50 protein-coding genes, 1 tRNA gene and 1 pseudogene (2 of these 52 only partly in view) are annotated in these 57,437 nt (G+C 63.3%); 29 read left to right on the forward strand and 23 right to left on the reverse strand.

The window, feature by feature from the left end:
- The 10 genes from lon to Q7J58_RS11600 all read right to left on the reverse strand — a co-directional run.
- Positions 1-2,242, reverse strand: partial view of an endopeptidase La gene (gene lon / locus Q7J58_RS11555; RefSeq protein ID WP_304827840.1) — the 5' portion only. 191 nt of this gene lie to the left of the window's left edge; the window shows 2,242 of its 2,433 coding nt (coding positions 1-2,242); it begins with the start codon at positions 2,240-2,242; its stop codon lies off the left edge, out of view.
- A 107-nt stretch (positions 2,243-2,349) separates the two neighbouring features.
- Positions 2,350-3,615, reverse strand: coding sequence for an ATP-dependent Clp protease ATP-binding subunit ClpX (gene clpX / locus Q7J58_RS11560; RefSeq protein WP_304827842.1), 1,266 nt, complete (start codon positions 3,613-3,615; stop codon positions 2,350-2,352).
- Between the two features lie 147 nt (positions 3,616-3,762).
- Positions 3,763-4,380 carry an ATP-dependent Clp endopeptidase proteolytic subunit ClpP gene (gene clpP, locus Q7J58_RS11565; protein ID WP_304827845.1) on the reverse strand — a complete coding sequence of 206 codons (618 nt, stop codon included), beginning with the start codon at positions 4,378-4,380 and terminating at the stop codon, positions 3,763-3,765.
- A gap of 225 nt (positions 4,381-4,605) precedes the next feature.
- Entirely contained in the window at positions 4,606-5,916 is a 1,311-nt protein-coding gene (tig, locus tag Q7J58_RS11570; protein ID WP_304827848.1) for a trigger factor, read from the reverse strand.
- 70 nt (positions 5,917-5,986) lie between these two features.
- Positions 5,987-6,073, reverse strand: a tRNA-Leu gene (locus tag Q7J58_RS11575).
- Positions 6,074-6,178: 105 nt separating this feature from the next.
- Complete coding sequence (locus Q7J58_RS11580) at positions 6,179-6,823, reverse strand: aspartate/glutamate racemase family protein (RefSeq protein WP_304827851.1); 645 nt, start codon at positions 6,821-6,823, stop codon at positions 6,179-6,181.
- Positions 6,820-9,396 (reverse strand): TRAP transporter permease, encoded by a 2,577-nt coding sequence (locus Q7J58_RS11585; RefSeq protein ID WP_304827852.1) that lies wholly within the window; start codon positions 9,394-9,396, stop codon positions 6,820-6,822. The genes Q7J58_RS11580 and Q7J58_RS11585 overlap by 4 nt, the downstream gene beginning before the upstream one ends.
- A 106-nt stretch (positions 9,397-9,502) precedes the next feature.
- Positions 9,503-10,477: a TAXI family TRAP transporter solute-binding subunit gene (locus Q7J58_RS11590; protein ID WP_304827855.1), complete on the reverse strand. Its 975-nt coding sequence runs from the start codon at positions 10,475-10,477 to the stop codon at positions 9,503-9,505.
- A 151-nt stretch (positions 10,478-10,628) separates the two neighbouring features.
- Positions 10,629-11,285 (reverse strand): DsbA family oxidoreductase, encoded by a 657-nt coding sequence (locus Q7J58_RS11595; protein ID WP_304827858.1) that lies wholly within the window; start codon positions 11,283-11,285, stop codon positions 10,629-10,631.
- A gap of 39 nt (positions 11,286-11,324) precedes the next feature.
- Positions 11,325-14,807 (reverse strand): DEAD/DEAH box helicase, encoded by a 3,483-nt coding sequence (locus tag Q7J58_RS11600; protein WP_304827860.1) that lies wholly within the window; start codon positions 14,805-14,807, stop codon positions 11,325-11,327.
- A 91-nt stretch (positions 14,808-14,898) separates the two neighbouring features.
- On the opposite strand from Q7J58_RS11600, the gene aroE reads away from it, so the two are divergent.
- Both aroE and Q7J58_RS11610 read left to right on the forward strand, forming a co-directional pair.
- A complete protein-coding gene (gene aroE / locus Q7J58_RS11605; RefSeq protein WP_304827862.1) occupies positions 14,899-15,735 on the forward strand; it encodes a shikimate dehydrogenase in 837 nt (278 codons plus the stop codon).
- A gap of 54 nt (positions 15,736-15,789) precedes the next feature.
- Complete coding sequence (locus Q7J58_RS11610) at positions 15,790-16,677, forward strand: DMT family transporter (RefSeq protein ID WP_304827865.1); 888 nt, start codon at positions 15,790-15,792, stop codon at positions 16,675-16,677.
- Positions 16,678-16,688: 11 nt separating this feature from the next.
- Here the strand turns inward: Q7J58_RS11610 and Q7J58_RS11615 are convergent, their stop codons facing one another.
- The 6 genes and pseudogenes from Q7J58_RS11615 to Q7J58_RS11640 all read right to left on the reverse strand — a co-directional run bounded on the left by Q7J58_RS11615 (position 16,689) and on the right by Q7J58_RS11640 (position 22,644).
- Positions 16,689-17,276 (reverse strand): RES family NAD+ phosphorylase, encoded by a 588-nt coding sequence (locus Q7J58_RS11615; protein ID WP_304827868.1) that lies wholly within the window; start codon positions 17,274-17,276, stop codon positions 16,689-16,691.
- 12 nt (positions 17,277-17,288) lie between these two features.
- The gene (locus Q7J58_RS11620) at positions 17,289-17,756 is read right to left on the reverse strand and encodes a hypothetical protein (protein WP_304827871.1); all 468 of its coding nucleotides are present in this window, start codon (positions 17,754-17,756) and stop codon (positions 17,289-17,291) included.
- Between the two features lie 277 nt (positions 17,757-18,033).
- Positions 18,034-18,117: pseudogene (locus Q7J58_RS11625) on the reverse strand (single-stranded DNA-binding protein); the annotation flags it as partial.
- 114 nt (positions 18,118-18,231) lie between these two features.
- The gene (locus Q7J58_RS11630; RefSeq protein ID WP_304827874.1) at positions 18,232-19,455 is read right to left on the reverse strand and encodes an HlyD family efflux transporter periplasmic adaptor subunit; all 1,224 of its coding nucleotides are present in this window, start codon (positions 19,453-19,455) and stop codon (positions 18,232-18,234) included.
- Positions 19,452-21,821, reverse strand: a complete 2,370-nt coding sequence (locus Q7J58_RS11635) for an FtsX-like permease family protein (protein ID WP_304827876.1) — start codon at positions 21,819-21,821, stop codon at positions 19,452-19,454. The genes Q7J58_RS11630 and Q7J58_RS11635 overlap by 4 nt, the downstream gene beginning before the upstream one ends.
- Positions 21,822-21,906: 85 nt before the next feature.
- A complete protein-coding gene (locus tag Q7J58_RS11640) occupies positions 21,907-22,644 on the reverse strand; it encodes an ABC transporter ATP-binding protein (protein WP_304827879.1) in 738 nt (245 codons plus the stop codon).
- A gap of 244 nt (positions 22,645-22,888) precedes the next feature.
- Here Q7J58_RS11640 and Q7J58_RS11645 point away from each other — a divergent pair, with 244 nt between their 5' ends.
- The 3 genes from Q7J58_RS11645 (at position 22,889) to Q7J58_RS11655 (ending at position 25,245) form a co-directional block, all read left to right on the forward strand.
- On the forward strand, positions 22,889-23,539 hold the full coding sequence (locus Q7J58_RS11645) for a LysE/ArgO family amino acid transporter (RefSeq protein ID WP_304827882.1): 651 nt from the start codon (positions 22,889-22,891) through the stop codon (positions 23,537-23,539).
- 119 nt (positions 23,540-23,658) lie between these two features.
- Positions 23,659-24,291 (forward strand): FMN-binding negative transcriptional regulator, encoded by a 633-nt coding sequence (locus tag Q7J58_RS11650; protein WP_304827884.1) that lies wholly within the window; start codon positions 23,659-23,661, stop codon positions 24,289-24,291.
- A gap of 63 nt (positions 24,292-24,354) precedes the next feature.
- Positions 24,355-25,245, forward strand: coding sequence for an EamA family transporter (locus Q7J58_RS11655; RefSeq protein ID WP_304827887.1), 891 nt, complete (start codon positions 24,355-24,357; stop codon positions 25,243-25,245).
- A 42-nt stretch (positions 25,246-25,287) separates the two neighbouring features.
- On the opposite strand, the gene Q7J58_RS11660 is transcribed toward Q7J58_RS11655, so the two are convergent.
- The gene (locus Q7J58_RS11660; protein ID WP_304827890.1) at positions 25,288-26,343 is read right to left on the reverse strand and encodes a J domain-containing protein; all 1,056 of its coding nucleotides are present in this window, start codon (positions 26,341-26,343) and stop codon (positions 25,288-25,290) included.
- A gap of 250 nt (positions 26,344-26,593) precedes the next feature.
- Between Q7J58_RS11660 and Q7J58_RS11665 the strand changes: the two genes are divergently transcribed.
- The 8 genes from Q7J58_RS11665 to Q7J58_RS11700 all read left to right on the forward strand — a co-directional run bounded on the left by Q7J58_RS11665 (position 26,594) and on the right by Q7J58_RS11700 (position 33,243).
- The gene (locus tag Q7J58_RS11665; RefSeq protein ID WP_336623492.1) at positions 26,594-27,187 is read left to right on the forward strand and encodes a TetR/AcrR family transcriptional regulator; all 594 of its coding nucleotides are present in this window, start codon (positions 26,594-26,596) and stop codon (positions 27,185-27,187) included.
- Between the two features lie 327 nt (positions 27,188-27,514).
- Entirely contained in the window at positions 27,515-28,507 is a 993-nt protein-coding gene (gene dctP / locus Q7J58_RS11670; protein ID WP_304827896.1) for a TRAP transporter substrate-binding protein DctP, read from the forward strand.
- Positions 28,508-28,530: 23 nt separating this feature from the next.
- A complete protein-coding gene (locus tag Q7J58_RS11675; protein WP_304827899.1) occupies positions 28,531-29,070 on the forward strand; it encodes a TRAP transporter small permease subunit in 540 nt (179 codons plus the stop codon).
- Positions 29,067-30,368: a TRAP transporter large permease gene (locus tag Q7J58_RS11680; RefSeq protein ID WP_304827902.1), complete on the forward strand. Its 1,302-nt coding sequence runs from the start codon at positions 29,067-29,069 to the stop codon at positions 30,366-30,368. Before Q7J58_RS11675 ends, Q7J58_RS11680 begins: the two co-directional genes overlap by 4 nt.
- Positions 30,369-30,390: 22 nt before the next feature.
- Positions 30,391-31,326 (forward strand): alpha/beta hydrolase, encoded by a 936-nt coding sequence (locus Q7J58_RS11685; protein WP_304827905.1) that lies wholly within the window; start codon positions 30,391-30,393, stop codon positions 31,324-31,326.
- Between the two features lie 5 nt (positions 31,327-31,331).
- Positions 31,332-31,799 (forward strand): DUF3237 domain-containing protein, encoded by a 468-nt coding sequence (locus tag Q7J58_RS11690; protein ID WP_304827908.1) that lies wholly within the window; start codon positions 31,332-31,334, stop codon positions 31,797-31,799.
- Positions 31,800-31,833: 34 nt separating this feature from the next.
- The gene (aroQ, locus tag Q7J58_RS11695) at positions 31,834-32,310 is read left to right on the forward strand and encodes a type II 3-dehydroquinate dehydratase (RefSeq protein WP_304827911.1); all 477 of its coding nucleotides are present in this window, start codon (positions 31,834-31,836) and stop codon (positions 32,308-32,310) included.
- Positions 32,311-32,409: 99 nt separating this feature from the next.
- Entirely contained in the window at positions 32,410-33,243 is an 834-nt protein-coding gene (locus Q7J58_RS11700; protein WP_304827914.1) for a ThiF family adenylyltransferase, read from the forward strand.
- 75 nt (positions 33,244-33,318) lie between these two features.
- On the opposite strand, the gene Q7J58_RS11705 is transcribed toward Q7J58_RS11700, so the two are convergent.
- On the reverse strand, positions 33,319-34,275 hold the full coding sequence (locus Q7J58_RS11705) for a LysR family transcriptional regulator (RefSeq protein WP_304827917.1): 957 nt from the start codon (positions 34,273-34,275) through the stop codon (positions 33,319-33,321).
- A gap of 73 nt (positions 34,276-34,348) precedes the next feature.
- Between Q7J58_RS11705 and Q7J58_RS11710 the strand changes: the two genes are divergently transcribed.
- Together Q7J58_RS11710 and Q7J58_RS11715 are read left to right on the forward strand one after the other, a co-directional pair.
- A complete protein-coding gene (locus Q7J58_RS11710; protein ID WP_304827920.1) occupies positions 34,349-34,948 on the forward strand; it encodes an NAD(P)H-dependent oxidoreductase in 600 nt (199 codons plus the stop codon).
- 152 nt (positions 34,949-35,100) lie between these two features.
- Positions 35,101-35,991: a pirin family protein gene (locus Q7J58_RS11715; protein WP_304827923.1), complete on the forward strand. Its 891-nt coding sequence runs from the start codon at positions 35,101-35,103 to the stop codon at positions 35,989-35,991.
- Between the two features lie 108 nt (positions 35,992-36,099).
- On the opposite strand, the gene Q7J58_RS11720 is transcribed toward Q7J58_RS11715, so the two are convergent.
- Positions 36,100-37,014 carry a sugar phosphate isomerase/epimerase family protein gene (locus Q7J58_RS11720; protein ID WP_304827926.1) on the reverse strand — a complete coding sequence of 305 codons (915 nt, stop codon included), beginning with the start codon at positions 37,012-37,014 and terminating at the stop codon, positions 36,100-36,102.
- 4 nt (positions 37,015-37,018) lie between these two features.
- Positions 37,019-37,942: a VOC family protein gene (locus Q7J58_RS11725; protein ID WP_304827929.1), complete on the reverse strand. Its 924-nt coding sequence runs from the start codon at positions 37,940-37,942 to the stop codon at positions 37,019-37,021.
- A 229-nt stretch (positions 37,943-38,171) separates the two neighbouring features.
- On the opposite strand from Q7J58_RS11725, the gene Q7J58_RS11730 reads away from it, so the two are divergent.
- On the forward strand, positions 38,172-38,924 hold the full coding sequence (locus Q7J58_RS11730; RefSeq protein ID WP_304828020.1) for an IclR family transcriptional regulator C-terminal domain-containing protein: 753 nt from the start codon (positions 38,172-38,174) through the stop codon (positions 38,922-38,924).
- Between the two features lie 37 nt (positions 38,925-38,961).
- Here the strand turns inward: Q7J58_RS11730 and Q7J58_RS11735 are convergent, their stop codons facing one another.
- Both Q7J58_RS11735 and Q7J58_RS11740 read right to left on the reverse strand, forming a co-directional pair.
- Positions 38,962-39,210 (reverse strand): DUF3297 family protein, encoded by a 249-nt coding sequence (locus tag Q7J58_RS11735; protein WP_304827931.1) that lies wholly within the window; start codon positions 39,208-39,210, stop codon positions 38,962-38,964.
- 102 nt (positions 39,211-39,312) lie between these two features.
- Positions 39,313-40,026, reverse strand: a complete 714-nt coding sequence (locus Q7J58_RS11740; protein WP_304827934.1) for a YebC/PmpR family DNA-binding transcriptional regulator — start codon at positions 40,024-40,026, stop codon at positions 39,313-39,315.
- A 327-nt stretch (positions 40,027-40,353) separates the two neighbouring features.
- On the opposite strand from Q7J58_RS11740, the gene Q7J58_RS11745 reads away from it, so the two are divergent.
- The 7 genes from Q7J58_RS11745 to Q7J58_RS11775 are packed head-to-tail and all read left to right on the forward strand — an operon-like array spanning position 40,354 to position 49,306.
- The gene (locus Q7J58_RS11745) at positions 40,354-40,764 is read left to right on the forward strand and encodes a type IV pilin protein (RefSeq protein ID WP_304827938.1); all 411 of its coding nucleotides are present in this window, start codon (positions 40,354-40,356) and stop codon (positions 40,762-40,764) included.
- 20 nt (positions 40,765-40,784) lie between these two features.
- Complete coding sequence (locus tag Q7J58_RS11750; RefSeq protein WP_304827940.1) at positions 40,785-41,396, forward strand: GspH/FimT family pseudopilin; 612 nt, start codon at positions 40,785-40,787, stop codon at positions 41,394-41,396.
- Between the two features lie 47 nt (positions 41,397-41,443).
- Complete coding sequence (gene pilV, locus Q7J58_RS11755) at positions 41,444-41,875, forward strand: type IV pilus modification protein PilV (protein ID WP_304828022.1); 432 nt, start codon at positions 41,444-41,446, stop codon at positions 41,873-41,875.
- Positions 41,868-42,995 (forward strand): PilW family protein, encoded by a 1,128-nt coding sequence (locus Q7J58_RS11760; RefSeq protein ID WP_304827943.1) that lies wholly within the window; start codon positions 41,868-41,870, stop codon positions 42,993-42,995. The genes pilV and Q7J58_RS11760 overlap by 8 nt, the downstream gene beginning before the upstream one ends.
- A complete protein-coding gene (locus Q7J58_RS11765) occupies positions 42,992-43,690 on the forward strand; it encodes a hypothetical protein (protein ID WP_304827946.1) in 699 nt (232 codons plus the stop codon). Before Q7J58_RS11760 ends, Q7J58_RS11765 begins: the two co-directional genes overlap by 4 nt.
- Positions 43,691-43,728: 38 nt before the next feature.
- Entirely contained in the window at positions 43,729-48,561 is a 4,833-nt protein-coding gene (locus tag Q7J58_RS11770; RefSeq protein ID WP_304827949.1) for a PilC/PilY family type IV pilus protein, read from the forward strand.
- Complete coding sequence (locus Q7J58_RS11775; protein WP_304827952.1) at positions 48,545-49,306, forward strand: hypothetical protein; 762 nt, start codon at positions 48,545-48,547, stop codon at positions 49,304-49,306. Before Q7J58_RS11770 ends, Q7J58_RS11775 begins: the two co-directional genes overlap by 17 nt.
- Here the strand turns inward: Q7J58_RS11775 and Q7J58_RS11780 are convergent.
- Positions 49,301-49,909 (reverse strand): GspH/FimT family pseudopilin, encoded by a 609-nt coding sequence (locus Q7J58_RS11780; RefSeq protein WP_304827955.1) that lies wholly within the window; start codon positions 49,907-49,909, stop codon positions 49,301-49,303. The genes Q7J58_RS11775 and Q7J58_RS11780 overlap by 6 nt on opposite strands.
- A gap of 305 nt (positions 49,910-50,214) precedes the next feature.
- Here Q7J58_RS11780 and Q7J58_RS11785 point away from each other — a divergent pair, with 305 nt between their 5' ends.
- The 6 genes from Q7J58_RS11785 to ribD form a co-directional block, all read left to right on the forward strand.
- Positions 50,215-50,628 (forward strand): type IV pilin protein, encoded by a 414-nt coding sequence (locus Q7J58_RS11785; RefSeq protein WP_304827957.1) that lies wholly within the window; start codon positions 50,215-50,217, stop codon positions 50,626-50,628.
- A gap of 268 nt (positions 50,629-50,896) precedes the next feature.
- Positions 50,897-51,262: a hypothetical protein gene (locus Q7J58_RS11790; protein ID WP_304827960.1), complete on the forward strand. Its 366-nt coding sequence runs from the start codon at positions 50,897-50,899 to the stop codon at positions 51,260-51,262.
- Between the two features lie 8 nt (positions 51,263-51,270).
- Complete coding sequence (locus tag Q7J58_RS11795) at positions 51,271-52,296, forward strand: PilW family protein (protein ID WP_304827963.1); 1,026 nt, start codon at positions 51,271-51,273, stop codon at positions 52,294-52,296.
- Positions 52,296-52,847, forward strand: a complete 552-nt coding sequence (locus tag Q7J58_RS11800; protein WP_304827966.1) for a hypothetical protein — start codon at positions 52,296-52,298, stop codon at positions 52,845-52,847. Before Q7J58_RS11795 ends, Q7J58_RS11800 begins: the two co-directional genes overlap by 1 nt.
- 226 nt (positions 52,848-53,073) lie before the next feature.
- Complete coding sequence (locus Q7J58_RS11805) at positions 53,074-56,184, forward strand: PilC/PilY family type IV pilus protein (RefSeq protein ID WP_304827969.1); 3,111 nt, start codon at positions 53,074-53,076, stop codon at positions 56,182-56,184.
- A gap of 162 nt (positions 56,185-56,346) precedes the next feature.
- Positions 56,347-57,437 carry the 5' portion of a bifunctional diaminohydroxyphosphoribosylaminopyrimidine deaminase/5-amino-6-(5-phosphoribosylamino)uracil reductase RibD gene (gene ribD, locus Q7J58_RS11810; RefSeq protein WP_304827972.1) on the forward strand. Its footprint extends 31 nt past the window's final position, so only the first 1,091 of its 1,122 coding nucleotides appear in the window; the start codon lies at positions 56,347-56,349; its stop codon lies off the right edge, out of view.

A 57,437-nucleotide genomic window follows, 5' to 3' on the forward strand; every position in this document is an offset into this window, starting at 1 on the left:
TGACGTTGTCTTCCGGGATGATGACGGTCTTGATCCCCCCGCGCAGGGCCGCCAACAGCTTCTCTTTCAAACCACCAATCGCGGTGACTTCACCGCGCAGGGTAATCTCACCTGTCATGGCCACATCCGCACGGACGGGAATGCCAGTAAGCGATGACACCAGTGCCGTGGTCATGGCAGCACCAGCGCTAGGACCGTCCTTGGGTGTAGCACCGTCTGGCACGTGAATGTGGATATCGCGCTTGTCGAACTGCTCATCTTTGATACCCAAAGAGCGGGAACGGCTGCGCACCACGGTACGCGCCGCCTCAACCGACTCTTTCATCACATCGCCCAGGGATCCAGTACGGGTGATGACCCCCTTGCCCGGCATGATCGCCACTTCGATGGTGAGCAGGTCACCACCGACCTCGGTCCATGCCAAGCCAACCACCTGACCCACTTGGTTCTGCGCTTCCGCACGGCCATAGCTGTACTTGCGAACACCCAGAAATTCATTGAGATTTTCCGAACTCACAACCACGGTAGGCATGTATTTCTTCAGCAACAGCCCTTTGACCACCTTGCGGCAGATTTTGCCAAGTTCACGCTCAAGCGAGCGCACACCAGCTTCGCGGGTGTAATAGCGCACGATGTCGCGTACGGCGGCTTCCTGCACATCCATTTCACCGTCTCGGATGCCGTTGTTTTTCAGTTGCTTGGGCAGAAGGTAACGTATGGCAATGTTGGTCTTCTCGTCCTCGGTGTAACCAGACAGGCGGATCACCTCCATACGGTCCAGCAACGCCGGCGGGATATTCATCGAGTTCGACGTCGCCACAAACATCACGTCGGACAGATCGAAATCCACTTCGACATAGTGATCACCAAAAGTGTGGTTTTGCTCGGGATCCAACACCTCCAACAAAGCGCTGGATGGATCGCCACGGAAATCCGTGCCCAGTTTGTCAATTTCATCCAGCAGGAACAGCGGGTTGCGCGTACCCACTTTGCTCAGGCTCTGCAGCACCTTGCCGGGCATCGCACCGATATAGGTACGGCGGTGACCACGGATCTCTGCTTCGTCGCGCATGCCACCCAAGGCCATGCGCACGTACTTGCGGCCTGTTGCCTTGGCCACCGACTGCCCCAAAGAGGTCTTGCCAACACCGGGAGGACCCACCAAGCACAGGATCGGCGCCTTGACCTTGTCGACACGCTGCTGCACAGCAAGGTACTCAAGAATACGGTCTTTGACCTTGTCGAGGCCGTAGTGGTCTTCATTCAGGACCGCTTCGGCGTGCGCCAGGTCGTGCTTGATCTTGGTCTTCTTGCTCCAAGGCAAGGCCACCAGTGCATCAATGTAATTGCGCACCACAGTGGCTTCGGCCGACATAGGCGACATCAACTTGAGCTTTTTGAACTCTGCATCAGCTTTCTTGCGCGCTTCGGCAGGCATTTTGGCCAGTTTGATCTTCTTTTCGATTTCCTCGATGTCAGCGCCTTCTTCACCTTCGCCAAGCTCTTTTTGAATCGCCTTGACCTGCTCATTGAGGTAGAAGTCGCGTTGGTTCTTTTCCATCTGCCGCTTGACACGACCACGGATTTTTTTGTCCACATTCAGGATATCGACTTCGCGTTCAAGCTGCTCAAACAGATTTTCCAGCCGCTTGTTCACCGGGTCCAGATCCAGTACCACCTGCTTGGACTCCAGCTTGAGCGGCAAATGGGCTGCAATGGTGTCGGCCAATCGGCCAGCATCATCGATGCTGGCGATTGAGGTCAGGATTTCAGACGGGATTTTTTTGTTCAGCTTGACGTACTGATCAAACTGCTGCATCACCGCACGACGCAAAGCCTCCAGTTCGGTGGACTGCATGTCAGCACGCTCCAAAGCCGGGTCGACGGGAGCGACATGGGCCACAAAGTGCGTATCACTATCTCGAATGTCGAGCACCTTGGCGCGCTGCAACCCTTCAACCAGCACCTTGACGGTACCGTCGGGCAATTTGAGCATTTGCAATATGGTGGCCACGCAGCCCATCTCGAACATGTCGTCGGTGGACGGTTCGTCTTTCGCTGCGGCTTTTTGTGCCACCAACATGATGCGGCGCTCTGCCTCCATGGCCGCTTCAAGCGCTTTGATACTTTTCGGGCGACCCACGAACAATGGAATCACCATATGAGGGAAGACCACCACATCGCGCAGAGGCAAAAGGGGCAGGTCAACCGGTGAACTGGGCAAAGGGGTATGTCCGGACATTTCAACCTCAACAAAACAATCAGGTGGGGTTCATGCGGGCGATATCAACCAAACGCATCGGTAATTTCAGGCCTCAGGAAGCGTGCATCTTCTACTGGGAATGGCATTCAGGCTTGCTTAGCTGCTTCGCGGTACACCAACAACGGTGGCTTGTTCTCGTCAATGGTGGCCTCATCGACCACCACTTTCTCAACATTGCTCATGCCAGGCAACTCAAACATGGTGTCGATCAACGCACTTTCCAGGATGGAGCGCAACCCCCGAGCGCCCGTCTTGCGGGCCAACGCCTTGCGGGCAATCGCCTTGAGGGCTGCAGGACGCACCTCCAGATCGGCGCCCTCCATGGACAATAAACGGGCAAACTGCTTCACCACAGCATTCTTGGGCTCGGTCAATATTTCGACCAAAGCATCTTCACTGAGTTCTGTGAGTGCGGCAATAACGGGCACGCGGCCAACCAGCTCGGGAATCAGGCCGAACTTGATCAGGTCTTCTGGTTCGATCTCTTTGAAGGATTCGGTCAGGCTGCGCTGCTGCTTGCTCTTGACTAGCGCACCAAAGCCCATGCCCGAAGCTTCGGTTCGGTTTTCAATGATCTTTTCAAGTCCGGCAAATGCACCGCCGCAGATGAACAGGATGTTGGTGGTATCGACCTGCAAGAAGTCCTGGTTGGGATGTTTGCGACCACCTTGCGGAGGCACCGAGGCCATGGTGCCCTCGATGAGCTTTAGCAAAGCCTGCTGAACACCCTCACCTGAGACGTCACGGGTGATGGAAGGATTGTCGGACTTGCGGGTAATTTTGTCGATTTCGTCGATGTAGACAATGCCCTGCTGCGCGCGTTCCACGTCGTAGTTGCAGCTCTGCAAGAGCTTGGCAACAATATTCTCCACATCTTCACCCACATAACCGGCTTCGGTCAGGGTGGTCGCGTCGGCCATGACGAAGGGCACATTGAGCATGCGCGCCATGGTTTGGGCCAGCAGCGTTTTGCCTGAACCTGTTGGACCGATCAACAGAATGTTGCTCTTGGCCAGCTCCACATCGTCCTTGCGAGCCGTGAGCTTGTGGCGAAGGCGCTTGTAATGGTTGTACACCGCAACCGCCAAAGCGCGTTTGGCCGAGTTTTGACCGATCACGTAATTGTCCAAATTGGACTTGAGCTCGGCGGGCGTGGGTACTTCATCTCCTGCAGCCTTTACCGATTCCAGCCCGGGCAACTCGTCACGGATGATGTCGTTGCAAAGATCAATGCACTCATCGCAGATGAAGACCGAAGGGCCAGCGATCAGCTTCTTGACCTCGTGCTGGCTCTTGCCACAAAACGAGCAGTAGAGCGCTTTTTCGCTGGAGGTGGCTTTTTTGTCGGCCATATGTCTTTAAGGTCGTTTGAAACGGTAAGTACAGTCAACAACGATGATAATTCAAGGCTGCCAAGGGGATAAAGAAGGAAGAGTGCTGGATTGAGCACATCCCCTTCCGTGCGGCGCGTGCCAAGTTGGCGACAACGCCAATAAAAATCAGACGGCGCCAGGGCGCTTGTCGATCACCTTGTCGATCAGACCGTATTCAGCAGATTCGGCAGCTGACAGGTAATAGTCGCGCTCGGTGTCTCGCTCAATTTTTTCCAGCGGCTGACCGGTGCGTTCGGCCAGGATTTTGTTCAGCTGGTCGCGCGTCTTTAAAATTTCACGGGCGTGTATCTCGATTTCGGTAGCCTGGCCCTGGGTTCCGCCCAGCGGCTGGTGAATCATGATCTTGGAGTTGGGCAGAGCAAAGCGCTTGCCCTTGGCTCCTGCCGCCAGCAAGAACGCGCCCATGCTCGCAGCCATGCCGATACACAGCGTCGACACATCGGACTTGATGAAATTCATGGTGTCAAAAATCGCCATGCCGGCGCTCACCGAGCCACCGGGTGAGTTGATGTAGAACGAAATATCCTTGTCCGGATTTTCGCTTTCCAAAAACAACAGCTGTGCTACCACCAAATTGGCGGACTGGTCATTCACTGGGCCCACCAGGAAAATCACGCGTTCCTTGAGCAAGCGTGAGTAGATGTCGTAGGCACGCTCACCGCGGCCCGACTGCTCGATCACCATGGGCACCATGCCCAAGCCTTGAATATCCATTGTGCTCATGCGTTTCTCCGTGTATTGATTGGTCGCGATGCCACTACTGTAACCAACCTGCGAAGGTCGTTACCCGGTCACGGTCTTGACCAGACGTTGCATATGGCATGCAGATTGCAAAAGGCAAGCGGGGGTCGAAAAAAAGGGCGGAAAACTCCGCCCTAGGCATTCCCGGCACAGGAACCACATCGCCTTGCTGCGCATCGCTCACGCGCTGGCAGCAAAGCCACCCGATCAGGCCTGGCCCATCAGCTCTTCAAAGCTGACCGACTTGTCGATGACCTTGGCTTGGGACAGAACGAATTCGGTCACATTGTTTTCGATCACGATGGACTCGACCTCGGCCATGCGGCGGTTGTCGCTGGTGTACCAGCGCACGACGTCGGCGGGCTTTTCGTAAGAAGCCGCCAGCTCTTCGATGTGGGCTTTGATCTGCTCGGGCTTGGCATGCAGGCCGTTGGCACGCACTAGTTCGCTCACCACCAGGCCCAGGCGCACACGGCGCTCGGCTTGGGGACGGACCAGGTCATCAGGAATCGGTGCCTTGTCGGCGTCCTTCACACCACGCTGCTTGAGGTCGGCGCGTGCGCCTTCGACCAGACGGTCCAGCTCGGCCTGCACGACGGACTTGGGCAGGTCCAGCTCGGCCTTGGCGGCCAGAGCGTCCATGGCTGCTTGTTTGTTGCGCGCCTGCAGGCGGAACTTCACTTCGCGCTCCAGGTTTTTCTTGATGTCGGCGCGCAGGCCATCCACCGTACCGTCGGCAATACCCAGCGAAGCTGCCAAGGCGTCGTCCACCTCGGGGAGATGAGCGGCCTCAATCGTGTTGACTGTCACCAAGAAATCGGCAGTTTTGCCAGCGACGTCTTTGCCGTGATAGTCCTCGGGAAAAGCCAGGGGGAAGGTTTTGGACTCGCCCGACTTCATGCCGCGCACAGCGTCTTCGAATTCCTTGAGCATCTGACCATCGCCCACGATGAACTGGAATGCTTCGGCCTTGCCGCCTTCAAACGGCTCGCCGTCGATCTTGCCGGCGAAATCGATGGTGACGCGGTCGCCGTCTTGGGCGGCCTGGTCTTGTGCACGCTGGGCAAAGGTGCGGCGCTGCTTGCGCAGGATATCCAGGGTGCGGTCGATGGCTGCGTCGTTGACGTCGGCACTGACTTTTTCCACTTCAGCGGTGCTCAGATCGTCGATTTTGACTTCTGGGTACACCTCGAAAACCGCGTCAAAAGCCAGCTGGCCTTCGGGCGCTTCTTCTTTTTCGGTGATCTTGGGCTGACCAGCCACACGCAACTGGGCTTCGTTGGCCGCGGTGGCGAAGGCTTCCCCCACTTTGTCGTTCATGACTTCGTAGTGCACCGAATAGCCGTAGCGCTGTGCCACGACGTTCATGGGCACTTTGCCGGGACGGAAACCGTCCATCTTGACGTCGCGTGCCAGACGCTTGAGGCGCTTGGCTACTTCGCTCTGGATCACTTCGGCCGGCAGCGTCAGCGTGATCTTGCGCTCGAGCTTCTCAAGGGTTTCAACGTTCACGGTCATGGTTTTCTCCAAAAGGGTGTCGGTCAACCAGCCTGCCTGGCCAACCCGGGATGTCTGTTCGTCTGTGAGGTGGTGCGCGGGGGGGGACTCGAACCCCCACATCCTTGCGGACGTCAGGACCTAAACCTGGTGCGTCTACCAATTTCGCCACCCGCGCGTCCTGTGAGCGGTGTTACTTGCATGGCCCTCATGGCCGCAGTGTGCGAGTTACCCGCTTTACGGTAACCCTAGATTGTAGCCTCTGCAAATGCTCAAACTTGGCTTAGACCAACAGCCGTTGGCGCAGAGCTCGAACAGCACTGCCTGGCGTGGTGAATACCGGCAAACCCACCGCCTGCTGCACGGCCACTTGCGCCCGAGCCATGCTGAACTGGGCCAGTGCGATGACCTGGCAACCCTGGCTGGCGAGCACTTGGGCAACCTGCACCACCAGCGCATCGTGGCGCGCCGTGTTGCCTTCGTTCAGAGCGTGCATGGCGCCTTCGGCCAACGTGGTGCGCAAGTCTGTGCCAGTGGGAAACTCGGATGGCATGGAAGCCAGTGTGGGCGCGAAAGATGCGATCAGACCCACACGAGCGCCCTGCCCCACCACTTCGGCCACCATGGCCTCGTTGGGCTTGAGCACCGGCATGTGGGGCCGGCGCGCGGCCACCGCTTCAATACAAGACCCGAAGGCCGAGCAGGTGAACAGAATGGCCTGTGCGCCCGTGCCCTCGGCGTAGGCTGCCAGCGCTTCGAAGCGCTGGTGCATGGCGGCGTCCAGACCTTGCCCTGAGCGCGCAAGGTCGGCGGACAGGCTGTCGTCCAGCAGATTCATGCGCTGCGCCTGCGGCCATTCGCGCTCCAGTTCGTCGTTGATGGGCGCCACCGAATGCGCCAAGGCATGAATGAGCGCGATGCGTGTCATACCGTGACGCCTTCACGGGTTCGGCGGGCGCGCTGCAGTCCGATCACCAGCAGCAGCAAGGCCAACGCCGGGATAAACAGCCACTCTTTGGCCGGTCGGTCTGAAGGCACTTCGGCCGACACAATGCGGTAGCCCTGCTCGATACCCAGCTTGGCTGCGGGGCTACCGAACTTCACCGCCGCAATCAGCAGGTCGTCGCCCTGGGCCATCACGGTCAGACCCGAACTGGCCAGGCGCTCGCGGGCGGTACCCGGCTCGCCCAAGGGCAGCAGCACCCCCTTGCGGATGTCTTTGCCGTCCATGTTCATGCCTTCGATCCAGATGCGCTTGCCGGAGCGGGCGGGGGCCTGCTCGATGAGCGCGGTCATCTGGGCGGCTGGCACTTCGTCAAATGGCGGGTAAAGCATGTCCCACCAGAAACCGGGGCGAAACAAGGTGAAGGTGATGAGCAACAAGGCCAGGGTTTCGTACCAACGAGACTTCACCAGAAAGAAACCTTGTGTGGCGGCAGCAAACACCAGCATGGCCACGGTGGCACTGACCACGGTGAGCACGAGATGCAGCGGACCGGTCAACCCCATCAACAACAACTGGGTGTTGAAGATGAAGAGAAACGGCAGGATGGCCGTGCGCATGCTGTAGTAGAAGGCGGTGATGCCGGTCTTGATGGGGTCGGCACGCGCAATGGCGGCTGCGGCAAACGAGGCCAGGCCCACCGGTGGTGTCACGTCGGCCATGAGACCAAAATAGAACACGAACAGGTGTACCGCAATCAGGGGCACGATGAGGCCGCTTTGCGCCCCCAGCTCCACCACCACCGGCGCCATCAGGGTGGAGACCACGATGTAGTTAGCCGTGGTGGGCAGGCCCATGCCCAGAATCAGGCTGATGAGGGCCACGAGCACCAGCATGAGCATGAGGTTACCGCCCGAAAGCAACTCCACCAGCTCGGTCATGACCAAACCCACGCCGGTGAGCGACACCGTGCCCACGATGATGCCGGCCGCCGCCGTGGCCACACCAATGCCGATCATGTTGCGCGCACCGGTGGCCAGGCCATCAATCAGATCGACAAAACCTTGGCGGGTGGCGACACCCAGACCGCCCTGCCCGCGAAAGGCCGCAATGATGGGCTTTTGCGTGACCATGACGAAAATCATGAACAGCGTGGCCCAAAAAGCCGACAGGCCGGGCGACATCTGTTCGACCATCAGGCACCAGATGAGCACCACCACGGCCAGCAGGTAATGCAAGCCCGACTTCACGGTGGGCCCGGTTTCGGGCAGTTCAAACACCGGTGCATTCGGATCGTCCAGCTCCAGCGCAGGCTGACGGGCACCGAACCACAACAGACCCACATACGCGGCCAGCAAGCCGGCACCGACCACCCAGACGGCGGCGTCGCCCATGACAGTCTTGATCCAGCCAATACCCCAGTACACCGCGCCCGACAGCACAATGAAACCGGCCACCGTCATGGCAAACGACATCAGGCGTGAGCCCGCCGTGGCGTTGCCTCGGCGCGGCAGGCCGACCATGTTGGCCTTGAGCGCCTCCAGGTGCACGATGTAGAGCAGCGCAATGTAGGAAATGATGGCTGGCAAAAAGGCGTGCTTCATCACCTCAATGTAGGGAATGCCCACGTATTCCACCATCAGGAAAGCGGCAGCGCCCATCACGGGCGGCATGATCTGGCCATTCACCGAACTCGACACCTCCACCGCACCGGCCTGGTCGGGCCGGTAGCCCACGCGCTTCATGAGGGGAATGGTGAAGGTACCGGTGGTCACCACGTTGGCGATGGACGAACCGGAAATGATGCCGGTGGCCGCCGACGACAGCACCGCCGCCTTGGCCGGGCCGCCGCGCATGTGGCCCAGCAAGGCAAAGGCCGACTTGATGAAGTAGTTGCCGGCGCCGGCTTTGTCCAGCAGCGAGCCAAACAGCACAAACAGAAAGATGAAGCCGCTGGACACGCCCAGCGCCACGCCGAACACGCCTTCGGTGGTCAGCCACTGGTGGCTCATGGCGCGGTTGAGCGAGAAACCGCGGTGGGCGATCATGTCGGGCATGTAGGCGCCGCCAAAGGTGTACCCCAGAAACACCAGCGCCACGATCACCATCGGCAGACCCAACACGCGCCGGGTGGCTTCCAGCAACAGAACGATACCCACCGCACCGGTGTACACGTCCATGGGCGTGGGCTGGCCCGGGCGGGTGGCCAACTCGCTGTAGAAAAAGAAAAGGTAGGTGGCGCAGAAGGTGCCCACCAGCGCAAAGATCCAGTCGGTGATGGGCACATAGGCGCGCGGCGAGCGCCTGAACGCCGGGTATGCCATATAGGACAAAAATACCGCAAAGCCCAGGTGGATGGCGCGGGTTTCGGTGTCGTTGAACACCAGAATGCCGAGGCTGAACGGCAGCGGTGAAGCGATCCAGAGCTGGAACACGGACCATGCCAGGGCCACGGCGAGCAGCATGCGGCTCATCCAGGGGCCGGGTGCGCGGCCACCGGTGTCGTTGTCGGCAACCAGTTGGTTGACGTCAACCTCGGGTGCGGTATGGGTTTTCATGCAGACCTGTGCGTTGTGTTTTTGTGAGGTGCCAACAAAAAAGCCCTGACGGGTCAGAGCTTTTTTGCGGCATCAGCCCGTTGGGACCTGGGCGGTCAGCGGGACCTTACATCCAGCCTTTTTCCTTGTAATACTTCACGGCACCAGGGTGCAGCGGAGCCGACAGACCGTCCTTGATCATGTTCTTGGGATCGAGGCCGACAAACGCAGGGTGCAGCTTCTTGAACTCGTCGAAGTTCTCAAAGACGGCCTTGACCAGCTCGTACACCGCCGCATCAGACACCTTGGCCGACGTCACAAACGAAGCCAGTACGCCGTAGGTGGGGGTGGGGTTGGGGTGGCCGGCGTAGAGGCCGCCGGGAATGTTGACCTTGGCGTAGTAGCTGTTGGCCGCCACCAGTTTGTCCACGGCAGGGCCGGTCAGCGGTACCAGTTTGGCACCGCAGGTGGTGATCGGATCCTGGATGTTGGCGCTGGGGTGACCCACACCGTAGAAGAAGCCGTCGATCTTGTTGTCGCACAGGGCGGCACCGTGTTCGTCGGCCTTGAGCTCGGCGGCCAAGCCAAAGTCGCTGAGTTTGCCACCGCTGCTGGCCAGGTACTCGTCCATGGCAGCGCGCGTGCCCGAGCCCGGATTGCCAACGTTGAAACGCTTGCCCTTCAGGTCGTCAAACTTGGTGATGTTGGCCTCTTTGCGGGACAACACGGTGAAGGGCTCGGGGTGGATGGAGAACACCGCGCGCAGGTCGGTGTGCTTGCCGTCTTTTTCGAACTGTTTGGCGCCGTTGAAGGCGTTGTATTGCACGTCCGACTGGGACACGCCGAAATCCAGCTCGCCGGCCTTGATGGTGTTGATGTTCACCACGGAGCCGCCGGTGGACTCCACAGAGCAGCGGAAACCGTGCTTGGCGCGGTCTTTGTTCACCAGACGGCAAATGGCTCCGCCCGCAGCGTAGTAAACACCGGTCACGCCACCGGTGCCAATCGTCATGAATTTCTGCTGGGCCTGGGCTTGGCCCATGGGTGCCAGCAAAGCGGTTGCTGCGGCAACAGCGCTCAAATAAGCGGTGATTTTCTTCATCTGGAACTACTCCTGCAGCGGACTGCGTGATTGCGAAAAAATGGGCGTCACCCCAAGATTGGCCATGTTATCGCAAGCTCCTCGTCAGTTTCAACAGTAGCCCCATGTGTTTACCCTGAATAGGAGCATCCCAAACCAGGGGGTGCAGCCGTCACACTGAGGTTGCAATTTGCCGCAGCGCCTGCTCAAACACCGCTGCGGGCTGGCCGCCTGAAATGAGGTGGCGGTCGTTGATGATCACCGCGGGTACCGAATGGATGCCATTCGCGGTGTAAAACTGTTCGCGCTCACGCACATCCTGGGCAAAAGCCCCACTGTCCAGCACAGCCTGGGCGCGGTCGCGGTCCAGTCCCGCTTCGACCACACAAGCCAGCAGCACCGCGTGGTGGCCCATGGCTTCAGAGCGGGTGTGGCAGGCGGCCAGCAGGGCTTTTTTCAGCGCGTGTTGCTGGCCTGGCGCGCCATCCAGCGCGGCCCAGTGCAGTAGGCGGTGGGCGTCGAAGGTGTTCCAGATGCGGCCACGGCCCTCGGGGTTGAAGGCAAAACCCACCTCGGCGCCGCGCTGGCAAATGGTGTCCCGAATCTGTACCTGCTGTGCGGCGGTGCTGCCGTACTTTTGCGTCAGGTGCTCGGTGATGTCCTGGCCCTCTGGACCCATCTGCGGGTTCAGTTCGAAGGGCTGGAAATGCAGCTCGGCGCTGATGCTGCCCTGCACGGCGGCAAGGGCTTGCTCCAACGCACCCAGCCCCACGGCACACCAGGGGCAAGAAACGTCGGAAACGAAGTCGATTTTCAGGTAGGTGGTCATGTCGGGTGCTCCTTCAGGGTGGGGCGAAAATTGGTTTTTTCAGTTGGCGCCCAAGGGCTTGAGCAGCTCAGCCAGATCGCTCTCGCCAAACATCGGCTCGCGCCGGGCGGTGGCACCGCTGTACACGTCGTTGGCCAAGGCGGCTTTGCGCTCTTGCAGGGCCAGGATGCGCTCTTCTATGGTGCCCTGCGCCACCAGCTTGATCACCCACACGCTTTGCGTCTGACCAATGCGGTGGGCGCGGTCGGTGGCCTGGTTTTCCACGGCGGGGTTCCACCAGGGGTCGTAGTGGATCACGGTGTCGGCCTGGGGCAGGTTCAGGCCCACGCCGCCGGCCTTGAGGCTGATGAGGAACAGGGGCACCTGGCCACTGGTGAAGCGCTCAATGATTTCGTCGCGTTTCTGGCTTTGGCCGGTGAGCTTGACCCATTTCAGATCGCGCTTTTTCAGCTCGGCTTCAATCAGGGTGAGCATGCTGGTGAACTGCGAGAACAGCAACACGCGCCGCCCCTCCGCCAGCATCTCGGGCAGCACCTCCATGAGGTGTTCGAGCTTGGCGGAGTGCTGGACTTTTTTCGCCGCGTCAAGCTTGAGCAGTTGCGGGTCGCAACACACCTGGCGCAGCTTGAGCAGTGCATCCAGGATGGTGATTTGCGACTTGGCCAGGCCTTTGGTGTCGAGCGCCTCGCGCACGGTTTTCTCCATGCTCAGGCGGATGGTTTCGTACAGGTCGGCCTGTTTTCCGGTCAGTTCCACGCGGGCCACGGTTTCCACCTTGGGCGGCAGTTCGTGGGCCACCAGCGCCTTGGTGCGGCGCAGCATAAAGGGCGTGATGCGGGCGCGCAGCTGCGCCAGACGCTCGGTGTTGCCCTGGCGCTCAATGGGGTTGCGAAACTGCTCTTTGAAGCGCTGCTGAGCGCCCAGAAACCCCGGCATGAGAAAGTGAAACAGGCTCCAGATTTCACCCAGATGGTTTTCCATGGGCGTGCCCGAGAGGCACAGCCGGTGGCGGGTGACGAGCTCGCAGGCCACTTGGGCCGCGTGGGTGCTGGCATTTTTGATGTTCTGCGCTTCGTCCAGCGCCACCAGGTGCCAGGGCGTCTGCAACCACAGTTCGCGGTCACGCTGCAGCAGCGAATACGGCGCGATGACCACGTCAGCGTCTTGCAGATCAGCCACTTTGGCGTGGCGTTCTTGCCCGTGCAGGACGAGGCAGCGCAGGTCGGGGCAAAAGCGTTCGGCTTCGCGCTGCCAGTTGCCCAGCAGGCTGACCGGCGCAATGATGAGCGCGGGCCTGTCCAGCCGGCCGGCGTCTTTTTCGACCTGGATGTGGGCCAGCGTTTGCAGGGTTTTGCCCAGACCCATGTCGTCGGCCAAGATGCCGGCCAGCGCGTTTTCACGCAAAAACTGCAGCCAGTTCAGGCCTTGCTGCTGGTAGGGGCGCAGGCTGGCGCGCACGCTGTCAGGCAGCGGCACCGGTGGCAGGCTTTGCTGACCGCGCATGCGCTGCACCAAACCACGCAAGCTTTGCGCCCCGGCCCAGGCCACGCCTTCACCCAGAGCGGCACCGGCGCGCAGGGCTTCCAGGCGCGAGAGCTGTATTTTTTCAGCCCCAAAGTCCACCGTCCGGTCGCCCACGAGTTCGAACAAGGCGCCGAGCCAGGGGCGCAAGGGTGCGCTGGGCAGGCGCACAAAGCCTTGCTGGTTGGCTGCGCGCACATACAAAAACTCGGGCAGTTCGGGCTGGCCGGTTTCGGCATTCAGCGGCGCACTCGCCACCGCAGCCAGCAGCTCGGGCAACCAGGGCAACACGTTGTGGCGTTCTCCGTTGATTTCGATGCCCAGTGAGAGGTCAAACCACGGCGAAACGCTGTCGTCGTCGGACTCGCCACCCTGCGCGTCGATGCGCACCTGCAGATCATCGGCTCGCAACACCCAGTCGGTTAAGCCCTCATCCAGCACCAGCTCAAAACCGGCATCGCGCAGCTGGGCCCAGCCGCTGTCGGCCCAGCGCAGCCAGATGAGCTGGGAGGCGGTGGGCAACAGGTCCAGCAGCCCGTCGTTGCCCACCTGCAAACCCAGCGCGTGCAAGCGCTCCAGGGCTTGCTGCTCGGTGGCCAGGTCGCGGTGCAGCAGTTGGCGCGGGTCAACCCCAGAGGCTGGCAGCATCACCGTGGCTTGCGGGTGGCGCCAATACCCTTGGCGGCCCGCGTAGTTGAACCGCAACTGGCCACGCACCAGCCCATGGGCTTGCGCGTCTTGGGCGGGCACCGGGCTCAGGTGCAAACACGGCACGGGCACCACGCCCACCAGAGACTCCACATGGGGCACCACCGGTGGCAACGGCACGGCACCCAGTTGCAACACCATTTGTTCGGCGTGCTTTTGCAGGGCTGAAGTGCTCAGCACGGGGGCTTCCAGCAGCGCGGCCAGCCGCTCTGGCGCCACGCCCTCGGCCACCACAGCACCCACCCATCCGCGCTCGGCGTCCAGGTACAACGGCGGTTCGTTGACGCACAGCAGCAAGTCTTCCCGTGCCAACGCGCCTTGCAGGCGCCAGCCCGGCTGCGCTCCGCGCAGGGCCTCCACTTCAACCCAGCGCCATTGCAGGGGCTCAGGCTCACCCCAGCGCAACGCCCGATCGGCCAGGCCGTTGCTGGTTCGGGTGAACAGCCGGCCCGTGCTGGCGGCCTGGCGCAGCAAGATCAACCCGGCCTCGCCCGAAGGCCACACGGTGTCTGCGAAACCGTAGCCATAGGCGTAGCCGCCGCGCACACCCTTGCAGGCGCGCATGAGGTGCAAGATCTGGCGGTCGGTGGCGCTGGCCTGGTCGTACAGGGCGTAGCCCGGGCTGGGTTCGTAGCGCACCACGCTGGGCTTGGACCACCCGCCTTGCACTTTGGTGTAGGCGCTGGTCAGCGTCATCTGCAAACGGGAACCACCCGGTGCGCTCGTGCTGGACACCAGGTAGAGAAACCTGTCAACCCTGGGGTTGCCACTGCGGGCGTCGACCGGCGGGCTGCTGGCGTGCGTCCGGGTGGCGTCCACCTTGTGCAGCCAGCCCAGCAACTGCCGTTCGGCCATGGCCTCGGCGCTGGCCAGGGCCTGTTGCTGCAGGCGTTCTTTGGTGGCCTGCAGCAGGCTGTCGGTGATGGCCCGCAGTTGTGCATCGTCTTCGGCGGCCAAGGTGGCAGGGATCACCTTGTCACCGACCCGCAAGCCGTTGAACCCGGCCTTGATCGTCAAGGCCACAGCGTGTTTGCAGCCTTCGCCCACCGGGCAGCTGCAGGTGCCAAACCAGTCCACCAGGCGGTTCTGCGGGTCGAGCGTGATCTCGGCCTGCACCTCATAGGGATCGACCAGGGTGCCCTGCACCTCACCCGAAATGACCCAGGACACGCCGTCGGGCTGCACGTCAAAGGACAACACCTTGCCATGCAGAAACAAGGACTGGCCCCGCAACCAAGTCTGATAATCCACATGGTCTTGCAAGGCCTTGGCATCGAACCAGGAACTTCGCACTGCGCCGCTGTTTGCCATGACTTCCTACCGTCCAAAATACGTTGAATCTGCCTGAAAAAAACCCGTATCAAACCACACTTGAACCCACCCCATGAGTGAACCCCACGCCCCAGACCGCTATGCGGTGATCGGCCACCCCATTGCACACAGCAAGTCTCCGCTGATTCACGGCCTGTTTGCACAGGCCACCGGCCAGGTCATGGAATACACCGCCATTGAAGCGCCGCTGGACGGTTTTTCTACGGTGGTACAAGCTTTTCGCGCCCAAGGCGGGCGCGGCCTGAATGTGACCTTGCCGTTCAAGCTGCAAGCGTTTGAACTGGCCACCGACCCGCTGGAATCGGCCCGCCTCGCCGGGGCGGTGAACGCGCTCAAGTTCGAGGGCGACCGCATTTACGCCGACAACTTTGACGGCCTGGGCCTGGTCAACGACATCCAGCGCAACCTGGGCGTGTCGCTGGCGGGCAAGCGCGTGCTGCTGTGCGGTGCCGGTGGCGCCACGCGCGGCGCCATTGTGCCCATCGCCCTGCAAAAACCCGCGCTGCTGGCCGTGGCCAACCGCAGCGCCGACAAAGCCCATCAACTCAAACGCGACTTTGCCGCCCACGTGGCCCTGCAAACCGGTGGCTTTGAGGACCTGGCGGGCGAGTCGTTTGACGTGGTGCTCAACGCCACCTCCACCGGCCTCACGCAAGCCGCCTTGCCCCTGCCTGCCGGGGTTTTTGCCACCGGCGCCCTGGCTTATGAACTGGTGTACGGCAAAGGCTTGACACCGTTTTTGAAACAGGCACAGGCCGCTGGCGCCACCCACATCGCCGATGGCGTGGGCATGCTGGTGGAGCAAGCCGCCGAGGCCTTTGCCTGGTGGCGCGGCGTGCGGCCCGACACCCGCCCGGTGATTGACCGCCTGACCGTGCCGCTGGTCTGAACACCTGACACTTTTGCCAGGCACCGCCTGAAAAGGCGCAGCGCCCCGTTGCCCATGACTTCCACACGCTGGGCGCAAGCCCTGCCCTTGCTCGCCGTGCTCGGCTCCGTCACCGCGCTGGGCCTGGGCACGTCGCTGGCCAAGCAGTTGTTCCCCCAGGTGGGTTCGCTGGGCACCACCGCGCTGCGCGTGGGCTTCTCGGCCCTGCTCATGCTGCTCGTCTGGCGGCCCTGGCGCTGGGCGCTCAGCCGGGCCGACGCGCTGAGCCTGCTGCGCTACGGTGTGGCGCTGGGCTTCATGAACCTGCTGTTCTACCAGTCGCTCAAGACCATTCCTTTCGGCGTGGCCGTGGCCATCGAATTCAGCGGGCCGCTGGCCGTGGCCTGCTGGGGCTCGCGCCGCAGAATCGACTTTGCGTGGATCGCCCTGGCCATCGTCGGCCTGGGCCTGCTGCTGCCGCTGGGGCACAGCGTGAGCACGCTCGACCCCCTGGGCGTGGGCTACGCCCTGGCCGCTGCGGTCTGCTGGGCCACCTACATCGTGTTCGGCAAACGCGTGGGCCACCTCCACGCAGGCCATTCGGTGGCCCTGGGCCTGAGCGTGGCCGCCCTCACCGTGGTGCCCTTCGGCGTGGCCCATGCGGGCGCCGACCTGCTGCAGCCCGGCGTGCTGGCGCTGGGCCTGGCGGTCGCCGCCATCTCCAGCGCCCTACCGATTTCGCTGGAAATGGTGGCCCTGAAACGCCTCACACCCGCCGCCTTCGGCGTGATGATCAGCCTGGAGCCCGCCGTGGCCGCCCTGCTCGGCCTGCTGATCCTGCACGAACAGCTGACCGCGCTGCAGTGGCTGGCCATCGTGCTGGTGATGGGTGCAGCCGTGGGCAGCGCCGCCACCGCCAAGCCCGAAGCGCACCGAGGGGTGGCGGATGAGATCGTGCAGTGAACACTTCGGCGTCACGCACCGTCTTCCATCAACGGCACCCCTGATCGGCGAGCTGCATCCACCACCACATGCAACAACTGTCGCGTGCCCGGCTTGACCAGTGGCCACTGCTGCCGACGCTTCAGGGCCGTGGTGCCACCCGGAAACAGGCAGATGCAAGCGTGCTGCATGTGCTGCGCCGAGGCGTAAATCAGGCCTTGATGTCCAGCATTAAAGCAGTCAAGTGCCAAGGCCTGGGTCTGCTCAATACGCAGACTCAGCAGCAGCGGATAGGGCTCAGCCAGTGGACGCAGATCCACCAGCCGCAAAGGCTGCGTTGTGGTGAGCTGAAGCAAGGCGCGTTTGCGCAGTTCAACAAGGCTTTTGCTCTTGGTGTCGCGACGAAACTGCGCCTCGAACAGCGCGGTGTCTGCACTGTCAGCCAGATAGGCTGTGAGCTGATCGGGCAAGCAGAAACGCCCCGACAACACGCCAGCCGGCGGCAGCAGAAGCCCATTCGTTTTGACCGTACCGGGCCGTGCGCGTAGCAGTTGGACCCGAAAAAACGTCTGCCCGGCGGGCAGTTCAACAATAGGATGATTGAGTTCTTTGAGATTCATGGGCAGGGGGCATCAATGTCCCTCTGCTGTTGCAAGACCCAGCACGCGCTGCGCATCCACACCTTGCTCCAGGGCCACACGGGGCGTCTGGCCGTCCAGCGCAGGGTGTGGGCTTTCCAGGAAGGCCAGCAGTGGCCAGCCATCGGCGGTGCCCAGCGCTTGCGACAGCGGCTGGAGGTGCGGGAATACAAACGGCTCAAACTGCCAGCGTGGCAGCTTGAAGCCCCGCCGCAGATGCGAGACACCAATGCAGCGGCCAGCCTTGATCCAGGCGTTGATGGTCACGCGCGAGGTGCCCGCCAGTTCGGCAGCCTCGTCGGTGGTGATCATGTCGGCCGCCTGCATGCGCTCACGCCGGTAGGCCGCGCCCAAACGCAGCAGCGCGTCGGTCTGCGCTTCGCTGGCGTAGGGGTCGGCTGAAACGGCACGGTGGGTTGGGGTTTCAAGAGCAACAGAGAGGGGAAAAGTCAAAGTGTTCATGTGCGTTCACTGATGCCCACTGTTATGGCGCGTTGCGCTTGTCTGCCTTGCTGCTGCCGAAAAAACTGGATGACCGAACGCGGCCGGAATGGGTGGCTGGAGCTCGTCTTCCCGGCTTGCTTTGACCGCGATCACTTCTGTTCAATGTGATTGGAGTGAACGAGGAAGCCTTCGCGACAAACGCGTGCTCACCGAGCAGGTGACGCGACACGATCGCGTAGCAATGGTCCAAATAGTCCGAGGGTTCTGAAGCGGACATATCTGATGCGTTCTGGCGAATAGAAGCGCCAAAACGCAGGTAGCGGACCCCTGGATCTCGTCCGATGTTTCCAACCAGGATGACTTTGTTGACTGAAGCCAAATCGCACCTCTTTCGGTAACCAGCCCCACGAAACATTCATGGCGTACTGGAGCAAGGTGGTCAGATTTTAGTCAACTTCGAAAATTTGGTCAATTTCGTTAAGTTTGAAAAGTCCTACGACTGACTTTCTCGGGCCTTCACCGCCCGCCCATCCTCCATCCCACTCCCCGGATAAAGAATCACCGTCTCCCCCGCTTTCAGTCCGTCCGTCACCCACGCGCTGTCGGGGTTGCGGTCGCTGAACGTCACCGCCCTGGCGCGTGCCTTGCCCGCTTCCACCACGAACACCTGCCAGCCTTCGCCCTGCCGCACCAGTGCGGCTGAGGGCACGAGCAGGGCGCCGTCTTGGGCCAACACGGTGATGCGCGCGTCGACGCGGAAGCCGTCGCCGAGTTTCTCCAGGGCTTGCGGCGGGGCGTTCAGCGCCACCGTGACGTTGACGCGCTGTTCTTCGATGCCCAGGGCCGAGGTCTTGGTGAAGGCGACCGGGTCCACGCGGGCCACCTGCCCGGCCAGCGGCGGCTGGTTGCGGCCGGTGCTCAGTTGCACGGCGGCACCTGCGGTGATGCGCGGTGCGTCGCCAGAGAGCACGTCGATCACGGCTTCCATGGCGCTGGTGTCGCCAATTTCCAGCAGCGGCGCCCCGGCCTGCACCGGTTCGCTGCTGTCCTTGTGCAGCTGGATGACGCGGCCGTTGACCGGGCTCGTGAGCGACCACAGACCTTGTGGCGCGCTCCCCGAGGGTTCGGCGCGGCCCAGGGCGGCGCGGGCTTCGCTGGCGGCGTGTCCGGCGGCGGTTTGTTCGGCCTGCGCGGCCTTGAGGCTTTGGGCCGCCGCTTCACGCGCCAGGCGGCTCTGGTCGCGGGCGGACGGGGCGATGAAGTTGTCTTTGGCGAGCTGCGCGAAGCGTTCGGCTTCGAGCGTGGCCTGCGCCAGCGCGGCCTGGGCGCGCTGCACGTTGGCGCGGGCGGCGGCCACGGCGGCGTCGGCGCTGCCCACGCGCTGCTGCAGCATGCTGCGGGTGCGCGCGTCGATCAGGCCGGGCGCGGCGGGTGCGAGCACGGCGACCACGTCACCGGCCTTGACCGCGTCGCCCACCTTGAGCGTGGGCCGCTGCAGCTGCGCGGCGGTGGGCGCGGTGACGAGGTAGCGGTGCTGCAGGCGCAGCTGGCCGTCTTCTTCAATCACCTGTTCAAAACGGCCTTGGGCCACGGAGGCGGTTTCCACGTCCAGCGGGCGCGGCTGGTAGGCGGCCCAGAGCACGGCGGCCAGAGCAGCCACGGCGACCGCGCCCATGGCCCAGCGGCGTGTGGCCGCTCCGTTGTTCGACTTGTTCATTCGCGTACCTTCAAAACAGAAACCAGATCCAGCCGGTCGATCTGCCGGCGCACCAGCAAGGCGCTGGCCACCCCGGCGGCCAGCACGATGAGCGCGGCGGAAGCGTAGGTGGACGGTTCGATGACCACCGGAAAATCGATCGCGTCGCTGGCCATGAGCTGCATCATGAGCGAGGCCAGGCCCCAACCGGCCAGCGCGCCCAGCGGCAGGGCAATGAGCAGCTCGGCGGCCAGCTCGGCCAGCAGCAGCACCGAGACCTCGGCCCGCGTCATGCCCAGCACGCGCAGGCTGGCCAGTTCCCAGGCGCGTTCGGAGAGCGAGATGCGTGCCGCGTTGTAGATGATGCCCACCGCCATGGCCACGGCGAACAGCGTGAGGATGCCGCTGAAGACGCCCATGTTGCGTTCGGTGCGCTGGTTGAACTCGGTCATGGAGCTGGCTTTGTCGAACACCGAGTTGATGCCCGGCGCGGCCTTCACAGCCGCCCAGAAGGCGGGCATGGCGGCCGGGTCCACCTGCAGCGCCGCGTCGGCCACGCCGTCGCCGTCACCGGCCAGGCGGTTGAGGGTGTCCAGGTTCATGTAAAGCAGCTGGCCGAACATGGTGCGGGCGATGTCGACCACCTCCACCTCCACGCTGCGCCGATTCCACAAGCGGAACTGCAGCGTGATGCGGTCGCCCACCCGGGCGCCCATCTCACGCGCCAGCAGGCCCGAGAGCACCACGCCGTGCGCGGGCAGGGCCAGCGCGCCACGGTCTTCGTCCACCAGGCGCATCAGTTTCGCGTCGCCGCGCAGCGCCATCACCGCCGTGTCTTTGGTTTGCCCGCGCAGCGTCACTTTGACGGGTTCGGTGCGGTAGACCTCGGCGTCGAGCACACCGGGCAGACGCTGCAGCTCGCGCACCACGGTCACGGGCACCGGGCGGTGGAAGTTGACCAGCACGTCGCCCTGCTGCACCTGGCGGAACTGCACGTCCACGATGTGGGCGATGGCGTCGAGCCAGAAGGCGCCCGAGATTTGCAGCGCCACGGCCAGCGCGATGCCGGTGACGGTGAAGGCCGCGCGCAGCGGGCGCCGTTCCAGGTTGCGCACCACCATGCGCGCGCTGGTGGACAGGAAGCGACCCAGGCCCAGGCGTTCGATCAGCGTGGCGGTGTAGACCGGCGGCACGGGCGGCTGCATGGCCTGCGCCGGGCGCAGCCGGACCACGGCATGGATGGCGGTCCAGGTGCCGGCGGCGGCGGCCAGCGCGGCGATGGTGGCGGAGAGTAAAACCAGCGTGGTGTCGGTGGCGTAGGCCAGGCGGTTGAAGCGAAACACTTCGTCGTACAGGCCGAGCATGCCCCGGCCAATGAGCTGGCTCAGGCCAAGGCCCACCGCCACGCCCAGCCCGGCAATCACCAGTGCTAGCTGGATGTAGTGCCAGGCGATGGCGCCGTCGGTGTAGCCCAGGGCCTTGAGCGCGGCGATCTGGCTGCGCTGCGTGGCCACCTGGCGGCTGAGCACCACGTTGAGGATGAACATGGCCACGGCCAGGAAGATGGCGGGCAGCACCGTGCCCATGACCTTGAGCTGCGCCAGTTCGTCGCTGACGATCTTGGTGGACAGATGCCGGTCGCGCCCCACGGCGCCGATGCTGCCGTAGGGTTCGAGCAGGTGGTCCAGCTGCGCGAGCACGGCGCGCTCGGGCACGCCGGCTTCCAACCGCAACGCGGCCTGGTTGAACGCGCCCTGCATGTCGAACAGCTCGGTCATGCGGGCGCCGTCGATCCACCAGATGCCGAAGCCGGTGTCGTCGGGCGCGCCGCCCTGCGAGGCGAACACGTATTCGGGCGAGGCGGCCGTGCCCACCAGGTGGATACGCTCGCGCCGGCCATTGAGGATGGCGTGCACCACGTCGCCGGGTTTGAGTTGGCGGGCGGCGGCAAAGCGGTCGCTCACCAGGGCTTCGAGCGCCGCGCCGCGCTCGGGCCAGCGGCCCTGCTTGAGGCTGAGCGCGTTCAGGCCCTGGCGCCCGGCCTGCGCGGCCGACAGGTCCAGCCCGATGAAGCGGCCGGTGACCGGCTGCACCACCCCGGTCAAGTCCACCTGGGCATCGAACACCACGTCAAGCTTCACCTCGGCCACGCCGGGGATGGCTTCGATGCGCTGCCTCAACGACACCGGCGCACGCCGCACGCCAGCGAACAGGTCGGCCAGGCGGTTGTCGGCGTAGAAGGCGTCGCGCGAGGTCTTGAGCGAGTCGTGCACCGCGAACATGCCCACGAAACCGGCCACGCCGATGGCCACCACCACCGCGATGGTGAGCACCTGGGCGCGCAGCCGGGTCAGGTCGCGCCAGAGTTTGGTGTGGAGCGTGCTCACTGGAGCACCCTTCGGCCTGCGGCCTGTCCCGCCAGGCGGGAGCGAGCTTGCTTGGGGCGGCCCGGCGCTGCGCTCATTTTGCGTTTCACCACCGCAGGGTGGACGCGGCCACCTTGTGGGGGTTCACATGGCTTTCGACGATGCGGCCGTCGGCCAGGCGCAGCACGCGGTCGGCCATGTCGGCGATCGGCGCGTTGTGGGTGATGACCACCGTGGTCGTGCCCAGCTCGCGGTTCACGCGCTCGATGGCCTGCAAGACCATGACACCGGTGGCGCAGTCCAGCGCGCCGGTGGGCTCGTCGCACAGCAACACGGCCGGGCGCTTGGCGATGGCGCGGGCAATGGCCACGCGCTGCTGCTCGCCGCCCGAGAGCTGCGACACGAAGTGGTGCCGCCGCTCGGCCAGGCCCACCAGCGCCAGCGCCTCGGCCGGGTCCATGGGGTCGTCGGCCAGGTCGGTCACCAGCGCCACGTTTTCTTCGGCGGTCAGGCTGGGGATGAGGTTGTAGAACTGGAACACAAAGCCCACATGCTCGCGCCGGTAGCGCGTCAGCTCGGCGTCGCCCGCGCCGATGAGTTCGTGCACCTGGCCGGCGTGCGTCCAGCTGGCCGAGCCGCTGGTGGCCGTGTCCAGCCCACCCAGGATGTTGAGCAGCGTGGACTTGCCGCTGCCCGAGGCGCCCAGCAGCACCACGAACTCGCCGCGCACGATGTCCAGATCGACACCGCGCAGGGCGTGTACCGCCGTGTCGCCCTCGCCATAGGTTTTGGTGAGGGCGCGGGCGGTGAAAACGGCGGGGGCTTGGGAGGCAGCAGAAACCATGTGCCTATGGTGACGCAAAAGCGCGACAGCGCCATGACGTGTGTCAATCCCCTCGCTGCTGCCGCGACGTATCGCGTCAAACCATCGAGCCCATTGGCTGTTGCAGCCCGCAACGGGCCGTGCGGTACCGGCCACGGCGACCTGGGCACAAAGAACAACGCAGTCCAGCATGAACACCGTTTTTCTTCATCGTGTGAAAGATTGACAGATTGCCTTCATGGCTCAACCCAGGCAATCTTGGCGCATGACGTCGCTTCCCCTCTCCATTTCGCCGGTGTTTCCGGTGTTCCTGCAGGGCCTGGTCCTGAGCCTGGGGCTGATCGTGGCCATTGGGGCACAAAACGCTTTTGTGTTGCGCCAGGGGCTGCGGCGCGAGCATGTGGGCAGCGTGGTGCTGTTCTGCGCGCTGGCCGACGCTGTGCTCATCACCGCCGGGGTGTTGGGCATGGCGCAGGCGCTGGGGCGTCACCCCGCGCTGGCACTGGCCATGGCGCTGGCCGGCGCGGCGTTCCTGGCGTGGTATGGCTGGCAGGCGCTGCTGCGCGCGCGCCGTGCGAGCCAGCTCACCGCCTCGCAAGACGGCGCAGGCCTGAGCCACGGCGCCGCACTGGCACAGGCCGCTGCCTTCACCTTGCTCAACCCCCATGTCTACCTGGACACCGTGCTGCTGGTGGGCAGCATCGGCGCCCAGCAACCCGCCGGGCTGCAAGGCTGGTTTGTGGCGGGTGCCAGCATCGCCAGCCTGGGCTGGTTCACGGCGCTGGGTTTTGGCGCGCGCTGGCTGGCGCCGCTGTTTGCCCAGCCCCGCGCCTGGCAGGTGCTGGACGGCCTGATCGGCGCCACCATGTGGCTGCTGGCGCTGCTGCTGGTGCGCCATGCGTTCCAAAGCGTTTGAGGCCAACCCATGTACCTCGACGCCCCGCGCTGACGCCAACAGGGCCAGCCCTTTTCGACTTTCGAGCCTGGTCGCGATATAAAAGCAGCCTCCTGAACCCGCGCCCGCCAACACCTACCATGTACCTGCCCGCCCACTTCGAAGAACACCGCCCCGGCGAGCTGCAGCGCGTGCTGCGCGAGCACCCGCTGGGCGCGCTCATCACCCACAGCCCCCACGGGCTGGACGCCAACCACATCCCCTTCGAGCTGGACGAGGCCACCGGCCCACACGGCACGCTGCGCGCGCACGTGGCGCGGGCCAACCCGCTGTGGCGCGAGGTACCCGCCGACGGCGCCGAGGTGCTGGTGATTTTTCAGGCCAGCGACGCCTACATTTCGCCCAACTGGTACCCCAGCAAGCCCGAACACCACCACCATGTGCCCACCTGGAACTACCAGGTGGTGCATGCCCACGGCCGCTTGCGCGTGGTGGACGACGAGCGCTTTGTGCGTGGCCTGGTCGCCCGGCTCACACGCGAGCACGAGCTCCGCTCGCAGCAGGCCAGCCCCTGGAAGATGGGCGACTCGGCACCTGAGTTCATCACCGGCATGCTGCAGGCCATCGTCGGCATCGAGATTGAAATCACCCGTCTGGTGGGCAAGTCCAAGCTGGGTCAAAACCGCGAAGCACGCGACCGGCTGGGTGCGGCGGCGGGTGTGGAAGGTTTGGGGAACACGCCAGCGGCCATGGCCATGCGGCAAGCGAGTTGACGCCAAGCACCCGGTAGCACCTACCGGACAGACCGCCGCGCAAAAGCCTCGCACAATCGCTCGGTGAAAAACAAACACTTCGCCCAGCTCATCGGTCTGTCTGCCCTGTGGGGCGCCTCGTTTTTGTTTTTGCGCATCGCCAGCCCACTGCTGGGGCCCATGGTGCTGGCGGGTGGCCGGGTGGGCCTGGCGGCCATCACGCTGGCTGTCGTCATGCGCGCGCTGAACCACCGCTGGCCCTGGCAGCACTGGCGCGAACTGCTGTTGTTGGGCGTGCTGTCGGTCGCGGCGCCGTTTCTGCTGTTTTCATGGGCGGCGCTGCGCCTGCCGGCGGGCTACAGCGCCCTGCTCAACACCACGGCGGTGCTGTTTGGCACGCTGGCCGCCGCCTGGCTGAAAGAAGACACGCTGTCGGCGCGCAAGCTGCTGGGCTGCCTGTGCGGCTTTCTGGGGGTGGGGCTGATCGTGCGGCTGGGGCCGGTGCAGCCCGATGCCGCCACGCTGGCCGCCGCGCTCGCCTGCATCACGGCGGCGGCGTGTTACGGCTTGTCCACCCCGCTCATGAAACGCGCCACCACGCGCATGCAGCCCCTGGCCATTGCGGCCGGCATTCACGCCCTGTCGCTGGTGCTGCTGCTGCCCGGTGCGGCCTGGGCGCTGCCGCAGGCGCAGTTCACACCGGCTGCGCTGGGGGTGGTGCTGATGCTCGGTGTGGTGACCTCGGGCCTGGCTTACTGGGCCCACCTGCGCATCATTCGCCACGTGTCGCCAGTGGCGGCCATGAGCCCGGCCTTTCTCATTCCGGTGTTCGGCGTCACCTGGGGCCACATTTTTCTGGGCGAGGCCCTGTCACCGGGCATTTTTGCGGGTGGCGCCCTGGTGTTGCTGGCCACCGCGCTGGTGACGGGTTTCAACCCACTGCGGCGCACGGGGGTGGAGGATCCGATTCCTTGACGGCACAGACCGGATCCGGCACCGGGCGCTTTGGGGCTGAATTTACCGTTGCGCCTTCAGCGTTTCATAGGCATCGCTCACGCGCTTGAAAGCCGTCTCAGCCAGCTGGCGCACCAGCGGCGACACATGGCCCAGGCGGTCCGGGTGGTACTGCTGCAACAGCGAGCGGCGTGCCCGCTCCACCTGCTCCCACGGGCTGTTCGGCGCCAGACCCAGCACGGCCCAGGCGTCTGCCGGCTCCGTGGCGGGTTCGTTCACCGCTTCCGTGCGGTCTTCACTGTCTTCATCTTCGCCCGTGGCGGTATCGGCCAGCGCCTGCACCAGGCACACCAGGCCTTGCCAGTGCACCGTGTATTCGGTGCGGCAGCTGGGGCAACGGATTTCGCTCGGCTCGGGCAGGTGCGGAATGCGCAGGCGCTTCTGGCAGCGACTGCAACACAAAATGCCGGGTGCGGGTGCCGCGTCGGGCCGGGGTGTGGCCTCGGGTTCGGGCTGCGCCACGGTTTCACGCGCCACGGCAGCGCGCAACTGCTCTGTTTTTGAAAACGGCCGACTGGTCAGCTCGGTGCGCAGCAGCGCCACCACAGCGGGTGTGTCGGCGTGTTCGCGGTGCAACTCGGCCAGCTCGTCCACGGTCAGGGCTTGCAAGGGCCGCGCCCGGTTGGGCGGCGGCAGCAACACCCAGTCGGCGGGCTCGGTGCGGACCATTTGGCGGGCGTGCAGCAGGTCTTCTGCCGTGAGTTCAGCGCACGCCAACACATCGGCCGGCGCCAGCAGGCCCGCCAAGGCCTGGATGGTGAGTGGCGGCAGATCGAGCAAGGCCGAGCAGCCTTGGATCACATCTTCGTCCAGCGACTCGATGGCGCGAAAACCGATGCGCAACTGGCTCAGGCTCCAGTAGCTCACGCCCAGGGCGGTGGCCAATTCGCTCTGCGAGAGGTCGCGCTCGGCGGCGCACTGCATCAACGCGGCCGTGAGCAGGCCGCCGGGTCGGGACGATTCGGCCATATCCAGGCGACCGCTCCAGGCTTGGGGTGCGAAGGTCACCGGTTTTTTCCGAAAGGCCGATGCGGTGTCGCGGGTGGTGGTCGATGGCATGGCAAGGCGGCTCGGGTGGAACGGGTCAAAAAAACGGTGCGGCCATGGTACCCGGGAAAACCCTTGATTGTGTGTATCTGTCGGGTGCCGATGGGGCAAAACACCTCCGAACACCCCCCTTGCAGCAGGACCATCCTCCTATACTGGCGCAATGAACGAACCGGTACAAAACCCCCAACGATCGCGCGCGAAACCCAGCCAGGCGGGGGTGCGAGAGCCCGCAGGTCGCACCAACGACCCGGACCGCACCATGGCCAACATCATGGCGGTGGCCATGACCGAGTTCGCGGAAAAAGGGCTGGCGGGCGCGCGCATTGACGAGATTGCCGCAGCCACGCAAACCAGCAAGCGCATGATTTATTACTACTTCGGTAGCAAAGAAGGCCTGTACACGGCGGTGCTGGAGGCTTCGTACCGCGAGATGCGCACCCATGAGTCGGCTTTGAACCTGGACCACCTGGACCCCCTGGAGGCCTTGCGCAAGCTCGTGGCCTACACCTTCGACCACCACCGCCAGAGCGAAAACTACATACGCCTGGTGATGGGAGAAAACATCAACCGGGGCCAATACCTGGCGCAAAGTACCGCCATTCAGGCGCTCAACGTACCCGCCATTTCCGCTATCCAGACGCTGTACGACCGGGGGGTGTCCTCCGGTGTCTTCCGGCCCGGCCTCAGCGCACTCGACATCCACGCCTCCATCTCGGCCTTGACGTTTTTCAACGTCTCCAACCGCCACACCTTCGGACTGATTTTCCGATTCGATGCCGCCAGCCCCGACTGGATCGCGCAACGCCGCCACAGCGTGATCGAGATGGTCGAGCGCTTCGTGCGGGCCTACTGAGCGCGGGCGGTCCTGCCGGGATCGCTCGGGAACACCGTCGGAGGGCTTGCCGCCAGGCAAGCACAGCCCTGAGCACCCGCCGTCTGCGCCTTCCCTTGGCGCGGTCAGCGCCGCCCATTTGCGCCGTGGCCACGCTCCCAGCGGGCTTGCCAGCGCGCGCCGCCACCGGCCTGCGGCCCCGCCGGAAAACGCGCCAAACGCCCATTCAGGGAAAACACCTATGCGCACACCGTTGACTGAATTAACTGGTTCGTACATTATTCCCGGACGGTCTGAAATGCCCAACACAAGCCCGTTTCCCCCATCCATTCCAACCAGGAGACAACCATGAAGAACCCAATCAACCGCCGCGCGCTGCTCGGCGCCGCCACGGCTCTGTGTGCCGCAGCCCTGCCCACGCTGTCCATGGCCCAGGCCAAGATTGAGCTCATTTACTCCGACACGGTGACCGAGGCCGATCCGCGCGCCACCATCCTCAAAGACGTTTTCGGCAAAAGCCTGGGCCCGGAATTCGACTTCAAACCGTACTTTGGCGCCACGCTGTTCAAGCAGGGCACCGAACCTGTGGCCATGCAACGCGGCAACCTGCACCTGGCCAACCTCGCGGCTTTCGACGTGCAGAAGCAGATTCCGGCCTGGAGCATCGTGACCACGGCCTACGTGTTTCGCGACCACATCCACATGAAGAAGGTGTTCGACAGCGACGTGGGCAAAGAACTCTTCGCCATGATGGAAAAACAAATGGGCATCAAGGTGCTGTCTGTGCCCTACATCGGTACCCGCCATGTGGGCCTCAAGCCGAAGAAAAAAATCAACACCCCGGCCGACCTGGCCGGTATCAAACTGCGCATGCCGCCCGGCGAAGGCTGGCAGTTTGTGGGCACGGCCATGGGCGCCAACCCCACGCCGCTGGCCTTCACCGAGGTTTACACCGCGCTGCAGACCGGCGCCATTGACGGGCAGGACAACCCCATGGGCGCGGTCAAGAGCATGAAGTTCTACGAGGTCAGCTCGCAGATCGTCAAGACCGGCCACCTGATCGCCAACAACCTGTTCGCCATCAGCCTGGCCAAATGGAACAGCCTGGGCCCGGCCCAGCAGAAGACGGTGCAGGAAGCCGCCGACAAATTTGCCGCCGCGGTGACAGCCCAGGCCCTGAAAGACGACTCCGAACAGGAGGCCTTCATGAAACAACAGGGTTTGGACGTGTACAGCCCCGATGTGGCGGCCTTCCGCAAACACGTGCTGGACGTGTACAGCAAGAGCAAGTTCGCCGCCGACTGGCCCGCCGGCATGCTCGACCGCATCAACAAGCTGTGACCTGAACGCCCCGGAACCCCACCATGACCTCTTCCTCCACCAAGCGGCCCGTGCACCGGCTGCTGCGCTGGCTGCAGCTGGGCGCCAACCATGTGCTGGTGCTGATGATGGCCACCATGTTCGTGTCCTTCATCCTGCAAATTGGTTTTCGCTATGTGTCGAACAAACCGCTGGCGTGGACGGACGAGGTCTGCGTCTTGATGTGGCTCTGGGGCATTCTCTGGGGCGGTGCCTTCGTGATGCGCAACCGGGACGACATCCGCTTTGACGTGCTCACCGGCCATGTGCCGCGCGGTGTCAAACGGGTGCTCACCGTGGTGGCCAGCCTGTCGGCCGTGGCGATCTTGCTGATCTCGCTGCCGGCGTCGTGGAGCTACATCAGCTTCATGAAGGTGGAAGACTCTGCCGCGCTGGGCATCCGCATGGACTTCTTTTTCTCGATCTACATCGCCTTCGTGCTGGCCATGGTCGTGCGCCACACCCATCTGGGCATCGAAGCCCTGCGCAACCGGTTGCTCGACGACGAAACCACCGGCACCGAGACCTCCGGAGACGCCGCATGAATCTGTTTTCACCCTTCGCGATGACGGTCTACCTGATCATCGCCCTGAGCCTCATGGGGCTGCCGATCGGCCTGTCCATGCTGGCGAGCTCCATCATGTACCTGTTCATCACCGGGCAGGACATGGGCATCGCCGCCGAGCAGTTGCTTCAAGGCCTGAACAACTCCTACACCCTGCTCGCGATCCCGCTGTTCATCCTCGCAGCCGAGATCATGAACATGGGCTCGCTGACCGACAAGTTATTGGGTTTTTGCAACGCCATCGTCGGGCGGTTCCGCGGCGGTCTGGGCCATGTGAACATCCTGTCCTCGCTGATTTTTTCGGGCATGTCGGGCTCGGCCATTGCCGACGCCGCCGGCGTGGGCCGCATGGTCATCAGCATGATGACGCGCGGCGGCCGCTACACCCCCGCCTACGCTGCCGCCGTCACCGCCGCATCGGCCGTCATCGGCCCCATCATCCCGCCGTCGATCCCGCTGGTGCTCTACGGCCTGATCTCCGACGCCTCCATCGGCTTCCTGTTCATGGCCGGCATCGTGCCCGGCCTGCTGCTGGGCGTGGTGCTGATGGCCATGAACGCCTACCTGGCTCGGGTGCGCAATTTCCCGGTCGAAGAAGCCGTGCCGCTGCGCGAGCTGCCGGGCATCACCTTCCGCGCCCTGCCCGCGCTGATGATGCCGGTGGTGCTGCTGGGCGGCATCTACAGCGGCGTGATGACGCCCACCGAAGCCGCCGCCGTGGCCGCACTCTATGCGCTGGTGATCTCTGCCGTGCTCTACCGCTCGGTCACGCTCAAGGGCGCCTACGGCGCGCTGCTCTCCAGTGGCCGCTCCATGGCCACCATCGGCATCCTGATCTCGGGCGCCCTGGTGTTCAACTACGTCGTCACGCGCGAAAACATCCCAGTCACCGTGAGCCAGTTGCTCGTCGCGATGGACCTCAGCCCCATGGGCTTCCTGCTGATGGTCAATGTGATCCTGCTGGTGCTGGGCGCGCTGCTCGAAGGCGGCACCATCCTGCTGGTGATCGTGCCCATCCTGATTCCCACGGCCAAGCTGCTGGGCATCGACATGGTGCACTTCGGCATCGTCGTCACGGTCAACCTGATGATCGGCCTGATCACCCCGCCCTACGGCCTGCTGCTGTTCATCATGGGCAACATCACCGGCGAGTCCATCAAGAGCATCGTGCGCGAGACCCTGCCCTTCCTCGCGGTCATGCTGGGCGCGCTGCTGTTCATCACCTACGTGCCCGACGCCGTGCTCTGGCTGCCCCGCCTGTTTGGCTACCAAGGCTGACCCCTCTGACCGGAACCCTCCCATGATCCACACCGACATCCAACGTTTCCTCACAGACTGGGACGCCGCCTGGTCCACCCTGCCACCGGGTGCCGGCCCGACCGGGCGCCGCGCCCATTTCGAAGCCGTTGCGGCCCGCATGCGGGAGCCCCATCCCCCCGGCATCACCACCCAGGAACACGGGGTCGAGGTGCCCGAGACCGGCCAGCCGGTGCGCGTGCGGGTGTTCCGCCCCGAGGCATCCAGCGGCCCTGTGCCGGCCCTGGTGTACATGCACGGCGGCGCCTGGATGCAAGGCAGCCCCGAAACCCACTGGGACATCACCGCTGGCCTGGCGGCGGCCAACCAGCAGATCGTGATCAGCATCGACTACGCGCTGGCGCCCGAAAGGCCGTTCCCCAACGCCTTGCACGACACCGTGGCGGTGGTGCGCTGGGCCCAGGACCAGGCGCCCACGCTCGGCATCCGCCCCGATGCGATCGCCATCGGCGGTGACAGCGCGGGCGGCAACCTGGCCGCCGCCGCCACCCTGGTGCTGCGCGGCACACCGCACGCCCCGTGCGCCCAACTGCTGGTGTATCCGGCGGTGTCCTTCAACACCGACCGCCCCTCGCACACTGAAAACGCCAACGGCCCGCTGGTCACGGTGGCGTCCATGGCGGCGGTCAACGCCATGTACTGCCCCAACCCGGCCGACTTGCTCACGCCGCTGGCCGCACCGCTGCTGGCCCAGAGCCATGCCGGTCTGCCGCCAGCGTTCATCGCGGTCGCGCAATACGACCCGCTGCGCGACGAAGGCATTGCCTACGCCGAAGCCTTGCAGGCCGCCGGTGTGCCGGTCCACCTGGACCGGGGCGAGGGTCTGATCCACGGCTACTTGCGCGCCAAGGCCTATTGCGAACCGGTGCAGACCCGTTTTGCACACATGGCCGCCTGGCTGAAATCCACGGCAGGCTGAGCGCCATGTCTGCCCCCGTGCCGCCGCGTTTGCGCTACGTGTTCACCCTCGTGGCGCGCATCGGTGCCATCGGCCTGGGTGGCCCTGGCCCGCTGGGCGAGCGCCAGCACATTCCCATCGAAGGTGGCGAAGTCACGGGCCCGGCGCTGCAAGGCCGCATCCGCCCCGGCGGATCGGACTGGGCGCTGTTGCGTGCCGACGGGACTTCGGTCATCGACGCACGCTACACGCTGGAAGCCGCCGACGGTGCGCTGATTTATGTGCAAAGCCGCGGCCTGCGCGTGTCTTCGCCCGAGATCCTGGCGTTGATGCGCGCCGGCCAGCCCGTCGACCCCAGCGCGGTGTACTTTCGGGCTGCCCCGCACTTTGAGGCACCCGACGGCCCGCACGGGTGGCTCAACCACCACCTGTTTGTGGCCACGCTGGAACGCCAGGCCACCGCTGTGCGGCTCCAGGTCTTTCAGGTCGAATAAGCTCCCGAACCTCTCACTGCATTTGGAACACACCATGAAAAAAATCCTCATCCTCAACGGCCCCAACCTCAACCTGCTGGGCACCCGCGAACCTGCGCAATACGGCTACACCACGCTCTCAGACGTGGAGGGCTTTTGCAAGTTGCACGGCGAGAAGATCGGCTACGAAGTGGAGTGTTTTCAGAGCAACTGGGAAGGTGCGTTACTGGACAAAATCCATGCGTACGGTCAGCTCTACAAAGCTGACGAGGTGTTGGGCGTGGTGTTCAACCCCGGCGCACTGACCCACACCTCGATTGCCTTGTACGACGCGATCAAAGGCGTTGAACCCATGCCGGTGATCGAGTGCCACATCTCCAACGTGCACACCCGCGAAGCCTTCCGGCACCACTCCTGGGTATCGCCCGCAGCGGCCGGTATCGTGGTCGGTTTCGGCGTAGACGGCTACCTGATCGCCATGGACGGTCTGGTGCGCAAGTTCACCCAGACGTCGGCCAGACAACAGCACTGATCCGGCGACCGTCAGGCTGCGTCTGATGCCGTTCCGTTGGGGCCGGCAGGGGGCGGTTTTGCCTGTCGCCAGTCGAATCCCCCTTGAAAGACCCCGACCATGATCACCGGCCACACCGAACTCATCGCCCACATTGGCTTCCCGACGCACACCTTCAAGTCGCCGATGATCTACAACCCCTTTTTCGAAAAAGAGGGGATCAACGCGGTCGTGGTCCCGTTCGGCTGCAAACCCGAGCACTACCCGGCGCTGCTCAAGGCGGTCTTCAGCCTCACCAACATCCGCGGCGCGCTCATCACCATGCCGCACAAGGTGGTGACCGTGGGTTTGCTGGACGAGGTAACGCCCACCGTGAACGTCGCCGGGGCCTGCAATGCGGTCAAGCGCCTGCCCGACGGCCGTCTGGTGGGCGACATGTTTGACGGTGCGGGCTTTGTGCGCGGCGTCATGCGCAAGGGACTGCAGCTCGACGGCGCGCGCGCGCTGGTGGTGGGCTGCGGCGGGGTGGGCTGCGCCATTGCCGCCTCGCTGGCGGGTTCGGGCATCGCAGCAATCGGCCTTTTTGATGTCAACACCGCGTCGGCCGAAGCCCTGGGCCGGCGCATCCGAGACAACTACCCGGCCATCCAGGTCAGCACGGGCAGCAACGACCCGGCGGGTTACAACCTCGTGGTCAACGCCACCCCCATGGGCATGAACGAAGGCGACCCATTGCCACTCGACGTGTCGCGCCTCGACCCACGCACCTTCGTCGGTGAAGTGGTGATGCGTACCGAAATGACCGCCTTCCTCAGCGCGGCCCAAGCCAGGGGCTGTCCCATACAGGTGGGTTCAGACATGCTGTTTGAACAGATTCCCGCCTACCTGGAATACTTCGGTTTCCCCACCACCACCGCCGAGGTGCTGCGCTCGGTGGCTCGGCTGAGCTACTGATGGCGCGGTCCTGGTTGTCCGCCCCCCCAGCAACAGGCCAAGAATGGCCGTTCCGAGGTGGAACCTGCGTGCCGTTCAGGCTGGAGACGGCCCGCTGCAGTGGCGCAGCGCGGCCTGCAGCATGTCGACAAACGCGCGTGTTTTCGCGGGCATGAGCTTGCGCCCCGGGTACACCGCCCAGGCCGTACTGGTGGGCAAATGCCAGCCGCACAACACGCGTCGCAGTGCGCCGGCGCGCACATCGGCGGTCGCAAAATGATCGGGCACAGCGGCAATGCCGGCACCGGCGCGGGCCAGACGGATCAGCATCTCGGGTGAATTGGCGGTGACACGCCCAGCGGGCACACCGCTCCAGCGCTGTTCGCCCTGCACCAGCATCCAGCCCGCCGGTTCGCCGTTGCCTCGCATCAACCGCACCGCCGTATGTCGGGTCAGCTCGTCAGGGGTCTGCGGGTCGCCGTGTTCGGCCAGGTAGCCGGACGAGGCATACAGGCCGTGGGTGAACACCGCCAGCTTGCTCGCCACCAAGAGCGCGTCGTCGGGCAGATCGCCCATGCGCACCGCCACATCAAAACCCTCACCCAACAGATCCACCCGCCGGGGCGACAGGTCCAGCTCCAGCGAAATGGCGGGGTGCAACGCCAGAAAAGCGGCCAGACTGTCCACCAGCACCAGGTTGGCAAAGTCGCTCGGCATCGACACGCGCAGCCGCCCGCTGGGCGCGGCCTGGCGCTGCTCGCGCAACGCGCTCACGGCGTCCAGCTCGGCCACCACCTGGCGCGCGTGCTCCAGCAGTTGCAGGCCAAATTCGGTCACGGTTTGCCGCCGGGTGGTGCGCAGCAGCAAGCGCTCGCCCATGCGCTGCTCCAGCGCTGCCAAGCGGCGCGACACGGTGGATTTGGGCAAGCCCAGCCGTTCGGCCGCGCGGCTGAAACTGCCCAGCTCGGCCACCCGGGCAAAGATCAGCAGGTCGTTGGGATCGATGCCGATCTCGGCTTTTGATTGTTCCATCATGACAACAATCATATCCATTTCAAGGGATTTTCAAGTTGATTGATGCTCCTTAAAGTCACCCCATCGACCCAACCCCTTCAAAGAAATCACCATGAACATCCTGCAAATCAACGCCAGTGCCCGCCGCGAAGGCGCCAACTCCACCCAAGTCGCCAACCGCGTGGTGGAGCGCCTGCAAGCGGCCAACCCCGCCGCCACGCTCACCCTGCGCGATCTGGCCGTGACGCCGCACCCGGTGCTGGACGAAGCCGCCCTGGGCGCCCTGTTCACCCCGGCCGAGCAGCGCACCGCCGAACAAGCCGCCCGCGTGGCGCTGGACGACGCGCTGATCGCCGAGATCCAGGCGCACGACACCCTCGTGCTGGGCGTGCCCATGTACAACTTTGGCGTGCCGGTGCAGCTCAAGGCCTGGATCGACGCGATTGCCCGCGCCGGCACCACCTTCCGCTACACCGCGACCGGCCCCGAAGGTCTGCTCAAGGGCAAGACGGTGTATGTGGCCCTGGCGCGCGGCGGCCTGTACCGCGACACGCCCAACGACTCGCAGGTGCCGTACCTCAAGGCCGTGCTGGGCTTCCTGGGCATGACCGATGTGCGCTTTATCTACGCCGAAGGTCTGGCCATGGGCCCGGAAGCCGTTGCCAAGGGCTTTGCCCAAGCCGAAGCCGACCTGGAAGCCGCCCTGGCTTGAGGTTCGCCCCCGCCGTGCTGCGCGCGCCCTCTCCAAGGGGCAACGCGGTGCGGCCCGGCGGCGCCGGGACCAAAGCGCTCTGGGTTGGGGCGCTGCGCTTCGGAGATAGCTTCAAAGATATTCACCCAGCCCCATTTTACAAGGAGACTGCCATGACCGCCGCCACCCTCACCGCCCCCAGCGTTCAGCAACCGCGCCGCGTGGAGCGGCTGATCGCGGGGCAGCCCACGTCCGACGGCGCGGGCGTCAAGCTCACCCGCGTGCTCACGCAAGACCTGCAGCGCCGGCTGGACCCGTTCCTCATGCTCGATGCCTTTGGCAGCGACAACCCCGACGACTACATCGCTGGCTTCCCGGACCACCCGCACCGCGGCTTCGAGACCATCACCTACATGATTGCGGGCCGCATGCTGCACCGCGACAGCGCAGGCCACGAAGGCCTGCTGGAAAACGGCGGCGTGCAGTGGATGACCGCCGGCAAAGGCGTGATCCACTCCGAAATTCCACAGCAGGAAGCGGGCGTGATGGAAGGCTTTCAGCTCTGGCTGAACCTGCCCGGGCGCGACAAGATGAACGCGCCCTGGTACCGCGATTTCAAAAACGCCGAGTTGCCGCGGTTCACCACGCCCGAGGGTGTGGGCGTGACCGTGATCGCGGGTGAAAGCCACGGCGTGGCCGGCGCCGTGACGCGCGAGACCACCGCGCCGGTCTACCTCGACCTGCATTTCCAGACCGGCGCCACCTTCGCTCAAGCGCTGCCCGCCACGCACAACGCCTTCGTGTACGTGTACCGCGGTGAAGTCACGGTGGGCGGTCAGCGCGTGCCAGCGCAGCGCATGGCCCTGCTGGCCAACGAGCCCGGCAGCGACGGCGTGGTAATCACAGCCAGCGCCGACGCCAAAGCCCTGCTCATCGCCGGGCGCCCGCTGAACGAGCCCATCGCGCAATACGGCCCGTTCGTCATGAACACCAAGGAAGAGATCTACCAGGCGCTGAACGATTTTCGCGACGGACGGCTGGGCGAGGAAAGCCATCGGGCCTGAACCCGTTGAGTACCAAGGCCTACCAGAACCTGCAGAGGCAGCGCCCCCAAAAAGCAAAACCCCGCCCGAGATGCACAGGCGGGGTTTTGCTTTGGGGCACACCGTCGATCAAACACCCACCGACTTCAGCCGCATCTGGTTGGGCAGCGGCACCGAGCTGCGCAGCACATCGTCGGCCAGCCACAGGGCCGATCGGCGGCCGCGTTCGGCCACCATGGGCAGCGGCATTTGCTGGTAGTCGTCGTTGAACACTTCAAAGCTGTAGTCGCCGGCGTAGCCCAGGCGGTCCAGCTTTTGCACCAGGTCCACCAGCTGCTCGCTGTGCACGCCTTCGCCCGGGAACACGCGGAAGGTGCGCGCGGTGGTCATGCGCTCTTCAAAGGTCTTGGTTTCCTGCCACATGAAGTCGGCCAGCTGCACCAGGAAGATCCTGGACGGGTCGAGGTAGTCGATCTCGTCCAGCGGCGTCTTGGCGGCAAAGATGTGGAACGAGTCCAGCCCCAGGCCCAGGTTGGGGCAGTCGGCGCGGCAGACCACGTCCCAGGCGGTGGTGAACTCGTTGATGGTGCGGCCCCACGACAGGCCTTCGTACGCGATCTTGATGCCCAGCGGCAGCGCCAGCATGGCCAGCTTGCGCAGATCGCGGGCGATGTGGTCGAGGTCTTGCGTGGCGTGGGCCGAGGTGCTTGAGCACGCCAGCAACACCTTGCAGCCCAACGCGGCAGACATCTCCAGCATGGCCTTGGCGATGTCCACCTTGTAGTGGTGCAGGTGGCCGCTCAGGCCTTCAAAGTCGCGCAGCACCTGAAAACCGGTGCCGCGCAGGCCGCTGGCCTTGACGGCGGCCACTGCAGCGTCGATACCGCCCGGATGGCCATTGATGTCGTTGGCTTTGAGCATGACCTGCGAGAAGCCCGCAGCCTTCATGGCGGCCAGCTTGGCTTCGAGCGGGCCGGCCAGGGTGATGGTGTCCATGCCGAAACCCTGTATGGCTTCGGCAATGGCGGCTTGGGTGGGCTTCATGGACTTACGCTCCCTGGTGCGGTTCGTTGTGCACCAGCTCAAACACCACCGAGCCCAGGTAGGTCTTGGTGATCGCGCCGCGCTGCTCGGTGTGGGCAGCGGGTGTTTCCACAAACTCCACACCCAGCGCGCGCAAAGCTGTCACGGCGGCCAGCACATCGGGCACACCCAGGCCAATGCGCTGAAGCTTTTCATCGGAGTCGTGCACGTTCACCTCGGGCTCCACCAGCTGCAGCATGAAGCGCTTGGCCGGGTCCAGCGCGGGGGTGCGCAGCAACGTGCCCTTGGGCATGATGCCAAAGCGCTGCTCGTCGGGAATCAGCTCGGTGCCAAACAGCTCGCTGTAAAACGCAATCCAGTCGTTGCTGCGCTCGGAGCCGATGTACTGCACCACGCCAAAAAAACCGATACCGGCGGTGGCGGCCGGGCGCTGGTCGACCGACGGAATGGGTACAAAGTCCACGTCGTAAATGGAGAACTCTTTGTAGCGGTCCACGAAATAGATGCGGCTGCCACCCGCGCCGTGGATGGCCGGGATGTTGAGCTCCATCACCTCGGCGTGCGTGGTCACGGCCCAGGCGCCGCGCTCCAGCACATAGTGGTAGGCGGCACGGGCGTCGCGCACGCGCAGCGCCATGGCGGAAATGGAGGGCACATCGCTGCCGTGCGTGGCACCCCGGGCGTCGCTCGGATGGGCATTGACCACGATGTTCAGGTCGCCCTGGCGGTACAGCAGCACCTCGCGCGAGCGGTGGCGCGCCACCGGGCGAAAGCCCATCATTTCCAGCACCTGGCCCAGCGCCTGCGGCTTGGTGGTGGCGTATTCAACGAACTCGATACCGTCAAGCCCCAGGGGGTTGGCGGCGTCGCTGAAAGAGGCTTGCAGGGGCTCGCGGGAAACCGTGGTGTTGAGCAGCAGATCACTCATGAAAATGTCTCCGGGTGAGAAAGCGCCCAGCCGCTGTCGAACCTGCGTGGCGCGCTGCAAACTGTAGGGGCTGCGCTGCCCCGCCCCACACCCCAGCCCCCTCAAGTTGTTCGATAATCGAACGCCAACGTTCAACAATCGTTCGAAACCAGGGTTTTCCTTGGCTTTCTGAACCTTCGCGCAACAAGCCCACCACGTGAATCCACTCAGCACCGAAGCCCGACCTGCCATCGACAAACGCGACTGGATCGCTGGTCTAGAGAAGGGCCTGGCGGTAATTGAAGCGTTTGACGATCAAAACCCCCGACTCACGGCCAGCCAGGCCGGCGTGCGCTGCGGCCTCACGCGCACCGCCGCGCGCCGTTACCTGCTCACGCTGGCGCACCTGGGCTATGTGGGCACAGACGGCAAGTTGTTCTGGCTAACGCCGCGCATTCTGCGGCTGGGGCATGCGTACCTGGAATCGGCGCGCCTGCCGCGCCTGGTGCAGCCGTTTCTGCAGCGCATTGCGGGTGGCACGCAAGAGGTGGCTTACCTGGGTGTGCTCGACGGTGACGACACGGTCTACATTGCCCGCAGTGGCGCCCACCGGCTCATGAACACCGGCTACATGCTGGGCGCACGCATACAGACCCAACTGTCCACAGCGGGCATGGCCATCTTGGCGGGACTGGGTGAAGCGGCGTCGGATGCCTGGCTGGCACAACGCACGCTGCGGGCTTTCACGCCCTACACCACCGCATCCAAAGAGCAGCTTCGCAGCGAACTCGACCAGTTCCGACGCCAAGGCTGGGCACAGCTGGAACAGCAACTGGAGCTGAACTACCGCGGCATTGCCGTGCCCTTGCTCGACCGCCACAACGCGGTGCACGGCGCCATCAGCATCACGATGCCCATCAACCAGGAAAGCAGCGAAGACGCCACCAAACGGGTGCTGCCGGTGCTGCAAGAAGCCGCACGCAGCCTCAGGCCCTTGTTGTGAAACAGCGCAAACGTGTTTGCGATCGCAAACCACCGTGTTACTTGTAAAAAACCTCCACCCTGCCCTTGATCTTCATCAGCAGCGGCTGGCCTTTGCGATCCACGGTTTTGCCCGCGGGCACCTTCACCCAGCCCTCGCTGATGCAGTATTCGGCCACATCAAAGCGCTCGCGGTCGTTCAGGCGAATGCCGATGTCGTGTTCAAACACAGCCGCCACGTGGTGCGGGCTTCGGGGGTCGATGGAGAGGTGGTCAGGCAGCGCTGGGGCTTGGGTCGCGTCGGTCATGGAACGTGCTCAATCAATAAAAACAAACGATCAACGGCCATTTTCGCGGATTTGATCGGGCCTTGCGCCTGCTGGCTGCGGCGCCTGCGAGCCTGAGACGGCTCAACCACCCAGGCCGGCAAACACGTTTTGCACGTCTTCGTTCGCATCCAGCGCCGCCAGAAAGGTTTCCACCTCGTCCAGCTGCGCGGGGCTCAGGCTGCTCGGGTCGATCGGGTTCTTGGGCTTGTACCCCAGCTTGGCCGACAGCACGGTAAAGCCCTGCGCAGGCAGCGCACGGCTGACCAAGTCCAGGTCGGTCGGATCGGTCATGAACACGGTCACGCCGTCTTCGTCGCCCGGCTCAACATCTTGCGCACCCGCTTCAATGGCGGCCATCTCAGGATCGGCGCCTTGTATCGCCGGTTCGGCCTCAATGATGCCCACGTGCTCGAAGTCCCAAGACACCGAGCCGCTGGTGCCCTGCTGGCCTTTGCGGAACAGCACACGCATATCGGATGCGGCGCGGTTCACGTTGTCGGTCAGGCACTCCACCATCACCGGCACCCGGTGCGGCGCAAAACCTTCATACATGACGTGCTCGAAATGCACGGCTTCGCCGGTCAGCCCTGCGCCCTTCTTGATGGCGCGGTCCAGCGTTTCTTTGGGCATAGACACCTTGCGGGCCTGCTCCACCACCAAGCGCAGACGCGCGTTGGCGGCCGGGTCAGCCCCGTGCCGGGCTGCGATCATGATGTCTTTGGCCAACTTGCCAAACAGCCGGCCCTTCGCGTTGGCGGCCAAATCTTTGTGTTTTGCTTTCCACTGCGCGCCCATGGGTTTTCCTTGTGTTGCGGCTGACCAAAGTCGGCAAGTTTAGTGGACCCCGGCCAGCCACCCGGCGGGCGAAGGTGCTGCGCAGGCGCTTGTTGGTGGCGGCAAATTGAGCCACCCCATACGGCAGCCCCTGGCAATGACCATCCCTCCATGGGCATCACCGTGGAACGTTCCAGAGGGAAAGGCAGCCACGTAGCGCGCTCATCGGGCCGATTTGCCCGCCCATCGCGTCCAGTCTGGTGGGTCCAAACGCGTACCGCACCATACGTTTGTTTACGCTAGTACGCGCCCTTCCTGCGTACACCGCATCACCAAACCCTTCCATCAATGCCACGCTCCGCATCCGACGGTTTTTCCCTGATTGAGCTGATGATCGTTGTGGCGATCACCGCCATTTTGGCGTCTGTCGCCATACCCAGCTACAACGAATACACCCTGCGTGGAAGGCTGGTCGAAGCGCACGGCACATTGAGCACCGCCCGCACGGACGTAGAACAATTTTTTCAGGACAACCGTACGTTCGTCGGCGCACCTTGTCCAGCGAACAATACCCGTATTGGCTTCAATTACACCTGCACGCTGGCAGCCACCACCTACAGCCTTTCGGCCACAGGCACCGGTGCATCGACCGGATTCACATTCACCGTCAACCAAGCCAACGTGCGCGCCACCTCCGCAGCCCCCACCGGCTGGCCCACGAACACCAGTTGCTGGGTAACGCGCAAAGCGGGCTGCTGAACACGATGCAGAGGAGTGGCATGCTACGCCCCTACTCACCCGCAGCCATGGACGCTGCCAGCACCCACCACATGCGCGGAATCACACTGGTGGAGTTGCTCACCGTCGTGAGTATATTGGGCATTCTGCTGGCGATTGCCATGCCCAACATGAGCATCTGGATGGCCAACCAGCGGGTACGCACAGAGGCTCAAACCCTGCTCGCAGGCCTGCAGCTTGCCCGTTCCGAAGCCATTCTCAACAACACCCGCGTGCTGTTTCGTCTGGAAGGCACGGCGGGCGGCTGGCTCGTGCGCCGCGCCACCACCGGTTGCAACTTCGAACCCCCCGACCCCGACGACCGACTGGTGCAACGCCATGTGCCCAGCGGTGCGAGTTCCGCTTTGACCATCAGCCCGTTCTCAGACGCTGGCGCCCAAACCGCTGCGGCCGGCGCTACCGACTTTGTCTTCGGTCCCGGAGGCATGCAGGCTTGTGTCGGCACGCTGAGCCTCACCCCGTTCCGTGCACTGGGGGTGGCTGCAACAGGCGCGACGGATCTGCGCCGCATCGTCACCTCCAGCGCAGGTCGCGCCCTGTTGTGCGACCCCGATGTCCGCCTGTCTTCGACCGACCCGCGTCGCTGCCCATGATTGCCATGAAGCCCTTCATCTCCGCCTCTTTGCGGTCTCCATCGCGCATGCGCTCCAGCCGCCAGCGAGGCGTTTCGATGATCGAGGTTCTGGTTGCTGTCCTGCTGGTCAGTCTGGGGGTGCTGGGTGTGATCGGCCTGCAAAGTCGCAGCGTGTCCGTCCTGAGCGAGACCCGCTACCGCGTCGAGGCGGCCGGGCTGGCCGACGAACTGATCGCCCGTGTCTGGTCCGAAACCACCAACGCTGGAGCCGGCAACCTATTGCCAGCCTATGTGGGCGACCCCGAGGACTTGCCGGAGGAATGGCTCGACCGCGTGAGCACCCTACCGGGCAACGAGGGTCCAGAGCAAGACCCACCGCTGATCAGCGCCGATGCAACCATCACCAACCAGGTGGTGGTGACCATTTGCTGGCGAGCACCCAACGCCAGCCGGCGCAGTTGCCATGCCGTCGTGACCGTGGTGGACCGCAATGCCTGATTGCACAAAACCCTTGCGCAAATCGCGCCAACGCGGTCTCTCGCTGATTGAACTGATGGTGTCGCTCGCCATCGGTATGGCCATCGTGCTGCTGCTGACGACCCTGACCATCGATTTCGAACGCCAAAAGCGCATCTCGGTGGGTTCGGGCGGCACCGGCGACGCCGCCGCCGTGGCCATCGGACTGATGCGCACCGCCATCGGTTCGGCGGGACACAGCATCAACTTTCCCAACGCCATCGGCTGCCAATTCCGGCTGTTCCGCGAAGCCGACAACACCGCTGTGGTATTTGACACCACCACCGCACTGCCCAGCCCGCCGGGCCTGTTTCCCGTGTTCATCGGTCAAGGGGCTGCAGGCGCATCAGACATGCTGACCGTCGCCTCGGGCAATTCGCGCCAGTTCGCCGAAACTTTTTTGCAAACAACCCATCCGGGCGACAACAGCGGCCTCATCACCGCCAGCAGTCTGGGCTTTTTCCCACCGCCACTGGCCACACCCGGGCGAGGCGATGTGGTGTTGCTGACACAGACACAAAACGGCCCTTGCCGCATTCGCGAGGTGTCTGGGCGCAGCGGCTCCACACTGCTCAACGCAGCAGGCTCGGTACGGTTCAATGAGCCCGCCGGTCTTGGCCAGGTATTCAACGCAGGCGGACCTGCCAACGGCGGCGCCAAACTGACCAACCTGGGACCCAACCCCAGCCTGCAGCAATTCACCGTGACCAATCAGCGCTTCATGGTGGCCGACCAGTTCGCAGGCACCAACGACGTGATGTTTGACCACGCGATCACCCTGCAAGCCCAATACGGCTTTTTTAACGCAACCACCAGCACGACCGATTGGTGCGATGTGCGAGGCGGCCCCGGCTGTGCGGGCGCAACTTGGGCGCAACTCACGGCGGTACGGCTCGCACTGGTCTTGCGCAGCCCCAACCTCGACTGCACCGCCAACTCGCCAACCACACTGACCTGGGGCTCCACCGACTCGCCAGACGGCACGGCCTGGACCTGGGGTTCCTTCGACGTCTCTGCCTTGCCCAACGCAAGCTGCTACCGCTACCAGGTGGTGCAATCGGTGGTGTCGGTCCGCAACATGATCTGGAGCCACACCCAATGAGTGCAGCCCGCTGTCCCCAGGCCCGGCGCGAACGTGGGCTGGCCCTGCCGCTGTCGTTGATCATGCTGGTGATTCTGCTCATCAGCGCTGCCGCGCTGGTGCGCACCGTAGACACCGCCGTGCTGGTGGCCGGCAACCTGGCGTTCAAACAGGGCGCCACACTGGCCACCGAGCGTGGCATGCGCGCCGCTGCGGCCTGGTTAGATACCCGTACCGTGGTTCAGCGCCAATCCGACGTGGCCGCCCAAGGCTACTGCGCACGCATGCACGTGCTCGACGTCAACCGAGAAGCCAACACAACGGCCGACGGCTGGGATCCCACGCTCCCGACCAACAGCACCACGCAAAACGGCTGGCACACGGGCTGCACCACACCCAACAACGTGCAGCCCGTGCAGCTCGCTGCCGATGCCGCCGGCAACACCGTGCAATACATGATCCACCGGCTGTGCCTGTGGGGCGACGGTGCCACCTCGCAGGCGGGCCCCGTGGCCGGTGTGCCCGGTGCAGTCCAGTCTTGCGCCACCTCGGCCGGCCGCGCCCAAGGCAACCAGGAAACCAGCAGCCGCCGCTCCGGCAGTGAACTCATTGGCGCTTCGGTGCGCACCGTCGCTTACCGCATCACCGTGCGGGCCACCGGTCTGAGAGGCGCGCAATCCTTCGCGCAGACCACCGTGCTGCTGGCCGAACAATGAGTGTGGCCACCCAGCCCCGTGACACCCAGGAGATCACCATGACCCCCTCGTTTGAACGACAGACCCCCAAGGCCTACCGCCGAGTCACAGCGCCTTGGTGGGTCGCGCCGCTGCTGGCCTTGGTGGCCCTGACGGCGCATGCAGAACTGACCGACCTCAGCGACTCCCCCTTGGCCAATGTGTCAAGCACCACGCAGATCAAGCCCAACATCCTGTTCGTCATGGACGACTCGGGCAGCATGGCCTGGCATTTTTCGCCCGACTATGTGACCAGTGCGTCGAGCACCTCGCTGGCGCCACGGTACACCGGCTTTTTGGGCGACCCGCCCTACATGAGCGCACAGTACAACCTGCAGTACTACAACCCACGCATCCGTTACCTCCCCCCCATTGGCTATGACGGTGGCGCTACCCAGGGAAGCCTGAGCTTTCCTTCGCAAACCCGCAGCCAGACCACCAACTGGACCCAGGTGCGAACGGACGGTTTCAACCAGCAAAATTACTCCATCCTGCACACCAACGGCAACAACAAAAACCTCAACCAAGGCGTTACCAGCACACAGACCAATTTCAACCTGGCCGAAGGCTTTCCAGACCGGGTCTACTGCACCGCAGCAGGGGACAGCGTCAACGACAACGACCTGTGCAAGACCAACAACCCGGGTTTCCTCTACGCCCACGGCCACAGCAACCTGGCGACAGGGTCTTACTCGGTGGGGGAGTCGTCATCGGGCACGCCCAAGTACCGTTTTGGCGGTCCTTATTACTACAACATACTGCCCTGGGAATACTGCGCCGACGCCGAACTGACCGATTGCGTGCAGGTCACGCCCGGTGCCGCCGCGCCCACCGGCTACCCGTTTGAGGCCCGGGTGCGCTGGTGCAGCAGCGCCACCAACGCCATGAAGACCACCACCACCGCCAGCGAGTGCCGCGGGCGGCGCGGTCCAGGCTTCCAGACTCCGCGTTTCTCACCCCAGGCCAACGCCAGCGTGGCCTACGGGCTGATCACGGTCGATGGCAATTGGTGTTCGGGCACCAGCAACTCCACCGCCTGCAATGCCTTCACCGCCAGCATCGAGGAAATTACCATCGGAGGTACCACCACCGGCGGTACCACAGTCACGCCAACCACCATTATTGGCAACACCGATCCCAGCTACGTGGGCTCATCCAGCACCCGGCACGAGATCATGGCTCGCGCCATCACCGCCGCCATCAACCAGCACACCGGGAACCCCGAATACATTGCCTGCGTGGGCGGCGGCACATCGGCCACCGACGCCCCGCGCTGCAACCAGGCGCCTTACAGCCAACTCAACTTGGGCACGCTGGGCAACAACACCGTGGTCGTGATCGCGGTCAACACACTGGATGGCGATGTCACGGACGCGGTGACCGACGAGTCACGCGCCGGTCTGAACATTGCAGTGACGCCCAATGCCGCTGAAGGCACCATGCCGGCCTGGGGGCGTATCAACGTCAGCGAATCGGGCGACGGCACAGGCAACATCTCCAGTGTGCGCGTGGGTCCAGAGGGCGGGCCCTACACAGAGATCCTCAGCGGGCCACTGGCGTCCAACTTCACCAGCAGCACGTCGGGCAACAACACCCAGAAAACCAATGCCAGGCGTGCGGCGGCGCAGGCCATCTGCAACCGCATCAATGCATTGACCGCCACCACCGGCTACCGGGCCAATACGCGTGACACGGTGCCTTCCAGCCCAACCAGCTCCATCAACACCACCTGCGACACGAGTCGGCAGACCGTTACCATCATCGCGCCCACGGAGCAGGGCGAAACCCCGAACGGTTGGGAAATCCTGACAACCCCCACCGGCACCAACACCGTGATTCTGCCGGTCACCGTCAGCGGTACCGCTCTTTTGCGTGCCGGGTACACCACACCGGTGATCGCCACCACCGCCGGGAGCATCGGCGCCGGCGCCTGGCCGGTGTCGGCCTTTCAGCGTGTGAGCATCGTGTCGACCCGCACCACCTACCCCAAGGACCCGGCGCGCACCGACTGCACCACCACCACCGGCGTGTGCACCTACGACGAAGAGATGACCAACTTCGCCAACTGGTTCACCTATTACCGCACCCGCAACCAGATGATGAAGGCCGCCACAGGCCACGCCTTCCTGAGCCTGGGCGAGAGCTACCGACTGGGCTTCAACACCATCAACAACAGTTCCTTCAACAACACCTCGGGCACGCGCTGGGCCAGCGTTCAAAACCTCAACTCGACCCAGAAAAGCCTGTTTTACGACAAGGTGTACGGCAACTCCCTCTCTGGCGGCACACCCCTGCGCCAAGCCCTGGGCCGAGCGGGCGAATACTATGCCGGCACGCTCAGCGGCGCCAACAGCCCGGTTCAATACTCCTGTCAGCGCAACTACTCGATTCTGACCACCGACGGCTACTGGAACGGCAGCACGGCCGATAGCAAGGTCAACGACGCCGACAACGTCAACAACGCCTTGCTCTACTGCACCCGGGCCAACGGGTGTTACGACGGAGGGCTGACCTCCGACCGCCAGACCCTCTCAGACGTGGCCGCCTACTACTACCGCACCGACCTGCGCGACGACCTGGTCAACAATGTGCCCGTCACGGCCGACGACCCCAACCCGGCCCAGCACATGACCACCTTCACGCTGGGCATCGGCGTGGACGGTCTGATGCGCTACCGCAAAGACTATGACACCGCCACCGATGGCGATTTCTACAAAATCCGCACCGGTGCCACCGGCTGCGAATGGCAGAGCGCCAGCGCCGTGTGCAACTGGCCGATCCCCACCAACGACAACGACACGGCGGTGGACGACCTGTGGCACGCCGCCGTGTCTGGTCACGGCAGGTACTTCAGCGCCAAAGACCCGACCTCGCTTTCCGAGGCACTGGCCGGTACGCTCAACGCGCTGCAGATCAAGACCGGCGCAGCCGCTGCGTCCTCGACCTCCACCCCCAACATCACGCAAGAAGACAACCTGGAGTTCAGCGCCACCTTCCGCACCGTGAAATGGGACGGTGAACTGGTGGCCCAGTACATCAACGTATCCGACGGCAGCACCCAGGAAGATGTGATCTGGTCGGCACGCACCCGGCTGCAAGGGCGCACCGCGGCCACCAGCGACAGCCGCATCCTGTTCACCACCAGCGACACGTCCACGCCGGCCTACCGCGACCTCGCCTGGGACAACCTGTCGGCGACCGAAAAGGCCTGGTTCGAGAACAAGTGCAGCGGCACCGGGCTGCTGAGCCAATGCGTGTCCTTGACCACCGAGCAGAAAACACTGCTCAACAACGGCGAAGCCATGCTCAAGTACCTGCGGGGCCAGCGCAGCCTGGAAAACGTAGAGATATCCACCGACAATTTCGTCGAGGTGCTTCGCCGGCGCGACTACGTGCTGGCCGACATCGCCGGCTCTCGCCCGTCCTACGTCGCCAGGCCCAAGCGCAACTACGGCGACGACGGTTATGCCAGCTTCAAGTCCACCCAAAGCGATCGGGAAGGCGTGGTCTATGTGGGCAGCAACGGTGGCATGTTGCATGCCTTCAACGTCAGTGACGGCCAGGAGCGCTGGGGCTATATGCCACGGATGGTCATGCCCAACCTCTACCAACTCGCCAGCACCGGCTACGGCACCGACCACCGCTTCTTTGTCGACGGCAGTCCCACCGTGGCCGACGTGCGCAGCTCGACCACCTCCGGCGGTGTGACCACGCATACGTGGCGCACCATTCTGGTGGGCGGAATGAACAAGGGCGGGCGCGGCTACTACGCGCTCGACATCACCGACCCCGGCGATCCGCAACCCCTGTGGGAAATTTGCCACGACGCCACACTCTGCCCGCAGCGCAACGATGCCGATATGGGCTACTCTTTCTCCGAGCCCATCGTCACCAAACTGCCCGCAGGCAGCCCCAACGCCGGTAAGTGGGTGGTGATCGTCAGCTCCGGCTACAACAACGTGTCGCCAGGTACCGGGCGCGGCTTTCTGTTTGTGCTTGACGCCCTGACGGGTGCGGTGCTGCACAAAATCGCTACCGGCGAAGGCACCACCACCACCCCCAGTGGCCTGGGCAAGGTGGCCGACTTTGTCACCAACCCCGACGTGGACAACACCGTCCTGTTGGCCTATGCCGGCGACTTGCTGGGCAACCTCTGGCGCTTCGATTTGGCCACCAACACGGCCGTCAAGCAGGCCGAACTCACCGATGCCTCCGGCACCAGCCAGCCCATCACGGCACGGCCTGAAACCGGCCAATGCGGCGACCGCAAGATGGTGTTCGTTGGTACCGGCAAGTACTTGGGCGCCTCGGACGTGGAAACGACCCAGCTGCAAACCATGTGGGGCATCAGGGACAGCAGCACGGCGCTGGGCGTGCTGCGCAGCAGCGACACCATGGTGCAGCAGACCCTCTCGGGCTCCGGCAGCACCTACACCGTCAGCAACAACCCAGTCAACCTGGCTGAGAAGAACGGCTGGTACGTCAACTTCGACCGCAACAGCGGTGAGCGCGTCAACCTCGATCCACTGCTGGTCAACAAAAACCTGCTGGTACTGACCAACCAACCGGTCTCCGACGGTTCAGCCGCCTGCGGCACCGGTGGCAAGGGTTTCCTTTATCAATTCTCGTACTGCACCGGCAGCTACCTCGCCAGCCCCAACGCACCGCAAGTGGGGGAACATATCAGCGACTCCATCGTCGTGGGCTTCACGCCCATTGGCTTGCCATCGGGCACGGTACCGGTCAAGGTCATCACCGCCGAAGGGATCAAGTTGCCACCGATCCCGATCACGCAAGAAGGTGGCGCTGGCGGTGCCATGCGGCGTATCAGCTGGCGTGAGCTCATCGACTGAACGCCGCCCGGCTTCGGCCTGGCGACGTTTGCCGATGCGGCTACCGCTGGCTCTGGCCGTCTCGGTCTGGCTGCATGCGGCGTTGGTGGTGGTGTGGCTGGACTGGGCTCCCGCAAGCCTGCCGGGTGCTGCGGTGGTGTCGGGGGTTATTGCTCCCGTTGCGATAAACGAAAGTGCTCCGGTGTTGCGGATTCGGCTGCTGAACCCGCCCACCGAAAACGTATCGGTGGTGAGCCCCGAAGTTGAAAAACCGATGGATCCGTTGGCCGAGCCACCGTCCCGTCGGTCTTCACCGCAAGCGGTCCCTGAACCTGCGTCGCAGCACACATCGTCTGGTAAACCGGACGCTGGGGTCGACACCCTGCCTGCCGTCAGCAGCGCCATATCTGAGCTGGATGGCTTTGGCCGGATGACCGGGCGGTTTCTGGAGCGCAGCGAACTCAACCGCTTTCCGGTACTGAAAAGCCCGATACGCTTTGACACCTCGGGTCTTCGCCCTGAGGACTTGGGCTGGGGCCACGCTGACCTATGGCTCTACATCTCGGCCAAAGGACGGGTGGTCGCGGTGCGGGTAGACGGCAACAGCCTCAGCCCGGCTGCACTGAAGGTGGCATTTCACGGCGTTCGCGAGGCGAGCTTCATGCCAGGTTACGTGAACGGCCGACCGGTAGCGGCCAAAATCAAATGGCGTGTGATGGTCACCGCCGAAGGCGATGTACAGGGGGCCGCAGGCCCCCCATCATGAACAAGACGGCAGCATTTCTCTCACAGTCCGTGGCCTGCCCGCGCTGTTGATGATGATTCGTGAAGACATTGCAGCGGCGGTTGTTTTTCGGCAAATGGTGATGCTTCCGGCCTGAAAAGCGCCACTCATGAGATGACTCGATCCTGCGCCTGAATACGAAACGTATTTCGCAACCGGTGTATTGCCGGCAACAACCCAGTTTTCAGGCAAAGCAGCCTCGATCAGCAGCACATGCTCACCTGGGTCAATTTGCGCATTGTTATTGGGATCAGAAAACACGATCCACCCCTGTGACCACGGGCCCTCGGAACTGCACGATTGTCCGTCTCGCGATTTGCAGATTGCCACCCGGGCATTTCGCTTGATTGCCTCACTTCTGGCCAACAACAATGTTGCCAAGAAATGGTTTGAGTAAGCCGAAAGACGGGTTCCATGACCAAAACCCGACAAACTGGGCACGGCCACTGCCAACAGAATGCCCAGTACGGCGATGACAAAAAGAGACTCCACCAGCGTGAACCCATGCAACCGACTTGTTTTCACACCCATCACCTCGGAAAACGTGGAACAAAAAATCCGGATTTGAAAATCAAACGTTCGCACAACCCATTTTCGACGCCCTTTCCCACAGAACAGCAACAAACAACCCGCTTTGACTTTGAAGCAGCAAAGATTATTAATCCGAAGAAGCCAAAAACTCTTAGGCTCAGACACAACATCCCACAACTGTAGGATGCATTGGCAGCAATAAAGAAACCGAAGCGACCACGGCAGGAATTCTGGTTAAACTGGAAATGGGATCATTCAAGAGGCAGACCACAGCCGGCGTATGCTGAAGCTGCCCACCAACCAGAGCATTTTTTTATTCGACTTCAACCGCTGGGATGAAAATCCAACACCCGCTTTCCATGAACACCCGACGCTTCAGACAGTGCTGTGGTTTTACCCTGATTGAGCTGATGATCACCGTCGCGGTCGTTGGCATCCTGGCCTCTATCGCCTTGCCCAGCTACCAGGATTACGTGCGCAAATCGCGCCGGGCCGATGCGCAGGCTTTCATGTACGAAGTCGCATCGCGCCAGCAACACCATCTGTTGGACCGGCGAATGTACGCCAGCACACTGACCACCTTGGGCCTGGTGGTTCCCCCCTCCGTTAGCGCTCATTACAGCATCGCATTGCCGACGGTGATGAACGACGCTCAACCCATGGGTTTCGTGCTTCAGGCCGCCACAAAAGGTGCCCAAGTCAACGACGCTTGCGGCACGTTGACGCTGAATGCACAAGGCGCTAAAGGCGCGGACAAAGATGGATGCTGGTGAGCACAGGATCACCCCTCCCTTGCGCGCAGAGAACCGTTTCAGAACGCTCCATGAAAAAGGCCGGACCGCTGTGACTTTGCACCCAAGACTTCAAACGCCAGCCCTTGCACAACGGGGCTTCCTGCTCATTGAAATTCTGGTTTCGCTGGTCATTGTTGCGTTTGGGTTGCTGGCTCTCGCCAGCTTCGTCGTTAAGGCCACAGCCCTTGCGGTCGACTCGGCACAACGCACACGGGCCGCAACGCTGCTCAGCGACATGGCGGGACGCATGGTTTCAAACAAAAACCACGCCAGCAGTTACATAGCCGCATCGCAACCGGGCTCCGGCTACGGCACCCCTGGCACCACCACCGTCTGTCCGGGTACAGGCATGGCAGGCGCCGACCTGTGCAACTGGCACAACCTGCTGCAGGGTACCCACGACGCCCAGACCGGTGGCAATGCCGCTGCGCTGGGATTCCGAGGCTGCCTGAGCATGGATCCAGCGGCCCCCATCTTCACCATCACGGTCGCATGGGGCGCCACCACGCCCGCCGGGCGACCGAACAGCGAGTGCGGCAAAGACCAGTTCGGGGCCGATGAATACCGCCGGATTCTGCGCACGACCATCAGAATTCCGAATCTGACCAGCTGATGCGAGCCATGAGACCCCACCACCCTGCGCAGTACGGGCTCACGATCCGCATACGCTGCACAAGCGGTTTCACACTGATCGAGTTGATGATCGGCATGACCATCGGCCTGATCGTTTTGCTCGGACTGTCGGTCTTTTTCTCCTACAACTCGCGCAATCAGCACGATCTGGATCGCAGCATCATGCGCCTGGAAAATGCACGTTTTGCCTTGGATACCCTCACAGAAGACCTGCTGCATGCAGGTTACTACGCCCGGCATGTCCCTGGAGACAGTCTTCACTTCAATGCCATCGTGCCCTGTCCGGCCTCGACCGCCCATCTGGGTTGGAACGCTGCTGCTACCGATATGCCTCCCGCCGTGGCAGGACTGACGGCAGACCCGGCGGATACCGCGCAGAAATGCCTGACGGGTCTGCGTGCCGGCACGGGCGTGATCACCGTGACCCACGCTGCAACCGGGGCATCAATGGCACCTCACAGCACGGTGGCGACCAACCTCTACATACAAACCACCAGTTGCGCAGCCGACGTGGCTCGGGTCACGATCAACACGGGGCCCGCCAGCAACTTCACGCTGCGGAATACGGCTTGCAGCGCAGCCAACAACGTACAACGCCTGTCGCAGCGCACCTATTTTTTGTCAACCTGCAGCAACTGCACCGGCAAAGACGGAATTCCGTCCCTCAAACGCGGTGAACTCATCGGCAACAGCTTCCTTGTTAACACCGTGGCCGAGGGGGTTGAGCAGCTCCAGTTTGAATACGGTGTAGACACCGACAACAACGGACAAGTTGACGAGATGCTGAGCCATACGGACATCACGGGTGTTGCACCTTATGAATGGCGCAATGTGGTGTCCGTACGGATTCATATGCTCACACGGTCCACCCTGCCCGATCCCGGTCACATTGAGCAACGAACCTTCCTGATGGGCCCATTGACCCTTGCACCAGCCGATCTGCCAAGCGGCTTCAAGCGCACCCTGCTCTCAACCACCGTGCCATTGGTCAACGTGGCGGGCCGCCGAGAATGATGAAGGGCCGTCGTCAGAAGCAGCGTTCGGACACAGAGCAAGGCGTGGTGTTGCTGGTCACCATGGTCTTCCTGTTGCTGTTTGCCATTGTTGCTGCAGCGGTGTTTCGCGGCTCCCAGACCAGCATCCAGGCGGTGGGCAATATGCAGTGGCGCGCTGAAGCCGTCAACGCATCCAACGAAGCGGTGGCCAGTATTCTCAGCGATTACAAAGGCTTCATCTTGCCCGCGCTGACACGCATGAACGCCGCAGGCAGACCCATTGGAACGTTTTTTTCCGATGTCAACGGTGACGGCAAAGCCGATATTTTGGTGAATGTGGATGCTGTCGAGTGCAACTACGTGATCGAGGTGAAGCCGGACGACCTGGACCCCGACAAGCCAGAAGACCTGGCTTGCATGAACAGCTCCAACTTGGGTAGCACCTCGTTTTGCTCAGAAGTGCAGTTCTTTGTGACGTTGACAGCGACCGATTCGGTGAGTGCGGCCAACGTACAGATGGAGCAAGGTGTTGGCGTGCGGGTAAGCAGCGTTGAACTGTGCAAGTTCTGAGCCCCATGCATCCGCAGGCCCGCACCACATCGTGGAACGAACCGCGAAACAACAACCAGCGATGGCAAGAAACCCGGCGCAAATGACACACCCTACACGCATCAGGATACCCGTACCCAGGCTTCATGCTGGCACAGTGCTGCTATCGCTTGTGGCCGTGACAGCAGTATGGGCAGCGGACACCGACATTTATGGCCCTTCATCAAGCGCATCCCGAGCGCCCAACGTGCTGATTCACCTCGACAACACGGCAAACTGGTCGGCACAAAACAACGCTTGGAAGCCCGGTAGCGTGTACGGCAAATGCAAGGTGAACGACACGGATGGCAAGACCCCCTGCAAGGAGGCAATCCGTGAGATTTTCAAAGAAAACAAAGTGGGTGATCTCAAATGGCCGTGGGAGACCCACTTCAAGGAGTGGGAGAACAACGAATCCCCCACCCAGGGACAGGTGCAGTTGCGAGCCTTGAAGTACGTGTTGAACAATCTGGTTTGCGACCCGGCCACACCCAAAACCACCATCCGTGTCGGTATTTCACTGTTTAACGGGGAAAAGGGCTCTGTGCGAAACAGCGGCGACCCCGTCGCGGTCATCCACCACGCGGTTCAGCCACTGGCGAGGTCTCCCACAGACACCTGCGCCACACTGCTGGCAAAAATCGATAAGCTGGCGGCCAACATCAACGGCTCCGACTACAAAGCCCCAGCCGACGCCAACTACAGTGCGGCGGTGTACGAAGCCTTCAAGTACTTCGGCGGGTATACCAACCCCAACCTGGTGGCGACCGACACGGCAGGCAGTCCGGTGAGCCGCTCAGGGTATGGCCCTGGCCGCTTTGGGGCCGGCAAGACGCCTCTCGATGACCCGGCGGCCTTTACCGACAACGAACACACAACGTACAACCCGCCCACATCGAACTGCAGCGGCAACTATTTGCTGCTGGTCGGCAACAGCTACCCCAACGACGAACCGCAGAGCGGCCCCTTGAGATTCAGCGGCATGGGCTACAGCCCAGTCACCCTATCGGCGACCCGTTCCGACACCAGTCGCCTGGCCGACGAATGGGCCTTTTTTGCCGCCCATACAGACACCCACCCGGCACTTGGTGTACAGCCCTTGAACACCTACGCGATGAACGTGTTCCATGCCAAACCCGATGCCAGACAAACCAAACTGCTGAAGTCCATGGCCGCAGTGGGCAGCCCGGACAACGCTTATGTCGAGGTCGGCGGGGACCTGCTGAAACTCATTTCCGCATTTGAAGAGGTGTTTCTGAGGGTCTCAACCCAGGACAGCGTATTTGCTTCAACGGCACTCCCGGTGGCCAGCAGCGTCCAAGGCACCTTCTTGAACCAGGTGTACGTGGGCATGTTTCGCCCAGATGGCAACTTTCGCCCCCGTTGGGTCGGCAACATGCGCCAGTACCACATGGGATTCAACAACCATGCACTCACCCTGCTGGACGCCAACAACAAACCCGCCACCTCTGGCGGTTTCTTCGCCTCTACGGCCAGGAGTTTCTGGACCGACAACAGCGTATTCTTTGACCTGAACCCCTTGGGAACACCGGCGAGCAGCAGCGACAACCCCGACGGCGCAGTCACTGAAAAAGGCGGTGCGGCGCAAATGCTGCGCCAAACCAACATACACAACGCAAGCGCGCGCAAGGTCTACACCTTACCCGCCGTCCCAACCCGTGGGGCGTCCCTGTCCTCCTCGCCTTTTGACACCCACAACACGGGGCTATCGGCGGAGCTGGTCAACTGGGCACGTGGGGAAAACAATGTTCCCACCGGAGCGGACGGGCTGCATGCAGAGCAATTCAACGGCTCCTACCTGAACGGCACCACCGCAACACCGCTGAGCAACACCGGTGCGCGCCACAGCATGCACGGCGATGTGCTGCACACGACACCCACGGCGCTGAACTACGGCGGCGGCGATGTGGTGGTTTACTACGGCACCAACGACGGTCACTTCCACGCCGTTGACGGCCGCAAGAGCGGCACCGGTGCAGGCTCGGAACTGTGGTCCTTCGTCCCTCGGGAGCATTACGAGTTGATGGAGCGCCTGCGCAACGGGGTACCTCGGGTTCAAACCCCGGAAAACAACGACTTGGGCGAACGCCTTTCGGCAGGTGACAAGCAACCGCGAACCTATGGCATGGACGGCCCTATCGGCAGCTATGTCCGCTACACCGGCAACACACTGACCGAAGCCATCATTTACCCCAGCATGCGACGCGGCGGGCGCACCGTGTATGCACTGGATGTCACGGACAAAAACGATCCCAAATTCAAGTGGAAAATCACCGGTGGAAATTCCGGGGACTTTGCCACATTGGCACAAACCTGGTCCATGCCGCGCACCATGGCGGTAGACAATGAAGCAACGCCCAACCTGCTCACGGTGATGGGCGGTGGCTACGACCCCGCCGAGGACAACAACACGTCTGGCGGTATCGGCCATGCGGTATTCGTCATCAACGGACGCACGGGTGCCCTGATCAAGCGGATTGACACCGATTTTTCGGTGCCCAGCGAAATCACGTGGGTCGACACCAACCGAGACGGCCGGCCTGACCGGCTGTATTTCGCCGATGTGCGCGGCAACCTGTACCGCATCGATGTGCCCGCCAGCGGCAGTCTCGTGTCGCCCGCCACCTGGGACCTGGTAAAAGCCCACAAAATCGCTGCGCTGGAAGGCAAGGTGTTTTACCGGCCAGACGTGGTGATAACCAAAAATTACGCTGCCATCATGGTGGGCACAGGCGACCGGGAAAAACCCACGACAAAGATCACCAACAACCACTTCTTCCTGATCAAGGATCCTCTGCAAAAACCGATTCTCAAGGCTCTGAGCCTCACAGATCTCACCAAAATCGCCATCGTCAACAACGCCACCATGGTGCCTGAGCCAACCACAGACCGTGTCAATGAGAATGGCTGCTACATCCAACTGGCCACCAACGGTGAAAAAGTCATCAACGCACCGTTGACAGCGTCGGGCATGACCTATTTCGGAACCCACCGGCCCACCCCAGAAACCCGAAACACCTGCGTGAGCGGCCTTGGTCAGGGATTTTTTTACCAATTCCCGCTGTTTTGCCAACCGCCACAGGCGCCCACAGAAATCCTCGGGGGAGGCATGCCCCCTTCACCGGTGGGTGGGGTGCTGTTGTTGGACAGCAAGGATAGAAATGGAAACCCGACCACTTACAAGCAGCCGTTCCTCATCGGTGGTTCGGGCCCATCGCCTCTGGACGCGATCGATCCCCAACCGCCGGTTGCTCCAAAGCGACGGCCCCTCTACTGGCGCATCAACACCAACCACTGATGAAAGAGGCTCACCAAGCCCCGTATGATCCGGCCACGCTGGAGCCCGCCAGATCTGTGGCTGCCATGGGTTAGAAATACCCGTGGTGTTTGACCTTATTTTCAATTTCGCATGGGTTGCCTACACACCCTTGGAAGTCGAAATATCTTGCTTGATTGATTTATGGAATGCTTGAACCAACTCGCTGAAAACGCCATCGGCCTGTCGGATCCGAACCCTCGGGTAGCCTGTCGCCTGGAGACGCTCGACGGCCGGCGTTTTAGCGGCTACACCCAGCAGGCTGGTGGCGCGCACGCAGAGGTCATGGCTTTGCGCGCTGCGCAGGAAGCGGGTATCGACGTTCGCGGCGCCACCGCCTACGTCACCCTAGAGCCTTGCTCACACCACGGCCGCACGCCACCGTGTTGTGATGCGCTGGTGGCTGCCGGTGTGGGCCGCGTGGTGATTGCTGTGCTGGACCCGAACCCGTTGGTCAGCGGCCGCGGCGCAGAGCGCTTGCGCGCCGCTGGCGTGGCGGTGGATGTGCTGCCAGCCCAAAGCGCGCAGGCCCGCGCAGCGCGCGAACTGAACATAGGTTTTTTCAGCCGCATGATCCGCCAGCGGCCCTGGGTGCGCATGAAGATGGCGGCATCGCTGGACGGCGTGACGGCGTTGGACAACGGCGTGAGCCAGTGGATCACGGGCGAAGCCGCCCGGGCCGACGGCCATGCCTGGCGGGCACGCGCTGGCGCGGTGTTGACCGGCATTGGCACGGTGCTGGAAGACAACCCCATGCTGGATGTGCGTCTGGCGCCCACGAACCGGCAACCGCATCTGGTGATCGTGGACAGCCGATTGGAGACACCACCGAGCGCGCGGCTGTTGGGCACACCGGCCAACGGTCTGCCGCGCCAGGTGTGGATTTACTGCGCCGTGAACGACGCAGACAAACAGGCGGCGCTGGAGGCCCTGGGGGCTCAGGTGGTCCATTTGCCGTCCCCGTCGGGCAAGGTCGATCTGGCGGCCCTGCTGCACGACCTGGCCCGGCGCGAGGTGAATGAACTGCACCTCGAAGCCGGCCACAAGCTCAATGGGTCGTTTTTGCGCGAGGGTCTGGTGGACGAATGCCTGGTGTACCTGGCCCCCAAGCTGCTGGGCCAGGGCGCGGGTTTGTCCAACTTCGGCCCCCTGAATGCTTTGCAAGAGGGCGTGCCGCTGGCCTTCCACTCGGTGGACGCGGTCGGCGAAGACTTGCGGATCGTGGCCCGGGTGGT

Source organism: Hydrogenophaga sp. (genome assembly GCF_030656115.1).
Taxonomy (GTDB): Bacteria; Pseudomonadota; Gammaproteobacteria; order Burkholderiales; family Burkholderiaceae_C; genus Hydrogenophaga.

What these genes read in the sequence shown, in the direction of transcription:
- clpX (WP_304827842.1), bottom strand. Translation starts at nt 3,615, where the DNA reads ATGGCCGACAAAAAAGCCACCTCCAGCGAAAAAGCGCTCTACTGCTCG.
- clpP (WP_304827845.1), bottom strand. Translation starts at nt 4,380, where the DNA reads ATGAGCACAATGGATATTCAAGGCTTGGGCATGGTGCCCATGGTGATC.
- tig (WP_304827848.1), bottom strand. Translation starts at nt 5,916, where the DNA reads ATGACCGTGAACGTTGAAACCCTTGAGAAGCTCGAGCGCAAGATCACG.
- Q7J58_RS11580 (WP_304827851.1), bottom strand. Translation starts at nt 6,823, where the DNA reads ATGACACGCATCGCGCTCATTCATGCCTTGGCGCATTCGGTGGCGCCC.
- Q7J58_RS11585 (WP_304827852.1), bottom strand. Translation starts at nt 9,396, where the DNA reads ATGAAAACCCATACCGCACCCGAGGTTGACGTCAACCAACTGGTTGCC.
- Q7J58_RS11590 (WP_304827855.1), bottom strand. Translation starts at nt 10,477, where the DNA reads ATGAAGAAAATCACCGCTTATTTGAGCGCTGTTGCCGCAGCAACCGCT.
- Q7J58_RS11595 (WP_304827858.1), bottom strand. Translation starts at nt 11,285, where the DNA reads ATGACCACCTACCTGAAAATCGACTTCGTTTCCGACGTTTCTTGCCCC.
- aroE (WP_304827862.1), top strand. Translation starts at nt 14,899, where the DNA reads ATGAGTGAACCCCACGCCCCAGACCGCTATGCGGTGATCGGCCACCCC.
- Q7J58_RS11610 (WP_304827865.1), top strand. Translation starts at nt 15,790, where the DNA reads ATGACTTCCACACGCTGGGCGCAAGCCCTGCCCTTGCTCGCCGTGCTC.
- Q7J58_RS11615 (WP_304827868.1), bottom strand. Translation starts at nt 17,276, where the DNA reads ATGAATCTCAAAGAACTCAATCATCCTATTGTTGAACTGCCCGCCGGG.
- Q7J58_RS11620 (WP_304827871.1), bottom strand. Translation starts at nt 17,756, where the DNA reads ATGAACACTTTGACTTTTCCCCTCTCTGTTGCTCTTGAAACCCCAACC.
- Q7J58_RS11630 (WP_304827874.1), bottom strand. Translation starts at nt 19,455, where the DNA reads ATGAACAAGTCGAACAACGGAGCGGCCACACGCCGCTGGGCCATGGGC.
- Q7J58_RS11640 (WP_304827879.1), bottom strand. Translation starts at nt 22,644, where the DNA reads ATGGTTTCTGCTGCCTCCCAAGCCCCCGCCGTTTTCACCGCCCGCGCC.
- Q7J58_RS11645 (WP_304827882.1), top strand. Translation starts at nt 22,889, where the DNA reads ATGACGTCGCTTCCCCTCTCCATTTCGCCGGTGTTTCCGGTGTTCCTG.
- Q7J58_RS11650 (WP_304827884.1), top strand. Translation starts at nt 23,659, where the DNA reads ATGTACCTGCCCGCCCACTTCGAAGAACACCGCCCCGGCGAGCTGCAG.
- Q7J58_RS11660 (WP_304827890.1), bottom strand. Translation starts at nt 26,343, where the DNA reads ATGCCATCGACCACCACCCGCGACACCGCATCGGCCTTTCGGAAAAAA.
- Q7J58_RS11665 (WP_336623492.1), top strand. Translation starts at nt 26,594, where the DNA reads ATGGCCAACATCATGGCGGTGGCCATGACCGAGTTCGCGGAAAAAGGG.
- dctP (WP_304827896.1), top strand. Translation starts at nt 27,515, where the DNA reads ATGAAGAACCCAATCAACCGCCGCGCGCTGCTCGGCGCCGCCACGGCT.
- Q7J58_RS11675 (WP_304827899.1), top strand. Translation starts at nt 28,531, where the DNA reads ATGACCTCTTCCTCCACCAAGCGGCCCGTGCACCGGCTGCTGCGCTGG.
- Q7J58_RS11680 (WP_304827902.1), top strand. Translation starts at nt 29,067, where the DNA reads ATGAATCTGTTTTCACCCTTCGCGATGACGGTCTACCTGATCATCGCC.
- Q7J58_RS11685 (WP_304827905.1), top strand. Translation starts at nt 30,391, where the DNA reads ATGATCCACACCGACATCCAACGTTTCCTCACAGACTGGGACGCCGCC.
- Q7J58_RS11690 (WP_304827908.1), top strand. Translation starts at nt 31,332, where the DNA reads ATGTCTGCCCCCGTGCCGCCGCGTTTGCGCTACGTGTTCACCCTCGTG.
- aroQ (WP_304827911.1), top strand. Translation starts at nt 31,834, where the DNA reads ATGAAAAAAATCCTCATCCTCAACGGCCCCAACCTCAACCTGCTGGGC.
- Q7J58_RS11700 (WP_304827914.1), top strand. Translation starts at nt 32,410, where the DNA reads ATGATCACCGGCCACACCGAACTCATCGCCCACATTGGCTTCCCGACG.
- Q7J58_RS11705 (WP_304827917.1), bottom strand. Translation starts at nt 34,275, where the DNA reads ATGGATATGATTGTTGTCATGATGGAACAATCAAAAGCCGAGATCGGC.
- Q7J58_RS11710 (WP_304827920.1), top strand. Translation starts at nt 34,349, where the DNA reads ATGAACATCCTGCAAATCAACGCCAGTGCCCGCCGCGAAGGCGCCAAC.
- Q7J58_RS11715 (WP_304827923.1), top strand. Translation starts at nt 35,101, where the DNA reads ATGACCGCCGCCACCCTCACCGCCCCCAGCGTTCAGCAACCGCGCCGC.
- Q7J58_RS11720 (WP_304827926.1), bottom strand. Translation starts at nt 37,014, where the DNA reads ATGAAGCCCACCCAAGCCGCCATTGCCGAAGCCATACAGGGTTTCGGC.
- Q7J58_RS11725 (WP_304827929.1), bottom strand. Translation starts at nt 37,942, where the DNA reads ATGAGTGATCTGCTGCTCAACACCACGGTTTCCCGCGAGCCCCTGCAA.
- Q7J58_RS11735 (WP_304827931.1), bottom strand. Translation starts at nt 39,210, where the DNA reads ATGACCGACGCGACCCAAGCCCCAGCGCTGCCTGACCACCTCTCCATC.
- Q7J58_RS11740 (WP_304827934.1), bottom strand. Translation starts at nt 40,026, where the DNA reads ATGGGCGCGCAGTGGAAAGCAAAACACAAAGATTTGGCCGCCAACGCG.
- Q7J58_RS11745 (WP_304827938.1), top strand. Translation starts at nt 40,354, where the DNA reads ATGCCACGCTCCGCATCCGACGGTTTTTCCCTGATTGAGCTGATGATC.
- Q7J58_RS11750 (WP_304827940.1), top strand. Translation starts at nt 40,785, where the DNA reads ATGCTACGCCCCTACTCACCCGCAGCCATGGACGCTGCCAGCACCCAC.
- pilV (WP_304828022.1), top strand. Translation starts at nt 41,444, where the DNA reads ATGCGCTCCAGCCGCCAGCGAGGCGTTTCGATGATCGAGGTTCTGGTT.
- Q7J58_RS11760 (WP_304827943.1), top strand. Translation starts at nt 41,868, where the DNA reads ATGCCTGATTGCACAAAACCCTTGCGCAAATCGCGCCAACGCGGTCTC.
- Q7J58_RS11765 (WP_304827946.1), top strand. Translation starts at nt 42,992, where the DNA reads ATGAGTGCAGCCCGCTGTCCCCAGGCCCGGCGCGAACGTGGGCTGGCC.
- Q7J58_RS11770 (WP_304827949.1), top strand. Translation starts at nt 43,729, where the DNA reads ATGACCCCCTCGTTTGAACGACAGACCCCCAAGGCCTACCGCCGAGTC.
- Q7J58_RS11785 (WP_304827957.1), top strand. Translation starts at nt 50,215, where the DNA reads ATGAACACCCGACGCTTCAGACAGTGCTGTGGTTTTACCCTGATTGAG.
- Q7J58_RS11790 (WP_304827960.1), top strand. Translation starts at nt 50,897, where the DNA reads ATGGTTTCAAACAAAAACCACGCCAGCAGTTACATAGCCGCATCGCAA.
- Q7J58_RS11795 (WP_304827963.1), top strand. Translation starts at nt 51,271, where the DNA reads ATGAGACCCCACCACCCTGCGCAGTACGGGCTCACGATCCGCATACGC.
- Q7J58_RS11800 (WP_304827966.1), top strand. Translation starts at nt 52,296, where the DNA reads ATGAAGGGCCGTCGTCAGAAGCAGCGTTCGGACACAGAGCAAGGCGTG.